This window comes from Tropicimonas marinistellae, assembly GCF_001509585.1.
In the GTDB taxonomy this organism is placed as follows: Bacteria; Pseudomonadota; Alphaproteobacteria; order Rhodobacterales; family Rhodobacteraceae; genus Tropicimonas; species Tropicimonas marinistellae.
Genome location: NZ_LNCI01000011.1, coordinates 57,470 through 115,140 on the forward strand (window position 1 = coordinate 57,470; position 57,671 = coordinate 115,140).

The following is a 57,671-nucleotide window of genomic DNA, read 5'->3' on the forward strand; positions in this document are numbered from 1 at the left end:
ACCTGACCATCGGGGGTAAGCGCGCTGAGGCTGACAAATCCACCGATTGCACCCCTACCAACCGCTTCCACCACGCCGAGTCCGGCCAACGCCGCGCGGACCGCGCCCTGTCCGTAGACCGCAATCCCGATTGTCACTGCGCCACCAAATGGTCGGGCGCCACCTCTGCCAGAGCACCCATTGGTAGTGTGCCGGCATCGATCACCGGCAATGTGCCGCGCGTCCGGTCCGGATCCGGCACCGGCACCGCTGCCAGAAGCGCGCGGGTATAGGCGTGCTGCGGGTCGTTGAGCACTGCCTTGCGAGGCCCGATCTCCACGATCCGACCGCGTCGCATGACGGCGACGCGGTGGGCCATTTCCTCGACCACGGCCATGTCGTGGCTGATGAACAGGTAGGCGAGCCCGAGACTCTGCTGGAGTTCAAGCATGAGTTCCAACACCTGCGCCTGGACGCTGACGTCGAGGGCAGAGGTCGGCTCGTCGGCCACGATCAGCTTCGGGTTGACCGAGAGCGCGCGGGCAATCGACAGGCGCTGCCGCTGCCCGCCGGAAAACTCGTGTGGGAAGCGGCGGATGTGATCGGCTTCCAGCCCCACTCGGCGAAACAACTCCTCGACACGGTCCTGCAATTCGCCGCCCGAAGCGAGCCCGTGGATCACCATCGGCTCGGCGACGAGCCGCCCGGCGCTGATACGCGGGTTGAGGGAGGCGAACGGATCCTGGAAGATCATCTGCATCTGGCGCCGTGCCTGCCGGAGGCCCGCCTTGCCGTAGCCCCGCACGTCCATCCCGTCGACGATCACGGTGCCGCTGTCGAGTTCCAGCAGGCGCAGCACGGCCCGCCCTGTGGTGGACTTTCCCGAGCCGCTCTCTCCAACGATCGCCAACGTCTCGGCCGCATTCAAGTCGAAGCCGACGTCCTGCATGGCGGCCGTCCCGCCGCCCTTCTTCCAAAACCAGCCGCCTTCGTGGAAGGTTTTGTTCATCCCCTCGGTGTGCACCAGCGACTTGCCGACCGGGGTCGGCTTGTCGACGACACTTCGGGGTGCCGCAGCCGTCGCATAGGCACCAAGCCGGGGAACGGCATCGAGCAGCTTGCGGGTGTAATGATCCTGTGGGTTGGAGAAAATGTCGGCAACCGGACCTTCCTCAACCTTCCGGCCCCGGTTCATGACAACCACGCGGTCAGCCATCTCGGCCACCACGCCCATATCGTGTGTGATGAGGATGATTGAGGTTCCAAATCGGCTTTGCAGGTCACGCATCAGGTCAAGGATCTGCGCCTGAACGGTCACGTCGAGCGCGGTCGTGGGCTCGTCGGCGATCAGAATTGCCGGGTCCGCCGCCATTGCCATGGCGATCATCACCCGCTGCCGCATCCCGCCCGACAATTCGTGCGGGAACTGGCGCATCCGGCGATCCACCTCGTCCAACCCGACCAGCGCAAGCATTTCCCTTGCCCTTGCATTGGCGTCGGCCTGGCCCATGCCCTTGTGCTCGATCAGCGCCTCGGTCAGCTGCCGTCCGATCCGCAGCACCGGCGTCAGCGAGGTCATCGGCTCCTGGAAGATCATGGTGATCCGGTCGCCGCGCAGCCCGCGCAACTGTGCGTCCGGCAGGCTCAGCAGGTCCTTGTCCTGGAACATGGCGGTGCCGGATTCGACATTGGCCGAACGCGGCGGCAGCAGGCCGAGCAGCGCCATCGAGGACACACTCTTGCCAGAGCCGCTCTCGCCGACAATCGCCAGCGTCTCGCCCGGCAGCAGGTCGTACGAGAGGTCCTGGACGGCGATGTTGCGGCCGGCGCCGCGACCAAAGGAGACGGTGAGGTCGCGAACCGAGAGGATCGGGCCTGTCTGGTGCGTCGTGGTCATCGCTGGCGCTGCCTCGGGTCAAGGGCCTCGCGCACACCATCGCCCAGCAGGTTGAACCCCAATACGGTGATGGCGATGGCGAGGCCGGGAAAGATCATCATCCAGGGCGCGCGGGATATCAGGTCGCGTGAGGAGGACAACATGAAGCCCCATTCCGGTTGCGGCGGCTGCGCCCCGAGGCCGAGGAAGCTGAGGCCGGCGGCGGCGAGAACGGCGGTGGAGACGCCAAGCGTGCCGATAACGATCAGCGTCGGGATGACGTTCGGTAGCAAGTGCAGGAAGATGAGGCGGCCATGCCCCGCCCCGGCCGCGATGGCGGCTTCGAAATAGGGCTTGCCCTTTTCGACCAGCACCACCGAATGTGTCACCCGCGCATAAAACGGGATCGAGGCGATGCCGATGGCGATCATTGCGTTGGTCAGACCGACCCCGAAGATCGCGAGGCAGGCCAGCGCGATGACGATCTCGGTGAAGGAGAACAGCACGTCGACCAGCCGCATCAGGATCCGCTCCGTCCATCCCGAGGAATAGCCCGCGACCAGCCCCAGCAGCAGGCCGCATGTGAGCGAGATGCCCACCGCGATGACGCCAATCTGCAGGGTGAGACGGGCGCCGTAGATGATGCGGCTCAACACGTCGCGGCCGAAATCGTCGGTACCCATCCAGTGCGCGGCCGACGGCGGGTCGAGCCTTGGTCCGGCGGCCATGCGAAGTGGGTCGAAGGGGGCGAGCAAGGGCGCGGCGAGCGCGCTAAAAACAAGCAGTCCGACGATGGCGAGGCCGATCATCCCGGAAGGACTTGCCAGCAAAGCGCGCCAGAAACCGCGCGAGCGAGCCGAGCCGTTGGTGGCCAGATCGTCGGCCAGCTCTGCCGTGGTGCCATGTACCATCAGGAATACCGGATTCGAGGATCGAGGAAGGCATAGGCAACATCGATGACGACCGATGCCAGCGCGACGATGATTGCGAAAAACAGGATGAACCCCTGGATCAGCGGGTAGTCGCGGGCGAAGACCGCCTCGATGGCAAGCCGCCCTACCCCATTCCAGGCAAAGACGTTCTCGACCACGATCGCGCCTCCCATGAGATAGGCGAATTGCAGCCCGAGCATCGACACCACTGGCACCAGCCCGGAACGCAGCGCGTGACGATAGAGAACAATGGATTTCGGCAAGCCCTTGGCGTGCGCGGTGCGGACGAAATCCTGATCGAAGATGTCGATCATCGCCGACCGGGTCAGGCGCGCCAGCACCGCGGCGTTGGCGAGGCCGAGCGTGAGCGCCGGCAGGATCAGGCTGCGCCAGTCTCCGCCCGCAACAGGCAGCCACTGAAGCTGTAGCGCGAAGAGGAAGAGCAGCAGCAGCCCGAGCCAGAAATGCGGCATCGACACCCCGACGATGGCCAACACCATCGCGCTGACGTCGACCCACGTCCCGCGCTTGTAGGCCGCAAGAAAGCCGAGGCTCATGCCGACCACCACAGCGATGAACAGACTCGACAGCGTGAGGGCAAGCGTCGAAGGGAAACGGGTCATCAGGATATCAATGACCGGCTGATCGCCGACGATGGAATTGCCGAAATCCCCGTGCAGTAGACGACCCAGGTACATCAGGTATTGCCGCCAGATCGGCTGGTCGAGGCCCAGCCTGACGCGGATCGCCTCTAGCTCTTCGGGCGTCGTCTGGAAACTGCCGTACATGATCCGCACCGGATCGCCCGGCACGAGGTGGATCAGGATAGTCACCGCGATGGTCGCGATCCAGATCGTCACAAGTGCAGCCATGAGCCTTTGGAGGATGAACCTGGCCATTGGGAAGTCCTTCACGGAGGGGGAACTCCCGGTACCCGGCGGGAGCAGCCGGACACCGGGAGGACGCTCAGCCTTCCTCGAGCGTCACGTCAAGGAAGATCGGATGCAGGAAGGGGCCGATCTTGAAGCCCTCGACTTCGGGCCGCACCGCAAAGACCCATTCCCAGCCGGGCGTGTAGAGGCCAACATGTGCGGCATTCTCCATCAGGTACTGGATGACCGCCTGCACCTTCTCCAAACGCGCTTCGGGCTCGATTGTGGTGCGGGTTTCCTCAAGCATCGCGTCAAGCTCGGGCGTCTGGAAGCCGGAATAGGCGCCCGGCGAGTGCCATAGCTGGTAGAGGATGTCCGGATCGTACCAGGACCAGGTCATCATGTCGAAGGTACCGGGAGACGGGTCATCCGGACTCTCGTTCTGCTCCTTCACCCGTGCGTTCATGGTGCCGATGTCCATGATCTCGATGGCGGCCTTGATACCGACCTGCGCGAGTTGCGCCTGGAAGATCTCGGCCAGCTTGTGGCGGTTACCCCCGGTCCAGACGAACATCGTCGTCTCGAGCGGATTATCCGGCCCAAAGCCCATCTCGGCCAGCAGTTCCATTGCCTTCTCGGGATTGTATTCGTAGCCGAATTGCTTGCAGAATTCCTGGTCGTTGCCGAAAACGCCGCGAGCAATCGGGCACCATTCCCGCTGGCTCAACCCGCCGTAGATGATGTCGATCGCCATCTGTGCATCGGTTGCGTAGGCCACCGCCTGACGCGCGCGAATATCGTCGAACGGCGGTCGGGAGATCGTGAACTCCCAGAACACGTTCTGGCCAGTATTGTCGGCGACGACGATGTCGAGTTCGCCTTCGGACTTGATTGCCTCGATGTCATCAAAGGGCGGCTCGGCGATCTGCACCTCGCCGGTGCGCAGCGCTGCAAGGCGCGTCTGCGGCTCTGGAACGGTGCGGACGATCAGCCGGTCGAACATCGGCGGGCCGGCGTTTTCCACCGGTTTGCCGAAATTCTTGAAGTCGGGGTTCGCGTCGAGAACGATCTCGTCCCCCTTTACCCATTCAACGAGCTTGAATGGTCCGCTGCCGATCGCCGTGGAGGACCCGAACGTGTCTGCGGTATTGGTGTCGCAGACCATCGACGAGAAACTATCTGCGAGGAACGGCAGGAAGGCACCGAATTTGCTTTCCAGCGTGACTTGCACCGTCAGGTCGTCGACGACCGTGACATCGGAAATCGGCCCCCAACTGGTCTTCGTCAGGCTGGGAGTGTCGCCGAAAGCGCGGTCGATGGTGAACTTGACGTCGTTGGCGTCGAAAGGCGTGCCGTCATGGCACATGATTCCTTCGTTCAGCGTGAAGGTATAGACCAGCCCGTCCTCGCTCGCCTCATTGCCCGATGCGAGGTTGGGCTGCGGGTTGCCGTCCATGTCGAAGGCCAGGAGCGTGTCGTAGATCTGGTCCCAGACCTGCATCGACAAGGTGCTCGTCGCGCGGTGCGGATCGAGGCTGTCAATGTCGCCATATCGGGCCCAGACGAGTTCCTGTGCGGTCGCGCAGGCTCCTCCAAGGGCCATCGTCCCGGCGAGCGCGGCACCAAGTACCGGCGGTCGCCAAACGTCTCGAAGCAATCGTATTTCCATCGGCATCACCTCCATCAGTTCTCTTCGCGGCGCCTCTTCCGGAGACGCTCCTGATGGAAAAGCTCTTGTTCACCCGCCCGAAGTCACAAGCAATTTTTCACAAGTGATTTTCATTTTTTCAAAATTGACTCTTCTTCCCGATCCAATTCGAACCAAAGCCCGCAGTGCTGAAACGCGGTCACTCGCGCTTGCTGCTTTCTTCAGCCCATTGTGAATGGATCGATTCAATGTACTGGAGCCGCTGCTTCGCAGAATCACCTGTCTCCATCGCGATTCGGGCGCAAAGATACGTGACGAGGCTGAGTGTCGCCGTCATGGATCCGAACAGAGTCGGACCGTCGGACCGCCCGCGCAGGATCACATCGGCACCCCGCTTGTCTCCGGCAGCCATCGTACTCGTCACGAGCACGATCTTCGCGCCAGCGCGCCGGGAGGATCCGATAACATTCCGCAACTCGGCGCTGCGACGCCCGACGCCGAATGCGAGAACCGCATCGGTCGCCCTGATCGAGGCGAATTCCTCCGGAACTGGAAATCCACTGAGAGGGATCATCCTGATGTCAGGGAACACGCGGATCAGCATCGCCCGCGCGAAGAGTGCAAGCGGATAGTCCTCTCCAAATCCGACGACCCAGAGTTTCTCGGCCTCGCACAGCATGCGCACCGCGACTGTTACCTGGTCGGCGGGCAGCGTCTCGAATGTCCGCACCAGGTGTTTCACCTCCGCATCGAGGTATTCACCGGGCGAGAGGGAACCTCCTTCGAGCGCTGGTACCTTTGGTGTGACCCTCGCATTGGCGTTTTCTTCCCGAACTTCCCGCTGCGCGTCCCGGTAACCGGCGTATCCAAGGCGCCGGAACAAGCGGGCAGCGGTCGCCTTGGAAACCCCTGCCTGATCCGCAAGATCGCTGGCCGTGACATGGCTGACGACACCCACATCCTCAAGCAGCAGGTCTGCCAACCGGCGCTCCCCGCGTGGCATCATTTCATAGACAGTCAGCAAACGCTGAGCGATGTGCAGGGTATTTGCCATGGGTATCGCCGTGTTACACGTCGTGGCCGCTTCCGTTCATTCGTACTCCGAGTGAAGAGATACAGTCCACTCATGCTGCAACGAGCGTTTGGTCATCTGGTTCGCGTCCGACCGCCAAGCCAAAATTCTCGCGGTTCTCAAGAACGTGCTGCAATGGCTCGCGTTGCGTCGTCGCGAGATCCGACGAGACCGCTTTCCTTCGGCGCACGCTATTGTGCCAAAAAACGCCCTTGTGGCGATACGTGGTCTCCGTCTGTACTGTGCCGACGAACCAACACCGACCGTAACGCCGGAAATGGGAAGCTACCTGATGCGCCAGATCACCGAACCTGCCCGCCGTGTGAATGTCGTCGTCGAAACCGATGTCATCGTTGTCGGCTCGGGGCCCGGAGGGCTCGCGGCCGCGCTAGCCGCCGCGAGGGCAGGTGTCGATGTGGCCCTCGTCGAGAGGTTTGGTTGTTTCGGAGGCAATATCACCGCCGTCGGGGTCGAGGGGTTTGCGTGGTACCGGCACGAAGCGACGGTCGAGGCTGGCGGCATTGGGCGCGAGTTTGAAACGCGCGCGCAGGAGATGGGCGCGGCCGTTCCGGAAAGCCAGTCGCTCAGCTACGAACTCGACAGCGAGGGCTTCAAGATCGTCGCCGACCGTCTCGTTGAGGAGGCCGGGATCCAGCCAATGCTGCACCGCCAGTTCGTTGCGCCGGTGATGGACGGTGATCGCGTCATCGGCATCATTACCGAATCCAAGGCCGGACGAGAGGCCATCCTCGCCAAACTGGTCATCGACGCGACGGGCGATGCCGACGTGGCCCATCGCGCCGGGGCACCGACCCATATGACACCCCGTGAATCGATGATGGCGGCCTCGGTGATGTTCCACCTCGCCGGCGTCGACAAACGCGCCTTCATGGAAGGGATCAAGGCCGATCCGCAGACCTACCGGGACTGGGGTGGCGGCGGCGAATGGACCATCGAGACCTCCGGCAAGGAGGACGACATGTTCTCGCCCTTCATCAAGAAACCGTTCGACCGAGCGATCGAGGAAGGGTTGATCCCGCCCCATCTGAACACCATCGCCGGAACCTGGGGCGCGATGCATGACACCGGGGAGCTGACCTACATGAACCTGATCCACCTCGACGAGGTTGACGGGACCGACCCGGACAGCCTGACCCGCGGCGAAATCGAGGGCCGTCGGCAGGCAATGCTGGCAATCGAGGCGCTTCGGCGCTTCATGCCCGGTTGCGGTCAGGCGCGGTTGAGAAATTTCGGCATGACCATCGGAATCCGTGACACCCGCAAGATCGACGCGGCCTACAATATGACCGAGACCGATGTTCGCGAACAGGGTCGGTTCGAGGATTCCATCGGGATCTACCCCGAGTTCATCGACGGCTACGGTATCCTGATCCTCCCCACCACAGGGCGCTACATGCAGCTTCCGTACCGGTCGATGCTGCCGAAGAAGATAAGGGGATTGCTGGTGGCCGGGCGGTCGACAGGCGGCGACCGGATCTCCCACGCGGCGACGCGGAACATGTCCTGCTGCGCGGTCGTTGGCCAGGCAGCGGGCGTCGCGGCGGCACAGGCGGTCAAATCGAACCGCGACTTCGGCGAAGTCGATCTGGCGGCGGTTCAATCCGAACTCAAGCGCCAGGGCGTGCGCATTCATTGACGCCGGCCACTACCAGCCGAACCGATCCCGAATCCGGTAAACGAGCACGGAGGGGGCCAGGAACCAGGGCGATCCGCGGTAGAAGGGCCGCGTGGGATAGGGGATACGGTCGAAAGCGGTTTCGCCCCCATCGAGCCCGGCGGCGCGGCGGCCGGTTTTCATGCCGAGATAGCCTGCCATGCCGACGCCGGAGCCGCAGTATCCCATAGCGTGGTAAAGCCCGGCATCCTCACCGGTGTGCATCAGCGTGTCAAAGCTGTAGGCCACGGTGCCGCTCCAGGAATGGCTGAGCCGGGTTCCGTCCAGCGCGGGGAAAAGCCGGGCCAACTCCGCCAGCAGGACCGGACCGGTCCTGTCCGGATTGGACTCCGTCAAGGAAACACGCCCACCGAACAGAACCCGGCTCCGGTCCGGTGCGGGACGGTAGTAGTAAACCAGCTTGCGGGTGTCTGAAAGGACCCGGTCGGTGGGAAAAAGCCGGTCCATCAACGCGGCGGTCACGGGTTCGGTCGCGATCACGTAGGAGCCGATCGGGACCACCCTCCGCCGGTGCCAGGGCGACAGCGGGCCGCTGTAACCGTTGGTGGCGAGGACGACCCGCCCGGCCCGCAGCGCGCCATTTTCCGTGCGCAGCCGGAAGCCGGTGGCCTGGCGCTCCAATTCCGTCACCCGGCACTTCGGCACGATCTGCACGCCAGCGTCACGGCAAAGCCTCAGCAATTCCCTGTGGTACTTTCCCGGGTCGAGGCTCGCGTGCCGGGGAAAGACCGCGCCGCCGAAATACGCGTCCGTTCCGAGTTCCGTCGCCATCTCCCGTTTTGTCACCATGTAGGCGTTGGTCCGGAAGGCCGGGTTGGTTCCAGCAATTTCGCGAGCGAGTCGCTCGTAACTCGCTGCCATGTGCGCGCCGTGAAACCGGCCGACCACGCGAAAATCGGCGTCGAGCTCGTTTTCGACAATGAACCTCTCGGTAAAATCGAGCGACGCCTGGCCATCGCGCAGGATCGCCTCGGCGATCTCCGGGCCCTGACGTGCGGAGAGTTCCGCGAAGGAGGGCTTCACACTGGTGGAAACCTGCCCGCCATTGCGAGTGCTGCAACCCCAGCCCGGCACTTCCGCTTCCAGGATCACCGTGGCGCGCCCTGCCCATGCGCACTGCAGCGCAGCATGGAGACCAGTATAGCCCGACCCCACCACCGCGACATCCGCCTCTGGTGGCAGGGCATCCCCGGCGGATGTGTCGGGAGGCGCAGCCTCCCACCAATAGGGAACGGGTCTGTAGTTCTCCGCGAAGGCCGGCCCATGTGCCATGGAGTGTCTACTCGGACGGGTTCGGGCGTTGGATCGCGACGGAGATCAGCGCCAGCAGCCCCGACCCGACCATCAGGAAGAAAGACACAGCGTTCAGTACCGGTGTCGATCCGACCTTGGCCATCCGATCGTACATGGTGATGGTCAGCGGGCTCTCGGAGCCCACGAGGAACAACGTCGTGTTGAAATTCTCGAACGACACCAGGAAGGCGACGATTCCGGATGCGATCATTGCCGGCCGCAAGAAGGGAAGCGTGATGGTGCGCAATACGCGTGCGCGTCCAGCGCCGAGGTTGAGCGCCGCCTCTTCGAGCGAGATATCGAACTTGCGCAGCCGCGCAGTGATGACGAGCGACGTAATCGTGGTGATGAACGAGAATTGCCCCAGCACCACCAGGAAGATCCCCGGTCTCAGGAGCTCCAGTTCGATACCGAAACGGTCGTAGGTACCGTTGGCGATGTTGCTGGCAAAGACCAGGATCGAGATACCAAGGATCACACCGGGGATGACCAGCGGCACGATCATCAGAATGTAGAAGAAGTTCTTGTACGGAAACTCCCGGCGGACGAAGAGAAAGGCATTCGTTGTGCCGACCGCAACCGACAGCGTCGAGACCATGATCGCGATGACGAAGGAATAGTAGAGCCCGCGCAACAGCCGCCGGTCATGGAACATGCCAAGCTTTGGTTCCGTATCGTTGAAGAACCAGTCGAGCGTGAAGCCCTGCCAGGGCAGCGCCGGGAATAGCGAGTCATTGAAGGCGAAGCTTCCGGCAGCGACGAGTGGTGCAGCCAGGAAAACGAAAAATGCCACCACATAGGCCCGGTAGCCGACCATGAGCGCCTTGCTGGAGTTTGCCCGTGCCATTCCGCCGCTCCTCAGGTCCGCGCCACGGTGTTGGCCAGCGATTGACCGCTCAGACGAAGCCCGAGCCACACGACGAAGGATGTAAACGCAAGCAGCAAGAAGCCGAAGGCGGCGCCGGACTCCCAGTTGAAGCGGGTAATGAACTGGTCGTAGATCTGCTCCGTGAACCAGCTGGAGTTCTTGCCGCCGAGCAGGATTGGCGTGAGGTAGCTGCCAGCGGTCAACATGAAAACAACGATGCACCCCGCGACGATCCCCGGCATTGCATAGGGGACGATGATCCGACGCAGTACCGTCAGGTTGTTGCCGCCGAGATTGTATCCGGCCTCGATCATGTCGTCGCCCATACCGTCGAGCGTGGACACAAGGGGCACGATCATGAACAGGATGACGGTGTAGACGAGCCCGACAACAACGGTCACGTCATTGTAGAGGAACTCGATTCCCTCATCGGTCATGCCAGACCAGATCAACACGCTGGAGACCACCCCGGTTTCGCGCAGCAGCAGGATCCAACCGAAGGCGCGAATAAGGTCACTGACCCAGAGCGGAATCAGGCACATCAGGAACAGTGCCCCGCGCGCCCGTTTGCCCGCGATCTTGGCGATGTAGTAGGCGACCGGAAAGCCGATGAGCAGCGCTAGCACGGTCACCAGCAACGACATCGAACCGGTCCGCAGCAGGGTGTTCCAGTAAATGGGCTCGTTGATGAAATCGATGTAATTGCCGAAGCCGAACTCGTAGACCCGTGGCGCCACCTTCTCGCGCAACGACAGGACCACCATGCCGATATGCGGCAAGATGATCAGCAGGGTGATCCAGAGCGCGAATGGGCTGAAGAGGAGGATCAGGGAAAGGCGTTTGGCGTCGGATGACATTGGCAACCTCAATCCGAAAAACACATTGACTGCGCCGGCGCCCACGAGAGCCGTACCGTGTCGCCTTCGCGCAGGTCCTCGCCTCCGCCGGTGACAACCACGTCTGCCTCGATCAGTGTTCCGGCGGGGCTACGGACCAACACCCGGCTGTTGGCACCATTGAAGAGTACGCTGTCGACAGTGCCGGTGTGCGTGTTTTCGCCCTCGGCCTGCGGCACAGACTCGCCAGGTTTCGTCGCAGCGACGAATTCCGGTCGTACGAAGACCTCGGCGATGTCACCCTGCGCAATGGCCTTCTCGCCATAGGGCGTTCCGACAACGGTCAACCCGACGTCGGTCTCGATCCTGACGCCGTCGCTCCGGACGTCCAGAACACGCCCTTTCCACCGGTTTGAGTCACCGACGAAACCGGCAACGAAGGCGGTTTTCGGTGAATGGTAGAGTTCCTCGGGCCGCCCAACTTGTTCAAATCGACCGGCATTCATCACGGCCACATAGTCGGACATCACCAGCGCCTCGGACTGGTCGTGGGTGATGTAGACAAAAGTGGTGTCGAACTGGTGCTGCAACAGCTTCAGTTCGATCTTCATCGCCTCACGCAACTTGAGGTCCAATGCACCCAGAGGCTCGTCTAGCAACAGCACGTCGGGGTTCAGCGCCATGCACCGGGCGATGGCGATGCGCTGCTTCTGCCCGCCGGAAAGCTGGTGGATTTCCCGCCGCGCCAGATCAGGAAGGGCAACGCGCGCCAACACATCCGCCACCTTCCCCGAAATCTCGTCCTTCGGAGTACCGGCACAACGCAAGCCGTAGGCGATGTTCTCGTAGACATCCATCATGGGGAACAGCGCGAGGTGCTGGAAAACCATCTTCACATTGCGCTTGTTGGGGGGCACCGAGAGCACCGAGGCTCCCTTGATGAAGATGTCGCCGCGAGTCGGGTCCTCGAAACCGGCGATCATCCGCATCAACGTCGTTTTCCCGCACCCCGAAGGCCCGAGAATGGAGAAGAAGGTTCCGCTCGGAATGCGGAAGGAAACATCGTCGACGGCACGAAAATCTCCAAAATCCTTGTAGATTCCAGTGCACTCAAGGTCGAAGGCGTCGGCGGCAGTCATGTCGTCCCGGTCGTCCATAGTCTGTTTCAGCGGAGGTTGATGCCGGGGCGGCGCGGCACGGCGCCGTCCCGGTCCTTTGAAAGATCATCCGCCGGTTGCGGCCTTGATCTTCTCCAATGTCTTGCCTTCCATATCCTCGACGCCCGGCGGGATATTGGCAAAGAACTTCAGATTGTCGATGTCGGCCTGGGTAAAGGCCGCATTGACTGCCGCTTTCTTGTCCTCCGGCAACAGGTCAGCTCCACCCTGAACAGCGGCAATGGCGCCGGTGCTACCAGACATGACGGTGATGTTTTCCGGTTCGAGAACGAAGTTGATCCACTTGTAGGCGGCGTCGTCTGCCTTGCCTTTTGCGGGAATCGCGAATGTATCGATCCAGGTCAGCGCACCCGTCTCGGGCGGGATGAACACGATGTCGTTGTTCTGGTCATAGAGCTTGTAGGCGGTCGAGTCCCAAGTTTCCGAGGCCACGATTTCGCCCGAGAGCATCATGGCCGACAGGTCGTCGCCGCCCTGCCAATAGGCCTTGATGTTCTCCTTGCACGCAATCAGCTCATCAGCGACCCGGTCGAGCAACTCCTGGTACTTGTCCAGATCCGCGTACATGGCGAATGGGTCTTCGCCCATGGCGAATGCGGTGCCGAGCAGGATCGTGCGCTTCAGCCGCATCGACGTTTTTCCCTGGTAGGCGGGATTGCAGAGATCGCCCCAGCTCTTCACGTCGGGAGCTTTGGTCATGTCGGCCATCAGTCCGGATGTGCCCCACTGGTGTGGAACCGCATAAACCTCGCCTTCGATCGTCGTGTTAGCCTTGACCGCTTCAAGGTGGACCGGCGACATCGCGTCTGTGTTGATCTGCGACAGGTCGAGTGGCTTGTAGATTCCGTATTCGAGCTGAGCGGCATAGATCCGGTCGTGGCTCGGCTGGGCAAGATCAAAGCCCGCGCCACCAGTCGCGCGAAGCTTGGCGATCATCTCCTCGTTGTTGGAAAACGTCACCTCGACCGTGATGTCAGGGTACATTTCCTCGAACTTCTGAATGAGTTCCTCCGGGGCATATGAGCCCCAGGTCAGCAGGCGGAGAGTTTCGGCTGAGGCAGCCGAAGCCGACAGCGCGGTTGCGGCCAAAAGGCTTGTAAACAGAATAGATGGTTTCATATTTTTCTCCCTGTCGATTTCTTACGAAGCCTTCATCGCGGCCTCTGGGCATGGACTGTAGGGCAGTTTTTGGGTTTTGTCGCTGCGTTAGCGTCCCAGATGAAAAAAGGGATTTCTGGACCAATTCGAACCAGTCTGTCCGAGGACGGGATTGCCGTCCTTTGTTCCGCGCGGGGACCATGCCGATCGGTGATATCGGAGGCACGAATCGCCGCGCACGTGGCACTTGAGGCGTTGCTGTGTCCAGCAGCGACACGGTTGAAGTCCGAGTCTCGGCCGCACCTTTGTCACGAGGCTCTCAAGTATCCATCCGCATGTCCGACGCACGAAAAAAACCAGCAACGAGTTTCACGACGCCATGCGCCGCGGGGCAAGTGGCAGGACTCGACGTGACTACTGGTGGCTGAAGCGGCACCCATAATCCTGCACCCGCAAGACTCGAGGGCTCGGGATACACGCTTTTTCACCTCGCGAGGCGACACCTTTTGCCACCTCTGCGCGGGGCCAGACCAATCAATCGCCTTCTACTCTGGAGACTCCAGTCGCGATCAGGGTCAGACACCGACTGCTCCGCGGTTTCACAATGCGTCGGCGCCACCAGGCACATCAAGTCGAACGGGAGGCCGAATCCGGGGCCTTCCCGTACCACGCGCCGACGGTCTGGGACCGGGAAAACCGGCTTTCACACCCCAATCGCGCAGCGAGTTGCGGCAAATCATACAAGCCGCCTTAGTGCTCTGGTACGCTTCGCTTGCTGATGATGTGCCAGGATGGGGTGGCAGGTCGCAGCGTGGTCGCGGCGCCTGAGCGCTCCCCACCCTTCACGGATGAAGGAGGCGGAACTCATGGCAAGACTATCTGGAACAAGATTTGTCGATCATATTGTCGGGACGAACGTTGCCGACATCATTCGCGGGTTCGGCGGGAATGACATCCTCAAGGGCCGTGGTGGGAACGACGACATCCGTGGCAGCCTGGGCAATGACTGGATCTGGGGTGGTCACGGCAACGACAAGTTGTCCGGCGGCGAAGGCGATGATTTTCTTTTCGGCGAGAGTGGCAACGACACATTGAACGGAAATGACGGCGATGACGCGTTGATCGGCGGGGACGGCAATGACGGTCTTAAGGGCGGAAGAGGTGACGATCTGCTGTTCGGCGAGCAGACAGATGACCGCCTGGTGTTCGCCGGACCTGGCGCCGACATAGCCGCCGGCGGAAGCGGTGATGACACTGTTGTGTGGGACCAAGCCTCCGACGGGTCCGACGGCCTGTGGGACATCGCAGTCGGCGGCAATGCCCTGACAATCGACACGACCGGCGAGATCGCCTCGGCCCGACCGGTGTCGGAAGACAGCGACATGCTTCTGCTGACCGTTGCCGATGCCGACGTCGCGGCGATCCTGGAGGCGGAGATCCGCGCCAGATACGACGGCGTCAACTACGCACGGCTCGACTCGATTGGTCTGGTGATTGCGGAGTTCGAGACAGTCACCATCAAGCTCGAAGGCGTCGCCGGCTACCACGCGGTGCTGGACGCGGATGACTTCACCGGCGAGTCCCTGATGGAGGGATTGTTCAGTGGCACCAACGGTGACGATACACTGATTTCGCTCCCGGGGCCCGACCCACTGTCTCCCGGGGACGACGATGACGACATCTTTCTTGGCGGGGACGGGAACGACGAGATCCGCCCGGATCCAATCGAATACGTCAGCCGCGAGCCGCCGTGGGGAACCGGCACCGGGAACCACATCATCTTCGGACAGGGGGGCGACGACGACGTGATCACCGGCTTCGGCGACGACTTCATCTACGGTGGGACCGGCAACGATCACATCAACAGTGCCCACGGTAACGATACACTTGTGGGCGGCGCCGGCAACGACGTGCTTTGGGCAAGTTACGGCAACGACACGCTTATTGGCGGTGCGGGGAACGACAATCTCTACGGCGGGCATTGGGACACCGGCTTCACCAACACCTATTCGGGCGGCTCGGGCGATGACGTGTTGTTCGCGAGCGCAGGTGACGACGTGATGGAGGGTGGCGCGGGAGCCGATACATTCAGGTACATGAGCGACAGGGACTTTCTCGGTCGCGGAGGACACGACACCATCACGGACTACGAACAGGAAGATACGATCCTGTTCATCGGCGGGTTCGGCGTGGAATCGGTCGCGCAGGTCGGGAGCGACGTCGTTCTTTCGATGGGGCCGGACTCAGACCTCACGGTCCTGAACACGACCATCGACTTGGTGCTCGACGACATCGCCGGGTGGTATGACGGGCCGGTCATCTCGTAAGGTTCGCAACCTGTTGACTGCCGGGTGCGGTCATGCGCCGACGACGGACAGGCGCGGGAACGATGCGGCAAAACACGCATGTGTCCGTTTGCAGTTCTCTTTGCGATCGTTGATATGGCGGAAGCGGTGGGATTCGAACCCACGATACGGTTTCCCGTATGCCAGTTTTCAAGACTGGAGCCTTCAACCACTCGGCCACGCTTCCATGTACCGACGCGCTACGCGGTGGATTACCCGGGTTTGGGTGTCACCGGTCTGTCGTATCAATCGCTTCGGCGCGCACTTGTAATCACACTCTCGATGCCTGATCCAGCGCTGAAAAACAGAATCCGATCTCTGGCCCGCTGAGCGTGTTGCCCGTTCGGCAACAATTTTCACCGGTCGGCTGAGACGAATGCCTCATCGAACACCAATAACATCGACAGTACGTCTCGCCCCTTCCCCCATGGCACAAGTCCCTGTATAACAGTCGCAAGTGGGCCGGAAAACGGTCTGATATCGAGCGGTGGGGCCGTCGGCCGGCCCCGGACAAGCGCGAGCAACGCGCGGAAAAGAGGTCAAGAATGGACAGATACAGGCTGACTCTGTTCCTCGGAGCGTCATTGTTGGTTTTGCCGGTTTCAGGGTGCATGGATGGCGCCAACGGGAATTCCAAAGCGCCCGAAGGAGAAGCGACAGCCTTCTCCGAACGACCCGCCAGCGGTGCACTTGTCGAGCGCGATGTCGAGGCACCCGAGGTTTTCCAGGTGAGCGACACCGGCTTGTGGGACGGCCGCCCGTCCCTCGGCGGGGTTTGGGTCGCCTATCCGGAGATCGCCAATCCGGAGCGCGTCGTTATTCGCAACGAGACCAATGGCAACTTCGTGATTGGCGCGTTGTTCAAGCGTGAACGGGAACACCCCGGCCCCAAGCTCCAGGTGTCATCTGATGCGGCGGCTGCCCTGGGGCTGTTGGCGGGCCAACCGACTGCGCTGAATGTCACGGCATTGCGACGCGAGGAGCCTGCGGAACCCGTCATTGTTGCCGCCGAACCGGCCACGGACGTTCAGGTGGCGGAGGCAAGCGACGCACCAGCGACCGACGCACAGGCAATTGCCGCCGAAGCGACCGCCGCCGTAGCCACGACCGAGACCGATCTCGGCGCGCCTATTGCGGCCGGTACGTTGGGCGGCGAAGGTGCAGAGGCGGACGCACAAGTCCCAGCCATCGCAACCGCGGCGAATGCTGACGGCTCGGCTGCGGAGGCCGCAGTGGAAGTCGCCGCCGTGAATACCGCGACAAAGAAAAAGTGGAACTGGAACCCATTCCGCCGCAAGAAGGCTGAGGAGGTGATAACGCCGGCCGCAGCCCCCGCCCCGATGATGGACCTTGCAGCAACGGACACGGTGACAGCCGAACCACTGGGCGTGGTTGCCGAGGAAGCCGCCGCAGCGCCTGAGGCCATTGCCGCCAGTCGCGCCGCCGCGCCCAATATCGACCGGCCGTATGTGCAGATCGGTATTTTCTCGGTGCAGGAGAACGCGAATAACACCGCCGAGGCAATGCGCCAGAACGGCGTCTCCCCGCGCGTCTTCGAGCAGGAGAGCAGCGGCAAGACCTTCTGGCGTGTCGTCGTCGGACCAGCCACCTCGAAGTCCGATCGGGCCTCGATGCTACGAAAAGTGAAGGATCTGGGATTCACTGACGCCTATCCCGTCAGTGGCTGACAGGCTACAGATACGGCCATGATGCGAAAGTTCACCGCTCTTCTGATTCTGGCCGCCAGCCTGACCGCTCATGCGGCCTACGCGGCCTTCGAAACCCGTGCGACAGCTGCGTGGGTGCTGGACCAGACAACGGGCACTGTCCTGCTGTCCAAGAATGCCGAACAACCGCTACCGCCAGCGTCAATGTCGAAGCTGATGACACTCGACATGCTGTTTGAGGCGCTGCGCGATGGCCGCGTTACACTGGACACTCGGTTCAGCGTCTCCGACAAGGCAGCCGCCATGGGCGGCTCTTCGATGTTTCTCACCCCGAAGGATCGCCCGACGGTCGAGGAACTCATCAAGGGAATCGTCGTCCAGTCGGGCAACGATGCCTGCGTTGTTGTCGCCGAAGGACTCGCAGGTACGGAAGAAGGCTTCGCGCGCCTGATGAACGAACGCGCGCGGGCAATCGGGTTGAAAAACTCGACCTTTGCCAACGCCTCGGGCTGGCCGAACCCGAACCACAAGATGTCGATGGAGGATCTGGGCCTTCTCGCCCGGCGTCTCATCGAGGAATTTCCGGAGTATTACGGGTATTTCGGGATGACCGAGTTTGCCTATGACGGCCGCGTTCCCTCCAATCATCGCAACCGGAACCCGCTTCTGAGCCTTGGCATCGGTGCGGACGGGCTGAAGACCGGCCACACCGCAGAGGCCGGCTACGGCCTCGTGGGGTCCGCGGTACAAGGCGACCGCCGCATCGTTTTCGTCATCTCCGGTCTCGGCAACGAGGTCGAGCGCGCGGAAGAGGCCGAGAGCATCGTCAACTGGGCGTTCCGCCAATTCGTGCAGAAGACGGTTGCCGAAAAGGGGACACGTCTTGCGACAGCCCCGGTCTGGATGGGATCTCAACGCAATGTGGGCATGGTCGTACCGGAAGACCTCAGCCTGTTGGTTCCAGCCGTCGTTCGAGGTGAAATCGAGGCTGAGGTCACATACGAGACACCGTTGCGCGCACCAATCGCAGAGGGGCAGCAAATCGGCACGCTGATCGTCGATCTGCCCGATCTCGACCGTCAGGAACTGCCACTAACGGCTGAAACCGCCGTTGCCCGAGGCGGGTTTCTGCCACGCGTACGCACCGCGGCCTATGTTCTCTTCCGCCAAGTGACCGGGCAGGCCGCAGGGCTCTGATCCGATGACCACGCAATTCCCCCGGCGCGGGGTGTTCATCTCTTTCGAAGGTATCGACGGTTCCGGCAAATCCACGCAGGCACGCCTGCTCGCCGAAGCGCTCGAAGCGGCGGGATATCCGGTCGTGCTCACGCGGGAACCGGGTGGGTCTACAGGTGCCGAGGAAATCCGCAGCCTGGTGCTGGAGGGTGACCCATCGCGCTGGTCGCCGGAAACGGAGATCCTTCTGTTCACCGCAGCACGCCGCGACCACCTGGAAAAGCGGATCTGGCCAGCGCTGGACGCAGGTAAAGTCGTGGTGACAGACCGCTTTGCCGATAGTACGCGCCTGTATCAGGGGCTACGCGGCAAGGGGTTGCGCGATGAAGTGGATCAGCTCCACGACATGATCATACGAACGGAGCCCGACATCACCTTCGTCATCGACATGGACCCTGCGGAGGGCCTGTCTCGCGCCAAGGGCCGGCAAACAAGCGAAGAACGGTTCGAGGATTTTGGCGAAGAGCTACAGCGCAAAATGCGTGCGGGATTTCTTGACCTTGTGCGCACGCACCCGGAGCGCTGTATCCTGATCGACGGCGGGCGCAGCGTCGAGGCTGTGGCGCTCGACGTGCGGGATCGGGCGCTGTCCCGCCTCCCCGAACCGGCCGACCGATGAGCGACGCCGACGACCTTCCCGAACCGGATCGGCTGGAAGGCGCACCGCACCCGAGAGATACACTCCGGCTGCTTGGGCAAGACGGCGCGGAAGCAGCATTCATAGATGCGTTCAACAGCGGCCGTATGCACCATGCCTGGCTCATCACCGGTCCTCGCGGGGTGGGCAAGGCGACGTTGGCGTGGCGTCTCGCTCGATTTCTGCTCACGGCGCCGGACTCAGGCTCCGAAGACGGTCTCTTCGGGGCGCCGCCTCCGCCCGTCACGCTTGAGACGGACCCGGAGCACCCTGTTGTCCGCCGGATGAACGCGTTGTCCGAACCGCGCCTGTTCTTGTTGCGCCGCCCGTGGGACACGAAGGCCAAGCGGCTGAAACAGGATATCACGGTTGACGAGGCGCGGAAGCTCAAGGGCTTTTTCGCTATGTCCGCAACCGATGGCGGCCGGCGAGTCGTGATCGTGGATGCCGCCGACGAGATGAACACTTCCGCCGCAAACGCGGTACTCAAACTGTTGGAAGAACCGCCCGCGAACGCCTTCTTGCTGCTCGTCTCTCACCAGCCGTCGCGCCTGCTTCCGACGATCCGGTCCCGCTGCCGTACCCTGCGCTGCCAGCCGCTTTCTGCCGAGTCCTTGGTCGCGGCGCTGGAGGCGGCGGGGGCAGAGATGCCGGAGGATACGGCCGCCACGATGGCGCTTTCGGATGGATCCGTCGGTTCGGCATTTCGGCTGCTGTCCGACAACGGGCTCTCGACATACGCCGGATTGGTGCGACTTTTCGATGCGGCCCCGAAGATTGACCGAAGCCGCGCGCTGGCGTTCTGTGATGCCGCCGGCGCGCGCGGTGGCGAGACAACTGTCGATCAAGCCCTGCAGATGATCGATCTGTTCCTCACCCGGCTTGCACGAACCGGCATCATGGGTCCGCCAACTCCCGAAGCCGCACCCGGAGAAAGCGCTTGCCTGTCCCGGCTTTGCCCCCATCCGGGCGCGGCACGGTTTTGGGCGGCGTTGCAGCAATCGCTGAGCGAACGAACCCGTCACGGGATCGCGGTCAACCTTGACCCTGCCGCTCTGCTGCTTGATACGGTTCTCAAGATCAACGCGGGCGCCGATGAGGTCATGTCCGCGCCAGTTTGAGCCGAGCAACCATGCCCCAACCGCAGATCGTGGACAGCCACTGTCACCTGGATTTCCCGGATTTTGACGGCCAGCACGCAGATATTGTCGCGCGCGCTGCCGAGGCGGGTGTATCGCGCATGGTAACCATCTGCACCAAGTTGCGCCTGGAACCGCAGGTTCGCGCCATCGCCGAGGCCCATGACTCGGTGTTCTATGCCGCGGGAACGCACCCGATGAGCGCGGCGGACGAACCACTGGCAACAGTGGAGGAACTGATTGCGCTCGCGGCGCATCCCAAGTTCGTTGGGATCGGCGAGAGCGGGCTGGACTACCACTACACGGCCGACACTGCCGGGATACAGCAGGAGAGTCTGCGAACTCACATTGAGGCTTGCCGTCAGACCGGACTGCCCCTCATCATTCACGCCCGCGACGCCGACGATGACATGGCCCGAATCCTGACCGAGGAGCACGGCAGAGGCGCTTTCGACTGCGTCATGCATTGCTTCAGCTCGGGGGCGAAACTCGCACAGGCGGCGCTCGATCTCGGTTTCTACCTCTCGATGTCCGGCATCGCCGCCTTTCCTCGCAGCAACGAGCTACGCGACATCTTCGCCGCCGCGCCGGTCGACCGGATCCTTGTCGAGACCGACGCGCCCTATCTCGCGCCGCCTCCGCATCGGGGCAAACGGAACGAACCGGCTTACTCAGCGTTGACCGCCCGCGTCGGCGCCGAGGTTTTCGACCTCAGCTACGAAGAGTTCGCTTCCCGGACCACCGCCAATTTCGACCGTCTTTTCGCCAAGGCCGCTGCATGGGACAAGGCTGCCTGATGCCCGAGCTTCGCTTTACCATTCTAGGTTGCGGTTCGTCCGGCGGCGTGCCGAGGGTTGGTGGGCTCTGGGGCGCTTGTGACCCTGACAATCCGAAGAATTCCCGTCATCGCTGTTCGCTTCTGGTCGAGCGGCTCGACGGCGAGGCGGTCACTCGCGTTCTCATCGATACCTCCCCTGACCTGCGCCACCAATTGCTCGGTGCCGGCGTCGGCGTTCTCGATGGCGTGGTCTATACGCATGATCATGCCGATCACACCCATGGCATCGACGACCTTCGTATGGTGGTCTTCGCGCGGCGAAGCCGCCTACCTGTCTGGGCGGACTCGGCGACTCAGGATTCGTTGTACAAGCGTTTCGGGTATGCCTTTGTACAGCCCGAGGGATCTGACTATCCGCCGATCCTGGACATGCAGAGCATTGACGGGCCGATCTCGGTGAACGGCGCCGCCGGTCCTGTCGACCTGGCGCCGATCCGGGTGCGGCACGGCAATATCGACGCGCTTGGTTTCCGGATCGGGAGGCTGGTTTACATGCCGGACGTGAGCGAGATTCCCGACACGGCCTGGCCGCTCCTTGAGGGGCTCGACTGCTGGATCCTCGATGCGCTGCGCTACACGCCCCACCCCAGCCACGCCCATCTGGATATGTCGCTGGAATGGATCGCGCGTGCCCGCCCGCGGCGCGCGGTCCTGACCAACCTGCACATCGACATGGACTACGCCACCCTCGCAGCGCAGACCCCGGAGTACGTTGTTCCGGCCCACGACGGTCTCACACTCAGCCTCGGAGGGTAAGCCCGTGTTCGATATCCTCGTCACGATCCTGCCGGTTTTCCTCGTGGTCGGGTTCGGCTACGTCGCCGTGCGGCAATCGCTCTTCCCTGAAAGCGGAGTGGACGGGTTGATGAAGTTCTCACAGAACTTCGCCATTCCCGCCCTGCTCTTTCGCGCGATGTCGACCTTGGAGATTGGTGAGACTTTCGCGCCTGCCCTCTTCCTGAGTTACTATAGCGGCGCCACGATATCCGCGCTCGTCGCCTTCGCCGGCGCACGCTACCTGTTTCACCGGCCGTGGGAAGACAGCGTTGCCATCGGCTTCTGCGGGCTCTTTGCCAACGGCCTGCTCTTGGGCGTGCCCATTACCGAGCAGGCCTTCGGGCCCGCTTCCACGGAGTCGAACTTCGTCATCATCTCGGTCAATTCGCTCTATTGCTATGGTTTCGGCATCACTGCGATGGAGGTCGTGCGCGCCCGCACGAGCGGTGGAACGCTTGCACAATTGCCCGGCAGGGTGCTGAAGGCGATGTTCCGCAATGCGATGATCCTTGGCATCGTCTCTGGCTTGGCGGTCAATCTTTCCGGCGTCGCGCTGCCAGCCTTTTTCACAAATGCGCTCGACCTGATGGCGCGTGCCGCACTGCCCGCCGCGCTCTTCGGTCTTGGTGGTGTTCTCTGCCAGTACCGGCCGGAGGGCGACCTGCGCACGATCGCCTGGATCGTCCTCGCCTCCCTGGTTGTTCATCCCGCGGTTACCTGGTCTGTCGGAACCACATTCGCGCTCCCCGAACCGGCCTTCCGCTCGGCGGTGACAATGGCAGCCATGGCTCCGGGCGTGAATACCTACATCTTTGCGAACATGTATGGCGTGGCCCGGCGCGTGGTTGCCTCCGCAGTGTTGATCGGCACCGCCGTATCACTCGTCACGAGCTGGTTCTGGCTGACGCTCCTTCACTGAGCGTGCGTGTCCTGGGCAAAGCAAGTGGCCCCGGACAGCGTGCCGGACCGGGTTAGCCGGGCGACACGCCCCGCAGCTTCTCCGACCGCCGCCGCAGCAACTCCACCGTGGTCAGAAGCGCGATGGAGACGATCACGAGGATCGTGGCAACGGAGAGAATTGCCGGCGAGATCTGCTCCCGGATGCCGTTCCACATTTGACGCGGAATCGTCTGCTGATCGTGGGCGGCGACAAAGAGCACCACCACCACCTCGTCAAAGGAGGTGACGAACGCGAAGAGCGCGCCCGATATCACGCCCGGCAGGATCAGTGGCATGGTGATCTTGAAGAAGGTCGTCGTGGGATCGGCGCCAAGCGACGCGGACGCCCGGGTAAGAGAGTGATCGAAGCCCACCAGCGTCGCCGTCACCGTGATAATGACGAAGGGGATTCCGAGCGTCGCATGCGCCATGACGATACCGAGATAGGTATTTGCCAGCCCGGTTGCCGAGTAGAAGAAGAACAGTCCGGTTGCGGTAATGATGATCGGCACGATCATTGGCGAGATCAGGATTGCCATGATCGAGCGGCGGAACGGCATCTCCGGACGCGAGAGCCCGAGCGCGGCGACCGTGCCGAGGACCGTTGCGAGGATGGTGGAGAAGAAGCCAATGATTACGGAGTTCTTCGCGGCGTTGATCCAGGCCGCGTTGGCCCAGGTATCCGCCCACCAGGAGCTGTCGCGCGGCGCGTCCGGGTTGGTCATGCCAAAGGTCAGCAACATGTCGTACCAACGGGTCGAATACCCCGTCGGGTCGAGCGCCAGCATCTTCTCGGTGAATGTGAAGTAGGGTTCGGCATTGAAGCTGAGCGGGATGACGATCAGGATCGGTGCGATCAGGAAAAGGAAGATCAATGCACAGATCACCAGATAGGTGTAATGCCAGATCTTCTCCAGCGGGGATGCGTAGCTTTGCAGGGCCATGGCGTGTCTCCGGATCCGGCGGCCGGGGGGCCAGCCCCCCGGACCCCCCGGGATATTTACGGACAGAAGAAGATGACAGGGTGCGGCATCATCCGAGTTTCAGGTTGTCGATGCCGACCAGCCGGTCGTAGAGCCAGTAGAGAAGCAGCACGCCGGCCAGCAGAAGCGAGGCGAGCGCCGCCGCAAGCGACCAGTTGAGCGACTTCTGCATGTGGAAGGCGATCAGGTTGGAGATCAGCTGGCCCGACGAGCCACCGACCAACGCCGGCGTGATGTAGTAGCCGACGGCAAGTATGAAGACCAACAGCCCCCCTGCCCCGATCCCCGGCACCGTCTGCGGTAGGTAGACGCGCCGGAATGCCGTCCAGGAGGTTGCGCCGAGCGAGCGCGCCGCGCGAACGTAGGACGGGTCGATCGGTCGCATCACGGAGTAGAGCGGCAGCACCATGAAAGGCAGAAGGATGTGGGTCATGGCGATGACCGTGCCTGTCTGGTTGTAAATCATCTGAAGGCGGTTCTCGTCACCGATCAGGCCGGTTGCCACCCAGACGTCATTGATTACCCCCTGGCTCTGCAAGAGCACGATCCAGGATGTCGTGCGCACCAGGAGCGAGGTCCAGAACGGCAGCAGCACGAAGATCATCAACAGGTTCGAATGCCGGAGCGGCAGCGTTGCCAGCAGGTGGGCGATCGGGAATCCCAGCACCAGCGTCAGGAGCGTGATGAAAGCCGACAGGACCAGCGTGCGTTTGAAAAGGAGGATGTATACGGCGCGCTCTTCCTCGACCTTGACCACGTTGCCGTCAGCGTCGCGGGTGTAGTCCAGCGCAGCGAGGTAGAAATCGACCGTAAAGGATTTCGAGGCATTGCGCATCGCGCTCCAGAGCCGCGGGTCCGCCCAGTCTTCGTCTATGTCGAGCAGGGCTTCCTTGAAGGGCGGCTCCAGCTTTTCGGCACGGCGGGCCGACTTGGTGAACATGGAGCGCGTTCCGGACACTTCGTAGTTGATCCGTGTCCCGATCTGGCCGATCGACTTAGTCTCACGCGCATGGGCGAGTCCGGCGGCAAGCGCGGCGTAGGCAGCCTCATCAGGCTCGGTGCCCACCGGATTCTCGTCGAACCACGCGCGCAGATCGACCATGAGCGGGACCTTTTCACCCGTATCGCGGTCTTTCCACGAGTAGAAGGCGGGGTTGTTCACCGACATCGAGAGCATCTGACCGATGGGGATGAGGAAGGTCACCACAACGAAGAGCAACAGCGGTAACACCAGATAGAAGGCGCGCCGCCGATTTCGGGCCTGGGCTCGCGCCAGCGCCGCTTTCAGTGGCTTGCCATCGGCTGTTGTCAGTGTCTCGCTGCGAGACGGGTCGGATACTGCGTCGGACATACGGTCTCCCGACAATCTGTAGAATGGATCGCACGGACCGCGGGGGGCCTGCGTCCTGCCCCGGCATCAAGCGCCGGGGACAGGTTGTTTTTTTTGAGCAGCTCGGCTCAGCCTGCGAGCCAGGCGTTGAATCGCTCGTTCAACTCCGTGTCCCGGTCCGCCCAGAACTCGAAATCCGACGGCAAGGCCTTCTTCAGGTTTTCAGCCGCGGTGGGCATGTGCGGGCCCATCTCCGTCTTGCCGTCCTGGTAGAGGCCGACGAGCGGTCCGGAAGACTTTCGGGCAGGACCGTAGCTGATCCACTTGGCTTGCTCGGCGAGTTGTTCGGTCTCGGTGGAGAAGACCAGGAAATCGAGCGCGGCCTCAAGGTTCGGCGCGCCTTTCGGAATGACGTAGCCGTCATATTCATACACCTGGCCATCGAACACGGTCACGAAGGGTTGTCCCTCGCCAACGGCGGCGTTGAAGATCCGGCCATTGTAGGCGGTTGTCATGGAAACCTCGCCGTCAGCCAGAAGCTGCGGCGGCTGCGCACCGGCTTCCCACCAGACGACGCTGTCCTTGATCGTGTCGAGCTTGGCAAAGGCACGGTCGACGCCTTCATCGGTCTCCAGCATTTCATAGACTTCCTCCGGTGCAACACCGTCGGCCATCAGCGCCATTTCGAGGTTTGCCTTGGCGCCCTTGCGCAAACCGCGTTTACCGGGGAAGGCCTCCAGATCGAAAAAATCGCTGATGCTGGTAGGCGGAGTGTCCGCGAATTTCGTCGAATCGTAGGCGAAGATCGTCGAAAACACGATGGTCGTCACAAGGCAGTCAGTGACGGCGCCCGGGAGGAAGTCGTCCATCGCGGGTGTGCCATCGGCGCCGTCTGGCAGAATCGCCGGATCGATCTCTTCCAGCAAGCCCTCGTCGCACAGGCGTACTGCATCGGCGTATTCCACGTCGGCGACATCGATGGTGACGTTGCCAGCTTCGACCTGCGCTTTGATCGGTGTCGCCGGGTTGTCGGCATCGACCGAAATGACCTTGATGCCGGTCTTCTCGGTGAACGGTTTGTGGTAGGCCTCTATCTGCGACTTACCGTAGGCACCGCCCCAGCTCATCACAGATATTTCCTGTGCAGCGGCGCTCATGGCAAAGCCTGCCAGTGCCGTCGTCAGGATAAGGGTCTTCTTCATGGTCGTCTCCCTGTTGGACACATGTTGGGTGCCGCGTTTTTTTTCTCCGCGCGCACCAGGAATTCGGTCACATCGCGTCGAGCGCGCGAGCGTCCTGTGGATGCCAGCTGATCGGTAGTTTTCGGCCGGGCTGAAGGCGCTCTTGCCCAAGCATATTGCGCGACTTCATCACGAAGTCATCGTGGCCGGCCACGCGCAATCTAGTACGGAAACTGTCGCCCATATAGATGAATTCGAGCACTTCCGCTTCGATCGTATGCGCGCCCTCGTCAAAGTTTTCCGGTTTGAACTCAACGCGTTCCGGCCGGATGGAAACCAGCGTCTCCTGACCCACTGAGGTCACGTTCACCGGGGTCGCGTCGATCAGCTCACCGGTTTTCAAACGAACCACAGCCTTGTCCGCTTCTATCCCTTCGATCTTCCCTTCAAGGCGATTGTTCTCGCCAATGAACCCCGCGACAAAGCTGTTTTGGGGCCGTTCGTAGAGTTCGTCGGGTGGCGCGAGCTGTTGGATCACCCCGTCGTTGAATACGGCAACGCGGTCCGACATCGTCAGCGCCTCGGTCTGATCGTGTGTCACGTAGACCACCGTTATGCCGAGTTTCTCGTGCAGATGCTTGATTTCGAACTGCATGTGCTCGCGTAGCTGCTTGTCGAGCGCCCCGAGCGGTTCGTCCATCAACACCAGCTCCGGTTCGAACACCAGCGCCCGGGCCAATGCCACCCGCTGCCGCTGCCCACCGGAAAGCTGAGCTGGGCGTCGGGCGCCGAAGTCGCCCATCTGAACCATCTCCAGCGCCGTGTGAACGCGGGCTTCGCGGTCGGTCTTCGCCTCACCCCGAACCTCGAGCGGAAATGCCAGGTTCTCGGCAACGGTCATATGCGGAAAAAGCGCGTAGTTCTGGAACACCATACCGATGCCGCGCTTGTGCGGCGGTATATTGTTGATTGGCTTGCCATCGAGCCTGATATCGCCGTGCGTGGCGGTTTCGAAGCCGGCCAGCATCATCAGGCAGGTGGTCTTGCCAGAGCCGGAAGGTCCGAGCATCGTCAGAAACTCGCCTTTTGGCATCTGGAGGTTGAGGTCTTTGACGACGAGTGTTTCGCCATCATAGCTCTTCTGTACCCTGTCGAACTCGACAAAGGGCGGATCGGCTGGCTCAGTCAAAGCAGCTCCTGTTGGACACTTCTTGCGTTCTTTGTTCGCGACGCAATTTGCTTTCACGGACTAAAGCAACCCAGATCGCTCAATGCAATGCCCAAACACAGCCCATTTGCTGTCAAAACCGACATGCGCCGCCGATTTGATCGGAGTTTCCGTTGCGTTTGCCCGAGAAACCGGCAAGTGACGCGCAGATTTTCGACGCGCCATTGCGGGGTGCGCCGGTCCTACTGGCAGGCGACCAAGCCCGACGCCATTGAACGCATCATCGCTTCATAGAGCCCTGCACCCCGCGGCAAACCCACACCTATCGGGTCGATGACGGTCGTTTGGGCCGTTCCGTTCTTAACGACGGCCTGAACAAGGTCCGGATTGAATTGCGGCTGCGACACTACACAGTCAATGGACCGGGACGCCACCTCATCGCGCAACTCGGCAATCCTCGCAGCACTCGGACCGGCGGCGTCGCTCAGCGTGATCGCGCCGACAGCCTGAATCCCGAACCTCCGTTCGAAGTACTGGTAGGCGTCGTGAAAGACCACGTAGCGAATATTCCGGATCGGCGAGAGGTCGCTTGCGATTTCCGCTTCCATCTTGTCCAGCCTTGCCTGAGCCGACCGCGCGTTGGATTCGTAGGTCCCAGCATTGTCCGGATCGGCCACCGACAATGCCTCCGCAATCGCAGCCAGCCAGACGCGCGCATTTTCCGGGTCGAGCCAGGCATGGGGATCTAGACCTTCGTGGGCGTGATCGTGGTGGTCATTTCCATCATGGTCGTCATGACCATCGTCACCGGTGCCTTCGTGCTCGTCGTGCTCGTGACCGGCCTCATGCCCATCGTCATGATCATCATGTGTGTGCTCGTCGCCTCCCGCAAATATCGCTGTCTCCCTGAACTCGTGGATCACCGAACCTGGCACATCCAACAATTCCAGAACGTCGGCGCCCTCTGCCAGCGTTGCGATCGGATCTTCAAGCCAAGGCGTGAGCGCCTCGCCCATCCAAACCACTACGTCGGCATCGGACAGGGCGCGTGCTTCGGAAGGGCGCATGGCATAGCTGTGCGGCGAGGCACCGGGCGGGACAGTCAATGCCGGTTCGCCCAGCTCACCCATGACCTGTGCCACCAGCGAGTGTACGGGCGCGATATCGGTTGCGACGGTCGGAACATCGGCGAAAGCGAGGGTCGGCAACAGGATTGCGGCAGCACAGGGTCTCGCGATATGTCTCGGCATCCGGGCACTCCATTTCTCGGTGGCGGCGTGGTAGTTGATACGTTATAACAGTTCAAGGAAATTCGGAGAGGTTATGACAGATCGGATGGAGGCCAGCCGGCCGGTCGGGTTTCAGCGCCACGACCATGGCGATTGCGTCAGTTCCGCGATTGAATCGGCCGAGGCCCGGTGCCGTGAGGATGGCCTGCGCTTCACCCCGGTTCGGCGGCGCGCGCTGGAAATCCTTCTCGAAGAACACCAGGCAATGGGCGCCTACGACGTCCTGAAACGACTGCAGGAGGAAGGGCTCGGATCACAACCGCCGGCCGCCTATCGTGCGCTCGACTTCCTTGTCAGCCATGGATTTGCGCATCGGGTGGAACGCCTCAATGCCTTCGTCGCCTGCACCCATCCGGGCGCGGATCACGTCCCGGCCTTTCTGATATGCACTAAATGTGAACGCGTGGCCGAAACCGTGTCCATTCCCGCTCGGAACCTGCTGGACGCCGCGGCCGAACACACCGGGTTCACTATCGACACGGTTCTGGTCGAGGCAGAGGGACTCTGCGCCGCCTGCCAGGAGAGGCGAAGCGCGTGACCGCCTCGGAGCCGCTTGTCGCGATCCGCGGCCTTTCGGTCCGTCTGGGCGATCACGACATCCTCGCCAATATCGACCTGGATATACATCCGCGCGAGATCGTGACGGTCGTGGGCCCGAACGGTTCCGGGAAATCCACGCTGGTACGGGCGATTATCGGTGCGCTTCGTCCGTCCCGAGGCTCCATCGCACGTCGCCCCGGATTGCGGCTCGGCTACGTGCCGCAAAAGCTGCACATCGATCCGACACTTCCGATGACCGTGGCCCGGTTTTTGAGCCTCCCGAACCGGCGACGCGCGCAGGACATCGCCGATGCGTTGCACACTGCCGGGTTGCCAGACCTTCACGGGCGCCAGATGTCGGCGCTGTCGGGCGGCCAATTCCAGCGTGTCCTGCTGGCCCGGGCCTTGCTCGAACAACCGGACCTGCTGTTGCTTGATGAACCGACGCAGGGGCTCGACCAGCCCGGCTCGGCCGCATTCTATCACCGGATCGAGGAGGTGCGGGAGCGAGTCGGCTGCGCGGTCCTGATGATCAGCCACGAGTTACACGTCGTCATGAGTGCCTCCGACCGTGTCGTGTGCCTCAACGGGCACGTTTGCTGCCACGGAACGCCGGAAGTCGTGGCCACGGCGCCGGAGTACAGGGCGCTCTTCGGTACCGGCACGCAGGGCGCGCTGGCACTCTACCGCCACACCCACGACCACGCGCATGACCACGATCACCCGCAACCGGAACACCATCACAAGGACCACGCGATCTGATGCTCGACGACTTCATGATCCGTGCCGCACTGGCCGGCGTCGGCACTGCGTTGGCCGCCGCCCCGTTGGGGTGTTTCGTCGTCTGGCGCCGTATGGCCTATTTCGGCGATGCGACTGCCCATGCGGCGATGCTCGGCGTCGCCCTGGCGTTGGCATTTGAAACGTCGGTCTTCGGCGGTGTGCTGGCGGCGGCTCTCCTTATGGGTGTGACCGTCACCACGCTCTCGGGCCGCGGATTCGCTGCGGACACGGTCCTGGGCGTATTGGCGCATTCGTCTCTGGCCATCGGCCTCGTGGCGGTTTCCTTCCTTTCCGGGATCCCGATTGACCTCATGGGTTACTTGCTGGGCGATATCCTCGCAGTCGGCAAGTCGGACCTGGCTGTCATCTGGGGCGGCGCGCTCGCGGTCAACGCGCTGATTGCCTGGCGATGGTCAGCCCTTCTCACCGCCACGGTGGGGAGCGATCTGGCCAAGGCGAGTGGAATGGATCCTCAGCGCGAGCAACTGGCCCTGACGCTATGCCTCGCCGTGACAGTGGCGATTGCGATTAAAGTCGTCGGCGTTCTTCTGATCGCCGCATTGCTCGTCATCCCGGCCGCCACCGCGCGCAGCTTGTCGCGCACGCCCGAAGCGATGGCCGTCACCGCAGCAGGCCTGGGGAGCTTGGCTGCGCTCGGCGGGCTCGGTCTTTCGTACCGGCTTGACACCCCGACCGGACCCACAATCGTTAGTCTGGCCGCCGCGATGTTTCTGGCATCCGTGCTGATCACCGGTCTACGCCAGACCACGTAACGTAAGGTCATGTCCCACATCACCGGTCCGAGGTCGGCACCAACGCCGGATCGCCGAGGCAAACATCGGCCGGATAGCGCCTGCATCGGAGATCGAAAACGGGAGACGCCGCCGGATTTCCACTTGTACCTGAGGTAGCAATTCCATACATCAAAGGCATGACCGAGATTGAGTTGAAATTCGTCCTCGATGAGGACGGTACGAAACGCCTGCGGAGCAGCCTGAAGCAATTGCAACTGGCCGAGAGTGGCGTTCATTCGCGCAATTTGCGCAGCGTCTACTACGACACAGAAGATCACCGCCTGCACGAAGCCGGTATCGCCCTTCGGATGCGCCGGGATGGTCGCCTCTGGATCCAAACAGTCAAGTCGGATGTGACGCTTAACGGCGGGCTGATGCGGACGCGGGAAGTTGAGCAACATGCCCCCGGCGGCCGTCTCGATCTGTCGTTGATCCCGGATCTCACATTGCGCTTGCAGATCGAAGAAACCGTTGGTGATGGCGAACTTGCACCGGTTTGCGAAACCCAGATGAAACGAAGTGCAAGCACATTGACGATGGAGAACGGATCGAAGGTTGAACTGGCCATTGACACCGGGGAGATCGTTGCCGGCGAGGTGAGTGCCCCGTTTCGAGAGGCCGAGTTGGAGTTGAAGGAAGGGGATGTGGACTCGCTCTACGACCTCACCTCACGGCTGTTTCCCGAAGGGGGGCTCCACCTCTCGACCCTACCTAAGTCGGCTCGCGGTTATATGCTGGCCGAAACCGGAACCATCGAGACCGAGGTCGCACCGCGCAACGCGTACGGCGTGCCGCTCACATCCGAAATGACCTCCGAGATCGCGGCGCGAGACGTCTTGCGCGAGTGTTTCGAACAGATTTCCGCGAATGTGGACGTGGTACTCGATACCACCGCTCCGGAGGGGCCGCACCAGCTGCGCATCGGGTTGCGGCGCCTGCGATCTGCCTTCGGGATCTTTCGCCCCATTATCGGGCACCCGGAGTTGCAGCGGCTCAATGAAGAGGCCAAGTTCATCGGCTCGGAGGTCGGCGCGCTGCGCGACCTCGATGTCGTGATCACAGACATCATTGATCCCGCCGAGGAAGAACACCCCAATGAACCCGGCTTCCGGGCATTGCGGACGGCTATCGACTCGCGGCGCGAACACGTTCGGACGACGCTGCGCGAATTACTGCGCGGGCCGAGAGTGCAGACTTTCCAAATCGACCTGGCGCGCTTCATCGAGACGCGGCGCTGGCTGGCGCCGGAAGATTTTGAGCAGACCGCCCGTCTGGCACGGCCGATCCGCGATCACGCCCAAACCGCGCTCAACAAGCGGTGGAAATCCGTCCGCAAACACGCGCGTGGTATCGACCATCTCACAATCGATGAACGTCACGAACTTCGCAAAGAACTTAAGAAGCTTCGCTACACGATTGAATTCCTTGGCCCGCTCTATTCACAGAAGAAGGTCGCGGATTTCGTCAAGAGGATGAAGAAGCTGCAAAATGTCTTCGGCGATCTCAACGATCTCGCGATGGCAGAGGAGCTTTTGTGCAAACCCGACAGCCCCGGGGCCCGAAATGCCGCTGCACAGCGCGCTGTTGGCTGGGTTCTGGGCAGTCGCACCGTGCATTCTGAAGCCGCATGGTCCCATGCAAAGGAAATGTGGCACGGGGTCACCCGAACCGGACCGTTTTGGAAGTAATCTGGGCCGAAGTGCTTCCGGCGTTTCAGTTTTGGTGGCTCGTGTTGATCCGGGCGACAGGCGAATGGGGCGGGCCGGTTTTCACGCCGCGGTAGAATTGGCCGCACCCCGGACGACAGAATTCGCTGCCGCATACGGTCGAGCAGGTGTAGCTTTCTGGACCGCAAGCGGAAGGAGCGTGGAATGGATCTGAGCTATGAATCCTCAAGGATACAATCGCTGATCCTGGAGGAAATCGACCTGACGGGCATCCCCGCCGACCGTCTGGCTGCGTTCCACGCGCGGCTCGATGCGCATTTTCCCGCGCTCTTCGCACACATGCTGGAACTCTACGGTGGCCGCTACGACGCGTATCTCCATATCCGCCAACTCGTCGCCAACCTCGCCCGGTTCCAGAGACATATGGATCCCGCCAAACAGGAGGGGCGCGAGACCCGCTGGTACCAATCTCAGGACCAACTCGGAATGGCGGTCTACATCGACCTTTTCGCGGGCGATCTGCGTGGTCTGATCGACCGGATTCCCTATCTGGAACGGCTCGGGGTTACGTACCTCCACCTCATGCCACTTTACCTGGCGCCGGAAGGCGAGAACGACGGTGGATACGCCGTGTCGGACTACCGGCAGGTCAACCCGGCGCTCGGGTCGAATGCTGACCTGAAGGCACTGTCTGAGGCGCTGCACGCCCGTGGCATCCGGATGGTGATGGACTTCGTCTTCAATCATACCTCGCAAGAGCATCGCTGGGCGGAAGCCGCTCGGGACGGCGATCCGCGGTTCCGCCAGTTCTACTACCTGTTGGATGAAGCCGAAGCACAGGACTACAACCAGACCTTGCGCGAGATTTTTCCGCAAGTTCGCCGAGGTTCGTTCACGTGGAACGAAGCTTGCGGAAAGTGGGTCTGGACCACGTTCAATTCCTACCAATGGGATCTGAACTACGCCAACCCCGATGTCTTCGTGTCGGTCGCAGACGAGATGCTGCATCTGGTTGCGATGGGAGCCGATGTGCTGCGGCTCGACGCGCTGGCCTTCGTCTGGAAGGAGAAGGGCACGGTGTGCGAGAGCCTTCCGAAAGCGCACACGGTCATCCAGGCATTCAACCTATGCCTGCGGATCGCGGCGCCGCACGTCGTTTTCAAATCGGAGGCGATCGTACATCCTGACGAAGTCAACCGCTACATTGGGCTTGAGGAATGCGAACTCAGCTACAACCCGCTGATGATGGCGCTGATGTGGGAGAGTCTCGCCACGCGCCAGACCGAACTTCTTAACGCCTCGCTCGCAAAGAGCTTCGCCATCCCGGACGGCACGGCCTGGGTCAACTACATCCGCTGCCATGACGATATCGGCTGGATGTGGGACGATTCAATCTCGGAGGGTCTTGGCACAAACGGCTACGACCACCGACTGTTCCTGAACCAGTTCTACACCGGGCGGTTCGACGGCAGTTTTGCCTGCGGCGTGCCATTCCAGGAGAACCCTTCGACCGGGGATTGCCGCGTCTGCGGCACGTTGGCGTCCCTGGCGGGCGTTGAACAGGCGCTGGCAAGCGGCAATGCGCTCCACTTGGAACATGCCTTCGCCCGCATACGCCTTCTGCATGCAATCGTTCTTTCCGCACCAGGGTTGCCACTACTCTACCAGGGGGACGACCTGGGCGTTCTGAACGACCACTCGTACTTGAGCGATCCCGGTAAGCGCGAAGATTCCCGCTGGGTGCACCGCAAGGCGTTGACTGACGCGGATTTCACTGCGGCAGGCGACCTCGCGACTCCGCAAGGCCGTATCGCGGCCGACCTCGCGGAGCTCATCGCGCTGCGAAAGGCCCATGCGGTATTCGGTCCGTCGTCATTCCGGCTGGTCGATCTGGACAACCCACATCTCTTCGCATTCCTTCGAACGGGCGGGGAAGAGCGGCTGCTCGTTGTCGCCAATTTCAGCGAACACGTTCTGCCGCTCGCGCTGGATATTCCCGCCCTGATCGGCGGTACGGGCGAGGTCCGCGACCTTCTCGGCGGCGTCGCCTCACCTTTGGACCTTCGCGCACTGACGCTCGACAGCTATGCCGTCCACTGGTTCCATTGCAGGAAATAGCAGGCTCGCGGGCCCGCCAAGCATCACGGCCGCCCGACGCAAAGCGCGGCAGCCGGCCAAAGCGGGCTGCCGCAAGTTTTTATTTGGTATCGGGCGGCGTTACAGCGCCAGTCGCATATGCGGATTGCCATCCGAAGTTCGCTGCGGCGACACACCATCGGAGTCGATGGTCACGGTCACCCGGCGCCGATACGCCGAGAAACTCTCGAAGGTCACGACGTCCACCGGCTCGTCAAATTGCAGCGTGACGCGGTAAGCGTTTCCGCCGTCGAGTTGGCGAATCCCCAGCACCTCGCCGGCAAACGCCTGACTAAGATAGGCGCCTTGCACCCGGTCACCGGTCTGCACCGGTGGCATCGGACGGTTCGGGCGCGGCTGGTCGGCAGCGGCGCGCAGGGTGTTCCAATCGCGGTATCCGAATTGCGCGGCCAGCAGTTCCAGACTGCGTGAATGGCCAACGGGCGTGCCCGCGGTGGCAAGGCTCTCGCGAAGGCGGCGGGCCTGCGCCTTCAGCGCATTGACTGCGGGAAGGGTCGTGGGAAGGGTCGAATCTGTCATCTCGTGCCTCAATAGGACGCGGTTGGCGGTTCGATGGGCTCGCGTTGCATCCTGCCAGGCGTCTTGTCGGGCATGGGATGGTTTCGACTGTGGGGACTTCACCATAGCGCTGTCTACGCCTGCGAGCGGCCGGTGTCCCTGACCGTGCGCCTATCTGGGTATGACTGCCCCCGATTGCAAGGGGTCAGTTGCGCAAAACCACGCAGGGCACGCCGCCACCCCGCAGGCGGGTACATATTCGCTGTGCCTCCCCCCGGCTTCCGGCCCCGATCTGCACGGTCGCCTGACGCCCCGGCCGCGAAGGCAGGCGCATGTTGTGAAATGCGACTTCATAGTCATCGAGCAACGGTCGGCTCCTTCGGAGCCGTTCGTAGCGTTGTGTGGCAGTACCCCGACTTGGATGCGCCGCCACGATTACGCCCCAGGGTTGCACCGGAACGCGCGATTGGAAGTCGCGGAAGCGACGAGTCTCGGCGAGTGCGACGCAGGCGTTTTGAAAGGACACGTTCTCCTCCAGTGTGAGGTCGAGGCTCTCGGGAGGACGGTCGCGCCAGTCTCGAGCCGTAATCCCGGTGATCGTCGGCACATAACGCCGGGTTTCGAGCGGTATGGGGCGATCATCATGAAGGAAAGCCGCGGCACGTTCCTCGCCGGCATTGTAGGCAACCGCAGCCAACCCGATATTCCCGAAACGGTCGCGCAACTCGGCCAGGTATTTTGCCGAAGCCAACAGCGATTTCGCCGGATTGAAGGAATCGTCCAGTCGCCGCAAGGCCGCCGTTCCCGGCATGAATTGCGCAATACCCTCTGCGCCGGCAGGGCTGACGGCGGACGCGTCAAAGCGGCTCTCCTGCCAGATCAGCCGCACAAAGAAATCCCGGTCAAGACCGGCCTCGTCCGAGGTTGCCGCGATGGTGCGGCAGACATCCTGAGCGTAGCTTTGCGCAGATATGCAATACCGCCCGTCGGAGGTGCACCTAAGGGCAGCGCGCCCGAGGTCTGCAGGGCGTGCACGCGGGCGCGCATCGCTCGGCTCTGCAACACGCGCCGCCGGCCGCACCTGCGCATCCGCGGCGTTGGCAAGGGCCGCGCCATCTATCATGGATGCCGCCCAAACCGCGGCGCAGAGGCGGATGAGTTTTTGGCGCCCTGCGCCCATGGACCTCCCTCACGTCATCCAACTTGACCGCAGCCAACCTTGCGTCGACGGTCGGCCCAAAGCAGTTTCCGCAAGCCTGAAGGTCAGCAATCTCGCCCGTTCAGGCCGGCCGCACACGCGGTACGCGATCAACGGCCTTCGAAATGTGCCGGCCGTTTTTCCAGGAACGCAACCACTCCTTCCTTGAAGTCCCGGCTGAGCCCGCAGTCACCTTGAAGACGGGCTTCAAGCTCAAGCTGAGTACTCAGATCGTTTCCATAGCCTTCACGCAATGCTTGCTTTGCCGCACGATAGGCAGCCGTTGGCCCCTTCGCGAGGTGAAGCGCCCGCGCCTGCCAATGTGCCACGAAGTTCTCGTCCGGGACCGCCTCCCATATCATTCCCCAATTGTCGGCCTGACGCGCGGTGATCGGCTCTGCGAAGAGGGCCGCACCCATGGCTTTGGAGAAGCCCATTTGACGCGGCAACCAATAGGTACCGCCGGCATCGGGGATCAGACCGATCCGCGCGAAAGCCTGCAGGAAAACCGCGCTTTCCGCGGCGATCACGACATCGCAGGAAAGCGCCAGGTTGGCACCTGCCCCGGCCGCTGCGCCGTTGACCGCGGCGATTGTCGGCACCGGGCTTTCGGTGATCGCCTCAAGCATGGGAATATACTCGTCCCGCAAAGTGCGTTCGAGATCGATGTGACCAACATTCGCGCGGTCGCCCAGGTCCTGCCCCGAGCAAAAGGCCCGACCGGCGCCCGTAAGGACCACGACCCGCGCCTCGCTGCCGGCACGCTTCACCGCATGCGTGACCTCGGCCCGCATCTGGGTGTTGAGCGCGTTCATCACCTCTGGGCGATTGAGTGTTACCCGCGCTATATCCTCGCGGACCTCGTATTCGATTGCGTCGTAATGCACGCACACTTCTCCCTTCGTGCCGGAATGAACGGAGAATAGGTGCACCCGGTGGACGGAAAAAGGGGGTGCTCCGCAAACCCCTGCGTCAATCGTCGAGAATGTCCTTCAGACGGGCCTCTTCCTCGGCAGATAGTACCGTTGCGCCTGCATCGGGTGCTTGCCCACGACGGCGAACATAGGCAAGTCCGCCACCCGCGGCCAGCAACAGCATCGCGGGCCCTGCGATCCAGAGAATGAGGTTTGCCCCCTGAGTCGTCGGCTTCAACAGAACGTATTCGCCGTAGCGACCGACAACGTAGTCCAGAACCTCGTCGTTGCTGTCGCCCTCAAGCAGCCGTTCGCGCACCAGCACGCGCAGATCGGCGGCCAATTCGGCATTGGATTCGTCGATATTCTCGTTGCGGCAGACAAGGCAACGCAGCCCTTTGGATATATCCCGCGCCCGCGCCTCCAGTTCCGGATCGTCCAGAATCTCGTCGGGCGTCACCGCAAGCGACGGCTGGGCGACGAGAAGCGCCAGAACGACGAACAGGCGTTTCATTCCGCAGGCACTCCCCCGGCTGGCGCCTGGCGCCGGCGGGCGCCGGCGGCAATCCTGTACCGGCGGTCGGAGAGGGAAAACAGCCCGCCGATCCCCATGATGATACAGCCCGCCCAGATCCAGTTCGCGAAAGGTTTGATATAGGTGCGCACGGCAAAGCCGCCATCGGATTGCGCGTCGCCAATCACCAGATACACGTCGCGAAACACGCCATTGTCGATTCCGGCTTCGGAGGTCGGCATCTGGGCGACCGGATAGACGCGCTTCTCGGGAAGCAGCACGGCTACCTCTCGCCCGTTCTTGTAGACAGCCATGGTCGCCATCGTGGAGACGTAGTTCGGCCCTGGCACCTGCGAGACGTCGCGCAATTCGATCTCGTATCCGGCGTGCTCGAAACGTTCGCCAATCTGGGCAACACGAATATCCTCGCTCTCCCAGGCCGTCAGGCCGGCAATCCCGAAAAGCGTCACCGCAAGGCCGATATGGGCGATTGTTTTTCCCCAATCACCCCCAGGCAGGTTGCGCAGACGCCGCAGGCGACTGCCAATGTCCCCTCTCCCTCCGCGCGACCACAAATCGACCAAAGCGCCGAGCGTGACCCAAGTGGCAAGCGTGAGGCCGACCGGGGCAAGCATCGAGCCCCCCGTCTGCATCACCCAGACAAGCGCGCCGCCAGCCACGCTCAGCGCCAGAGCGCCCCATAGCGGCTGCATTGCGCGCCCCAGATGCCCCCGCTTCCATGGCAACATCGCACCGACCGGAAGGATCGCCGCCAGGGCGACCATGAAAGGCGTGAAGGCAGCATCAAAGAAAGGCGCACCGACACTCAGTTTCCGGCCGAGCGCAAGTTCGGCGACAAGTGGCCAGATCGTCCCGACAAAAACCACGAAAGCCGACACGGCCAGAAGGACATTGTTCGCGACCAGCGCGCTTTCCCGGCTAACCATCGCAAAGACGCCCTTGGCCTGCATGGCACTGGCTCGCGCTGCGAACAATGTGAGTGCACCGCCCATGAACACGGCAAGGATCATCAGGATGTAGACCCCGCGTTCAGGATCGTTCGCGAAGGCATGAACGGAGGTAATGACGCCAGAGCGAACGAGGAATGTGCCGATCAGAGAAAAGCCGAATGCCATGATCGCAAGCAGAATGGTCCAGGACTTAAGAGCCTCCCGCTTTTCCACCACGATGGCCGAATGCAACAGCGCCGCCGCCAAAAGCCAGGGCATGAAGGAGGCGTTCTCCACCGGGTCCCAGAACCAGAAGCCGCCCCAGCCCAGCTCGTAGTAGGCCCACCAGGAGCCGAGCCCGATTCCGATCGTCAGGAAGAGCCACGCGGCCAGCGTCCAGGGCCGCACCCAGCGGCCCCATGCGGCGTCGACACGGCCTTCGATCAGGGCGGCAATGGCAAATGAGAACGCCATGGAAAGGCCGACGTAGCCCAGGTAGAGGAACGGCGGGTGAAACGCGAGCCCCGGGTCCTGCAGGAGCGGGTTGAGGTCCTCGCCGTTCATCGGCGGGGTCGCGAGCCGCAGGAACGGATTAGACGTGAAGAGTATGAAGCCGTAGAAGGCAACTGAAACTGCTGCCTGAACCGCCAGAACACGTGCCCTGAGAGAGGGGCGGAGGTTGCCACCGAACCAGGCCGCACACGCCCCGAAGAGCGCCAGGATCAGCACCCAGAGCAGCATAGAGCCCTCGTGGTTCCCCCAGACGCCGGAGACCTTGTAGAGCATGGGTTTTGCGGTGTGCGAGTTCAGAACCACCAGTCGGAGCGAGAAATCCGATGTGACGAAGGCATACGTCAGAGCCGCGAAGGATGCCGCCACGAGCAAGAACTGCACCGTTGCCGCCGGCCCGGCAACGGCCATCCATCCCGGCCATCGCCTGGCGGCGCCGACCATGGGCACGATCATCTGGACACAGGCGACGAGCGCCGCGAGGACGAGGGCGAAATGGCCAAGTTCGACTATCATGCCGCGGACACTATCGGAGGCCGCCTGTCACGGCAACGGAGCCAAGGTGCCGCACACACGGGATTGTGACGCCATGACCAACTGCGCTGCCGCGTGGGTCGCGCGCCCAAACCTATACCGACTGTTTCAATATCAGTGCCTTGCAAAACGCAGTTCATGCGGCAAGCAATGGATCAAACACCTGGTACCCTGCGCGCGACATCGCCACAGGATATTCGCCAGTTTCTAGCGCGACGGTTTCATCGGCACCGGCAGCCTCGCGGCCGGATAGGTCGCAGTCGCCGCAAATCGTTCGGTAGGGTCCTGCGGCGCCGCTCGCGCAGCGTTCCGGGTCCGTTTGCGGCCGGAAATGTCCGCCAGTCGCGCGATCCCGAACAAGGCCCCTACTCCGAGCGGCGGCAGCACCCAGTCCAACCACTCCGCCTGTGGAAGGGCAATCATCGTGGCCTGGAACAGCAGCGAAAAGATCGTGCCTACTGCGAATATCAAAAGCCCGTGCTGACCCAGCAGACGCACGGGCGCCGCGAACGGATGTGCCGAGGCACGGCTGACAACGGCCATCTGTGAGAGCAAGTAAGCCAGCGCCAAGATGTGCAGGAACCGCGGCGCAGCGAGGTAGGTCTTGTCATGCGAGGTAAAGATGAACGGCACGCCTGCCTTGGCCAGCCGGTGCATCTGGATATTGAAGAAGTCTTCCATGCCCGGCACGTATTTCCAGACCAGCACGAAAACGAGAAAGGCGGCTGACAGGCCAAAGAGCACGCGCGACTGCGGGAAGAAGTGCTTGCCCTGCCGCTGTGTGATGCCGACCAGCAGACCGATGACGAAGATCGCCTGCCAGGCGAACGGGTTAAAGAACCACCCGCCTTCGTTGGGGTAATTCGGCAGGTTCAGCCGGAAGAGGCCGGTCACGAGCCAGAGCCCGAGCGAGCCGAAGAAAAGTGCACGCGGCCACCGGAGCCCAACGAGTATGGCGACCGGAGCGCAGACAAGCAGGACCGAGTACGCCGGCAAAATGTTCACGTATCCGAACTGATGGGTCAGGATGGGCAGGCCGATCAGCCCTTCGGTCGGGTTGTGAAATACTTGCCGCATGTTGTTCTGCGTCAAGAGTTCGGGCAGGCCGGAAAACTTGTACGCAACCGCAAATATCGCGAGCGCGACAGCCGACAGAACCATCTGCACGATGTAGAGGCTCCAGGCGCGTTTCCACAGCGGTGCCACAGCATGCCAAAGCCCGTTGCGGGCACGCTCCGCAGGGAAGAACCGAGCCGTGTAGGCCAGGCCGGCCGCGATCCCGGACATAAGGAAGAACGCCTCGGCGGCATCGGCGAAACCGAGGTTGCGGATCGTCAGGTACTCGTACGGGTTTCCCGGCACATGGTTGATGAAGATCATCACCAGCGCGAGTCCGCGAAAGGCATCGATCCGCGGGTCACGCGCTCGCCGCGGCGGCGCGGAGGCGCCGCCCCGCAGTGGAAATGTCTCTGTCCTATGCCGGAACATGGGCGTCTCCCGCCCCTTGGCGACCCGCACCGGCAGTCGCGTCCTCGTCCGGATCGCACCAGGTTACGCTCCAGCGGGATTCGACGTCGTGGTAGGTCGCGATCACCGGCGAAAGCGACCCTTCTTCGGGTACGACAAAGAGCGCGTGGGTGAGCGGGCGCGAGGTCCAGGAAATGAGCAGCGGAGCGATGAGCATGGGCAGCCCGACCGGCAGCAGCCAGATCGTGAGATCGGGCGCAATCCACTCAACGGCAGCCATGGCGGTCGCGCCAATCAGCGTGATCCAGCGGCCCGCACGCCACCCGTCGGCCAGGGTCAGCAGCCCCTCGCCGCGTTGGTTGGCCGGCCAGCCGCCATCCTGCCCGGACAACACCTGAAGCACAGCCCGGCTGTGGTAGAGTAGCATGAGCGGTGCGAGGAGCGTCGTCAGGAATATCTCCGCCATAACCGAGAACACAGCCCGGGTTGCACCGCCGAAACCGGCAACCCGCCGCGACCAGATCGCCCCGGTCAGGATCGTCAATTTCGGGATCACCAGCAAACCGACGACACCGAAGGCAAGCATCGTGATTTCGCGCGTGCTGGTGTTCGGGAACACCGGGAAGAGCTGGTGCGGCTCCGGGAAGTAATCGGGCGGAGGTGCGGTCACGGTCCCAATGAAGGAGGCAATGAGAAAGGCCGCCCAAAGCAGCGAGACGACGTATGCGGTGATGTTCTGCAGAAAAACGAAACGGCTCCAAACCGTCAGCCCCGGCGCCAGCAAAAGGCGGGCGTGCTGCAGGTTGCCCTGGCACCAGCGCCGATCCCGGCGGGCGAAGGACAGCACGTTCTCCGGCCCCTCCTCGAAGGACCCCGCAATCGTCTGATCCACTTCGACCTTCCAACCAGCGCGCGCCAGCAAAGCTGCCTCCACGTAGTCGTGGCTCAGGATATGCCCACCAAACGGCGGCCGACCCGAGAGTTCGGGCAGGCCGCAACTTTCCGCGAACGCCCGAACGCGAACGATTGCGTTGTGCCCCCAGAACGGTCCGGTCGCGCCTTGCATCCGTGCCAAGCCGCGCGTAAAAATGGGCCCGTGGAAACTGGCCGCGAATTGCAATGCACGGCCAAAGAAAGAATGCGCCCCCACGATCTTTGGCAAGGTTTGCAGCAATCCCAACTCGGGGTCTGCCTGCATGCGTGCGATCATCTGACGGATCGCCGTACCCTCCATCAGGCTGTCGGCGTCGAGAATGACGGCGAGATCGTAGGCACTGCCCGAGGTTCGGACGAAATCCTCGATGTTCCCTGCCTTGCGCCCTGTGTTCTGACTGCGGCGGCGATAGAAGATGCGCCCCTCGCCGTCCGTTTCGCGCAGCAGTCGCGCAAAGGCGAACCGTTCACGTTGCGCCGATGCCGTGTCGCGCGTATCGGACAAGACAGCGATATCCGCCGCGACACCGGCTTCTGTGACCGATCGATCGATTGCCGCAATCCGGGCGAATGTTGTTAGCGGATCTTCATTACAGATCGGGACGAGGATCACTGTGCGCGGCTGCGGTATAGCCAGATCTGGCTGCACCTTCTGCCTTTCGCGACCAGGCGCTCCGATCAAGGCCAAGGACGCCCCCCAGGCCAGCCAGGCCGTGGTGAGAAAGATCAATCCCGAGCGGACGGCGTCCCAGATTCCAAACCCGTCGCGCGCCGCCGCTTCGGCCATCAGGATCGAGGCCGTCACGGCGGCGATCAGCGCGAAGGTCAGCGCAAGAGCACGGCAGAGACGCGTCACGGCGTCAGGCGCGAGGTTAGAATTCATAACTTTGATCCAGTGCGAAGACGCTACGCCTTACGGCGCGATAGCAGGAGCCGACCGAGTCCGGCCAGTTCCAGCCAGCTTGCCGGCCGCTCCAACGCCTGCTTCGGCATCGCAAGCGGCGCTGCCGGGGGAGCCCAGTGCTGGGGCGCCTCCGTCGAGAGAGCTTTCGGGCGAACGTCGTATTCAATCGAATTTACGCGTTGATCCATTGGGAAACCCATGTTTCGGTCAATGTTCGGTCGTAACCGGAAATCCCTGCCTTCAATTCGACGACTGCGCCGGGTTGTCCCCGAACTTCCAGAACCAGTCGCCACTCATCCTTGCCGTCCACAGGGCTGAGGACGGATTCGACAATTTCCCCGTTGATCGCGGTTGCGACTGGCTCCAGCTCGGCATTGCCGGGAAGTCGCCCGAGCAATCCGCCGGCGAAGTCGATCACGAACTTCCGCGTGCCGGTCTCTCCCTCCACACCTGCAACGCCACCCTTGCCGGTGCGCGTGCGCAGCACCCGGGCCAGTTCGCTAGGTGCGGCGCCCGGCGGCGTCATGCCCCAATGCAGACGGTAGGAGAACTCCAGCGAGTCGCCGGCGCGCGTCTTCCCCTCGGGCACCCAATAGGCGACGATATTGTCGTGCACCTCCAGATCCGAGGGGATCTCCATGAGCCGGACCGAGCCCTTGCCCCAATCGCCGATGGGCTCGACCATAAGCGACGGCCGACGCCCATAATGCGCCTGGGCGTCCAGGTAGTGTTCGAACGAGCGGCTGCGCTGCACGAGACCGAAAGACTTCGGGTTCATCGCGCCAAAGTAGGAACTCGCCAGTTCCGGCGGGTTGTTGAGCGGTCGGAAAAACGTTTCACCGGCGCCGGAGTTGACCACCAATGCCTCGCTATCGTGTACGGCGGCGCGGTAGTCATCGAACGCCCCCATGTCGGCTCCGCTGAAGAGGAACATCGAGGTGAGTGGCGCCACGCCGATCTGTTTGATATCCTTGCGAAGGAAGAGACGTGCAGTGACCTCCATCGACGTTGCGTCGCCGGGCGTGATCACGAAGCGGTACGCACCTGTGACGGACGGGCTGTCGAGCGCCGCGAAAAGCGTCACGGATCGGTCGCCTGCCATTGGGCGACGCACCCAAACCTCTGAAAAGCGCGGGAATTCCTCACCCTCTGGCATGCCGGTATTCACCGCAAGCCCGCGCGCACTCAGCCCATACGAGTTGTTTCGCCCGAGCGCACGGAAATAGCTCGCCCCCTGAAAGACGACGAGTTCGTCGAAAATGTCGGCGCGGTTGAGTGGCGTATGCAACCGAAAGCCCGCGACCCCCGGCATGTCTGCGTTTTCCGGCACGGACTCGGCAAGTAGCTCGTCATCATACTCGAAATCCGCCGTCGTGAAGGTCATCGGCCGGGCTTGGTCGCCCTCGACTTCATAGATCTTCACCGGTTCCTTGAAGAGCCACCCCGGGTGAAAAGCGTGCAGCCGGAAGGCAACGTCCTGCTCCTGCCAGCGGGCTTTTTCAGGACGAAAGCGAATGCGCTGGTAGGCATCGTAGTCCAGCTCTGCCAGAAAGCCGTGCAGCTGTTCCGGCGCGGAAAAAGCCTCACTTGCCGCGTTTTGCATTCGCGCGGTCAACCAGTCGAATGAAAACGTCTCTTGCATCGCCGGGGCGGCATCCTGCGCCCATACCACCGCGGGCGCCCCCACGAGGGCGGCGGCCGTGGCGAGGAACTCGCGCCTATCCCAATATGTCGGTGACGTCGCCTTGCGGCCGAGCGTGTTCGAATTCGTCAAGTAAATGTCCCCCAGAACGGCACAATTCTACCGCATCGCATGACAATATCTAATCCATTCTGCAACGCAGCATATAAACCGAATCACTCTCTCGGCAAGTTTTTGCGATGCAGCGGGGAATTTCGCCGATTGTGCGCTTAACGCCACAATCCTTGTGCACAACATGTAAGCAGCTCACGCTAAGGTTATGGAATAGCGCGTCGATTCGCGGCTGTGTGTCTGTACACTTAGCGATGTGTTTATCGCACTCGATTCGCTACCAATTCACCCGGGAGGTGTACCTGCCCGGGGCAGGGAATTTGTGTGATACCGCATGGATCGGGCGCCGCGCTCGGGAGCCTTTGCGGCAATATACGTCGGCACCGCGAGGGAAACATGGCGCAAGCTGCGCGAATCTGGACGAGAGACGCTCAGCAGTTCATTGCCCCGTCATCAGAGGGGCCGATTCCGGTTATCATGGCGTGCGACGTGGCGGATCCGACCGGAACTGTCCTCCTTGTCCATGGCCGCAACGGCGCTCCCCACCAACCACATATCGCCGAGATCGCGGCCTCCTATCTCGCGCGCGGATGGCGGGTCGTGGCTCCCGAGCTTCCGCATTCCGCCGCCTTACCCGATTCCGGCCCGCCTGATCGGGTCACCTTCACAGGCCATTGCCACGCTGCCGCCGCCGCATTCGCCTGGGCGACGGAACACTGGCCCGAACCAAAGCATGCGCTCGCGGGCCACAGTATCGGCGCTTTCGCCGTCGCGCATCTGGGCGCAGACAACGACCGTCTGCATCATATCCTCGCCGTCTCACCAGCGCTGTCTGGCCGCGCTCTTCTGACGGCACGGGAGGCCATGGGCCCGGACGCCGTGGCCGAAGTTGAGCGCGAGGCACCACTCTTCCGTGCCGAGATGGAGACGGAAGATGCTGCGCCGGCACTCGCGCGAACACGAGTGCCGCTTGCTGTTGTCACCGGTGCCGAAGACGGGCTGGTGCCATTGAAGCACGCCCGCGCCTATTTCGCCGCTGCCGGAAACGCGAGGTTCTTCGGTGCCGTGCCCGGCGAGCACCATTGCCCGGCCGGCCCAGCCTGTGGCGCGATGCTGTCCGCAGCGCTCGACGCGGTCGAAGCATAGGAATGGATACGCCCTCGCCCGACTGGATAGATGCGCAACGAAAGGCCTCGGCGGACGCCATGCGGGCGGCGACATCTGCAACCGAATTGACCCGTCACCGACCTGGCTTTGGCTGGACGGTTCGACCTGCCCCCGGGTCGATCCTTGCCTCGACCCGAGTGGCAAACTGGGATCCGGAACCGGACTACTTTCACCACTGGATCCGCGACTCGGCCATCGTGCTCCGTGCGGTCCCCCTGGCAATCCTGGCTGATCCGGGCGCGCGGTCATTCTGGCTTCAGGCCTGTCGTGATTTCATCCTGTTTTCGCTTCATATCTCCGATCCCGCCCGCCGCGTACCTCCATCAAACCCGCTCAGGAACAGCACACGCGGGAGTCACTTGAAGTTTTTACGCCCGGATTTCGAGTTTGCTGCGCTGACAGGTGACGCCTGGCTGGAGGAGCCGCGTGTCGCGCCCGACGGAACGCCCGATCCTGAACAATGGGGGCGGCCGCAGGACGACGGCCCTGCACTGCGGGCATCGGCGATGATGGCGTTGCTCGATGCCCTACCCGAGCTTGGCTCGCCGGAGGCCGAGGCGCTGATCGACCGCGATCTCGCACATTCTGCACGTATCGGCGGCAGGCCCTGCATCGGCCCATGGGAAGAATGGCCGCCGCGTCGAACGAGCTTCACGCTTCTGGCGCAATGGGACGCACTGGACCGAGGCGCGACGCGAGCCGCGCGCCGCAACACATCCCATTCCTACTTCCGGGGCGCGGCGGATCGGGTTGCGGCCCTCATTCAACAGACGCGAACTGCACAGGGTGGCTGGCTGGAAAGCCTCGAAGCTCCCGACGACCGGTTTGACAGTGCCACCGTTCTGGCAATCCTGCATGCCGGACGACACGACGGATCCTTCGCACTTACGTCATCGGACACACGCGCCACTGTTTCGCATTTGGAAACGATCTTCGCAAACCTCTACCCGATCAACAACGGCCGCGACGTACCCGCAATTGGCCGTTGGGCGGAGGACGTCTATTTCGACGGCAACCCTTGGTATCCGACGACTCTGGGCTTCGCCGATCTGCACTACCGGATCGCCGCCTTGACGACCGACCGGGCAGCCTTCGCGAAAGCCGAGGCCTGGATGGCATTGATCGAAGAGGTCGCCCCGGCCCCTGCCGGAGCGCTGCCCGAGCAGTTCGACCGAAACACCGGCGTGCCGGTCTCCAACCTTGACCTCACATGGTCGGCGGCCGCGTTCCTGGAAGCGGCAGCATCGCGGGACACGGCGCTTCAGGCGATGGCTGGTTCGATGTAGGGCGCCGTGAAGGATAGCGCGCGCAGTCCGCGTTGCACCTCGGGGCGACGGGAGACAAGCCGCCAAAGCAAACCAGAACGGTAGTTTTCCAGCGAAACAACGATGGGCGCCTGGTCGATGGCGAGCTGCGCGCCGGCGACCCAGTCCTGATCCTCGCAGAAGGCGTCGGCGAACCCCGCCTCTCCCCAGATCCGGTCGCCAAGATCGTCGTGCAGATGTCGGAGCACCGCCATCGCCTTGTCCGGCACGAAGGGAAACGAGCCGAGCGCGGCTGTCGGGGTGATGACACCCGTATCCTCAGTGGGCGAGTGGGCGACGTAGCCGGACGGATCGTCGCTTGCGGACAGCCCCCAGCAGTCCGGCCCGTATCCGCCCCATCCATGTGGATTGCGAAGGCAGTGGTGGCGGTTGATCATCGCGTGCGCACGAGCTTGCTGGCCATAGTCCGCGTAGCGATCGCGCAAACCTCGTGGGTCTATCCCGAGAAACGGGTATTGCGACAGGAACAGCGGCCCGCCCCAGTCCGGCCCGAGCGGCAGGGTGATTCCGCCATAGCTGCGCCCGTTGCGGAACGCCGGAGCGGCTGCCCAGCTTCCGTGATAGGAAGATGCGGGTATCGCATGCGTGCGAGAGCCCGCGCCGAAAACGAAAACTAGGAATCCCTCGTTCCAGCCGCGGATCGGAAGCGCATCGGGCGCCCACGGCCTGCTCGGCTGTCGATGCCACATCACCGCGCCGTCGTCACGCAGATGCGCGCACCAGTTCACATCATCGAACAGCGCCTCGATCCGGGCGCCGAGCATCGGTTCTTCCTCGAAATAGGCCGCAGCACCAAGCAGGCCAAGCATCAGCAACGACGTCTCCACCAGGTCACCGCCGTCATCGCCCGGCATGAATGGTTGAACACGCCCGGTCGTGCCGTTCAGGAAATGCGGGAAAACGCCAGCGAACTTGTCCGCGCGTTCGAGGAAACCGACAATTCGCTCCACACGGTCGAGTATCTGCCGCCGGGACCGCCAACCGCGTTCTGCGGCAACGATCTGCGCCAACACGCCGAAGCCGGTGCCCCCGGTACAGACGGTTTCCTCAACGTCGTAACCAAACGCACCTGCGCTGCGTTCGCGCGCCATTCCACTGACCGGATGGCTCCAGTCGAGGAAATAGTGGGCGGTGGCCTGTGCGACACGGTCCCGAAGCGAGGCATCATCGAGCCCGCGGATCAAGTTTGCCATGTGAGCTCCACGCTGCTCGTATCGCGGCTGTTGGGTCCAACATGGAGCCGAACGACGCCGGGATCGCGCACCCATTCGACCGCCTCCAGTGTCGGAGCAATGGGATAGCGAAACTGATCGGCAAAAATATCAAACACCACCTCGCGCCTTTCGCCCGCGCTCAGCCGCACCTGCTTGAAGTCGATCAGGAAGCGACCCGGCCGAACGACCCGTGCCACCGGATCGCTCGCGTAAAGCTGCACGGTTTCAACGACCTCGCCTGGCCCAGCATTCTCGACCGATAGCCGTAGTTGCACCCCCTGTCCGGCCGCCGCCTCGGTCATGGAAAGCTCGGGAGAGCCATAGTGCATTTTCCCGTAACCCAGCCCGAAACCGAAGGGAAAGCGCTTCACATCGTCCGACAGGTCGAGCCAGCCGGTGCGGAACTTGGCGAAGGTGCCGGGAAACGGGCGTCCGGTCGGATCGGCGTCGTACGACAATGGCACCTCACCCGGATGCGCAGGCAAGCTGACGGCAAGCCGCCCTGCGGGCACTGCCGCGCCAAAGAGAATGTCCGCCACGCCTTCCGGGCCGGCAATCCCGCCGTGCCAGGCGTAGAGCAATGCGTCGGCTTGATCCGAGAGAGTTCCGAGCGCCAGCGGCCGACCGGCGAAGACCACGACCACGAGCGGTGTACCGGTTTCGGCCAGCGCGTCGATCAACCGCCGTTGCGACGCGGGAATCTCGGGCGCTAGCAGCGAGGATGACTCGCCGGCATGTTCCTTCGCCTCCCCCACGCAGGCGACGACCACATCGGATGCACGGGCTGCGGCGCGGGCATCTCTCAGCTTCTCCGTTTCGCTTCGCGGGTCCGACTCGACGGTCACGCCATGCACATTGAGACGCTGCGCCAGCCAGGGTTCGTCAACGATATCCGCCCCCCAAGCCACGACCGGCGCCCGCCCGGTCAAGGCCTCAACAGCGCTGTCGAGCGGCACCACGTCCTCCGCCCGGCCGGAGACCGACCAGGTGCCGAGCATGTTCGCGCGATCGGCAGCGAAGGGGCCGACGAGTGCGACCTTCGCCGACGACGAAAGCGGGAGGAGATCGTCGTTCTTCAAGAGCACGGCGGAACGCGCGGCGGCCTTGCGTGCGAGTTTGCGCCCATCCCGCCGCGACGGGGCGGCGGGCACCCCTGACAGCCCGCGGTACGGATCGGCAAGCAGGCCAAGCCGTGCCTTGAACGTCAGAACCCGGCGACAGGCGCGATCAACGAGACCGGCAACCTGATCTGCACTCAGCGATAGTCCGGCCTCGGGGGCCTCCAACCCGTCGCGAACGAGTGTTGGCAGGTGCGAAAGATAGTCTTCGCCGACCATGTCCATGTCGACGCCGGCATGGAGCGCGCGCGCGACACCCACCGGCGCCGCTCCAAGCCCATGCGGCGTGAGTTCCTTGACCCCAGTGTAGTCGGACACCACGAGTCCATCGAACCCGGCCGCCCCACGCAACCATCCTTCGATTAGCGCGCCATTGGCGTGCATCGGCATCTTGTTCACCGCGTTGAAGGCGACCATGACGCTCCCGGCCCCTTCTGTAATTCCGGCCGCGAAAGGTGGCAGGTAGATCGACAACAAATCCTCCCAGGCGAGGCTCACATTGTCGTAGTCGCGCCCGCTTTGCGGCGCACCATAGGCAACGAAGTGCTTCAGGCAGGCCGCGACCTTTCCCGGCGCCCCCAATTCCGCCCCTTGAAATCCGCGGGTGGCCGCGGCGGCGATACGGGCTGAAAGCAACGGGTCTTCGCCCGGGCTTTCGGCCACACGGCCCCAGCGGGCGTCGCGGGAGACGTCGATCATGGGCGCGAAGACCTGGTGCAGACCTTCTGATGCGGCTTCTGCGGCCGCGAAAGCTGCCGTTTCCTCGATCAGGTCGAGATCCCAGCTACAGGCAAGTGCGATATTGAGCGGAAAGACCGTCCGGTGTCCGTGGATCACATCCTCGGCGAAGAACAACGGGATCCCCAGTCGAGAACCCGCCAGTGCACGCTCTTGCATCGCGCGGGCCGACTCCAGCGACTTGGTACCGAATATCGCCCCGGCTTGCCCGGCATCGAGACGCCGGGCCAACGGAGTGTGCTGCGCAGCACCGGTTACCAGCCCCTCCCCGGCCGCCAGCAAATTTAACTGACCGATTTTCTCGGCAAGCGTCATCTCGGCCATGAGCCGTTCGACAATTTCCTGATCGTCCATGTGGCAGTCCTGCCTGCTGAACCCCTACTCGGCCGCGTGGCGGGCGGCGGAATATCCCGACGACAGGATCGGGCAAAGCTGCCCAACCCCCTTGCGGATTTCGAGCACCGACGAATAGAACGGCTCGCCATCCGGGTCATGTGGCACGGTTTCGCCGTGCAGCACCGCGAGAATCGCGGTCTCGGGCAAGCACTCGCACAGGGTGAGGTGGAAGTCTACCACGGCATTCGTGTCGAGCGCGGAGGTCGCTTCGTCCAGCAGCAGGACCTGTGGCTTTGCCAGTAAAATACGCGCCAGCACCAGCCGTTGTTTCTGCCCGCCGGAGAATACGTCCCGCCAGGTTTTGCCCTGATAGAGTTCGTCCTCCAGACAATGTACGAAATCGCCCAGCCCAACGCGCGAAAGCGCTTGCGCCGCAGAAATGTCGGAATGCTGCTCGGGGTGATCGGGGTAGGTGACCAGCGCTTTCAGGCTCAGCCTGTCCGGCAGATCCGGTTCCTGTCCGGCAAAAAACAACCGGGCTTCGTCACGCAGTGCGACCCGTCCCTCTCCATAGGGCCAGAGCCCGGCAACGGCCTTGAGCAGGCTACTCTTGCCACATCCGTTCTGGCCTCTCAGATAGACGCGATCACCGGCGCGCAGCTGGAGGCGCGGAACGCTCAGAAAGGCGGGGGCATCATGGCCACGGTGGCGCAAAACGAGCCCGCCCGCATCCAGAAGCGGCCCCGTGTCGGTACGCGGGCGCTCAAACCGGCTCACGCCCGTTTCCGCGTAGAAGGCTTGCCGCGACTGCACGCGCTCGATGGCCCGCGCCACCTCGGTCAAGCGCGACGCGTTGGCTTTCAATGTCGCTATGGCCGGCATGACGTTGATGAACCAGGAGACGTCGCCAATGAGTTCCGCCGTCAGTTCACTGTTCGCGGCGAAGTCGCGGAAACTCAGATGCCCGGCCATAAAGGACGGCAGCGCTGGCAAATAGGCCAACAGGCGCGACGAGAGGAAACCGTACATGTTCGTGAACAGCATCATCGCGGCGTCGAGCTTGTTCTGGCGCCCCCATGTCCGGTCGACCGCGCCGTAGAGCCGTGAGTTGATGCGGCTTTGAGCCCGTTCGCCCCGCGAGGCGGCCATCTGGCTCACCCGGTTCATCATCACGCCCATCTCGCCACGCCACGCACCGTCGCGTCGCTGACGCTGTAGGTTCAGCCGCTCAAGGATCTTTCCGAGAAGCCAGGCCACATAGGTGATGCAGGGAACGTAGATTGCGACAAGGGCCAGTGCCAGTATCGCCGTCCCGTAGTCTCCCGGCGCAAGGTTAACCACACCGGCAAGCTGCGGGCCAACCCAGCTTTCCAGTGCTTCGTTGGCACGCGCGCCCCAGCGATCGAGGAAGGGTACGGGTTGGCTACGCTCGATGAGCGCCGACGAAATGAAGTAGATCGACGTCACTGCACCCCAGAGCCCCATCGCCAGTCCAATCACGCCGCCGTAGAGGCCGCTGGAGCATTCGTCGATGCGTTGGTCGATGGCATCGGGCATCCTGCTCGTGCCTCCCGCCTCTGAGCGGTCGCTCATCAGATCGAATGCGACACGCTCGTCTGCCAGTATCGCGCCATTGAACCGGCCGACAAGCCAGCCACGCGCACGCCGGTGTAGCGTGGTCGAAACGAAGTGCCGTAGCGCCACGCCCGAAGTCCGCGCCGCGAAGATCGCCAGGTAGGCGGCGGCGGCCATCAACACCACCCGTGCCGGTTTCGCTCCTGAGTCGATGGAATGGAAATTCGCAAGCGACGCGAGAAAATCCGCGCTTGCCATCGCGACCCAAACGCTCGACTTGCTGAGCAACGTGGTCATCGCAATCACGACTGCGGTGAGCAACCACGCTTCCCGCCAGCGTTCGGAAACCCAATAGGCCCCGAGCAGTCCCCAGAATCCCGTAAGACTTTTCACTACCGCTGCCTCTTGTGGCGCCAACACACGTCCACACCATCCCAGGACAACACTCGGTCGCCTGAGGGGCCGATTTGGCACCTTTTTTTGATTTTTTGCGGCTGCTTTGCGTATTTTTCTTGCTTCGCAGCCTGTCTTGCCAAGGCAGGATAGCCATTGTTTGGATCGGCAGTAAACCGCCGATGCATTCCGGGCGTTCACGATTCGCTACGCAGATGTCAGAGTGTCGCCCTGCTACAACGGTGTGTCAGCATGGGCACGCGGCACCTTTTTGGACGGCGCGGCCGGTTGCCTAGCAACACGCAGCGAGCGCCTCGCTCGTAGCTCCCATCACGGCATTGGGCCGCGCGCATGGCGTTCATGCGTGGGGCCATGGCGTGCACGCGGCTTGCGCGCCGAAAGGCCGGTCCCTACAACGGGAGCATATTTTGATTTTTGATATGGAGTTTGAGATGAGCCTTGTGAAAACACTGGCCAAGGTCGCCGCAGGCGTGGTCGTTGCCAAAGCCGTGAAGGGGGCCGTGAGCGGCGGTCAACCGCGGCGCGGTGGCGCAACCCGGGCGTCGACCGGTGGCGGACTCGAAGACATTCTTGGCGAGATGCTCGGCAGTGGGAACACATCCTCGCGCAATACTCGCGGGGGCGGACTTGAAGACATGCTTGGTCAAGTGCTGGGCGGCGGCGGCGCCACGTCGCGCACCTCAAGCGGCGGCGGCCTGGAGGACATGCTTGGCCAGGTCCTCGGCGGGGGCACGCCGACCTCGCGAGGCGCACAGGGCGGCAGCCTTCAGGATATGCTGGGCCAGGTGTTGTCCGGGCGCGCCGGACCGGCAGCAGCCGGCGGTGGCCTCGGCGGTATGCTCGATGAGTTGAGCCAGCTTTCCCGCCCCGGTGAGTCCCGCGGCGCGACCGGTGGTTTTGGCGACCTGCTCAATCAATCTCTCGAACGCTTCGACGAGCCCGCGACTACTCCGACCGCCGAACAAGAAGAACTGGCCGGTGTCCTGTTGCGGGCAATGATCCAATCCGCCAAGGCCGATGGACAGATCGACGCCGGCGAGAAAAGCCGCTTGCTGGAAAAGCTCGGCGACGTGAGCCAGGAGGAAATGGAGTTCGTCAACGCGGAGTTGAAGCGGCCGGTGGATGTGGTCGCTCTGGCGCGTTCGGTTCCCCGCGGAGCCGAGCAACAGGTCTACATGGTTTCCGCAATGGCAATCGACCTCGACCAGCGGGCGGAAGCGCAATACCTGGCCGATCTGGCCGGCGCGCTCAGACTCGACGGTCGTACCGTGAACGCGATCCATGACCGGATGGGCGTGCAACGCATCTTCGGTTGACGTCCACTATTGCATTGCACGTCGCCAAAAAGTGTGGACCACGCCATCGTGGTCGCCCAGTGCGCAGCTTGACCACTTCTGGCGCCTCGTAACAGCGGCTACCGCCAGAAGCCCTCACATCTCTGACACGCGGACCGTCTACGTCGTGTAATACTTGCTCGCACCCTTCGCGGCGTAGGCGCCATACCGCTGCCCATGTCCATAGGCTTGCATTCGCTTGGTATCGATATTCGTCAGCACGAGGCCGTCGGGAGACAAGCCCGCCAGTCGGAGTTGGGCCAGCGCGTCCCGCACCTGCACGCGGCGCGTCGAATCCCATTGAACGGCGAACAGTATTGAATCCGCATACTGGCCGACGACCCGCGCATCGGGAACAAGCAGCAACGGCGGTGTGTCGATCAGGATGACGTCATAGGCCTCCCGGGCAACATCCATCAGGCACCCGAACGCCTGCGAAGACAGGATGTCGACGGGGTTCGCCGAGGTTTCAGCGCTGAGCAGGATGTCGATGCCAAGCGTGGTGTGGCTCTGGACGGCCTCCAGCAACCCCGCCTCTCCCGACATGACAGAAAGCAGCGAATGCTCTGGCGGCTCGGGGAAGATCTCGGCGAACGCCCGGCGACGGACATCGCCCTCCACGAGCAGCACGGCCTTGCCCAACCCTGCGAAGTGGTGCGCGAGTGCAACCGACGTGACGGTTTTTCCCTCCCCGGGAACCGAGGAGGTGACGATAATGACGCGTGGAGGCGAGTCGATCGACGAGAACTGCAACGATGTTCGCAGTCCGCGCACGGCTTCTGCTGGTGCCGATCCTGGCTTGCCGACCACGTAGGAGATGAGATCGATGCGCGACTTGCCCGGGATCTGCGGGATCTGCCCCAAGACGGGCAGGCCGGTGTCGTTCTCCAGCGTTTCGCCGAGCCGGTAGGTGTCATTGATCCGGTCACGCAACAAAACGATACCGCATCCGACCAGGAAAGCGAAGAAACCCATGGTCACGACGACCTTCGGGCTGTTCGGCGCAATCTGAATACCCTCGAAGGCAGGCGTCAATATTCGCGCGGAGGCCTGCGCGAACCCCTCCTTGACCGACGCTTCCTTCAGACGCGCGAGAAAATACTCATAGATCAGACGGTCGGCTTCAGCTTCTCGTTCCAGTTGTCGCAGTTCGACGTATTCTCTCGACTGGCGGTCGATCGTTTCCTGCTGACGGTCGAGCGAAGTCTGCAAACTGGCGACCTGATCGCGCTGTCGGTTCAGGCGCACGTCAACGGTCTGGAGGGCCTTTTCGAACGTATCGGAGAACGCAGCGACGGCCTCTTCGGACGATTCATCCACGCTTCCCCGCAAGCTGCGACCCGTGGCAGCTGAATAGGCCGTCGCCTGTTGCGAAAGCGAGCCCGACGCCTGCGCCGCGACCATCTGTTCCTTTTTTGCCTCGAGATCGCGCATTTCGCGCTCGGCACTCTCCACCCGCTCCCGAAGGGTCTTCAACTGGAAGTTCAACGCGGAGAGCGTCTCTTCGTTTTGCAGGTCTGCCTTTGCCCGGAACTCCTCAATCCGTCGCGACGCAGCTTCGAGGTCAGACTTCAGCGCCGTTGTTTCGTCCGACAGCCAGTTCTTCGCTTCGCGCGTACGCTCGAAGCGTACCTCGATCTGATCCCGAATATAGAGATCTGCGAGTGTGTTGGACATGAGCGCCGCGCGCTCGGCATCCGTGTCGGTAACGGAGATATCCAGCAGGTTCGACCAGTCTGGATTGATAACCGAGATACTGTCGCGCACATCGCTTGCAATTTCATAGAGCAACTTCTCGTCGCTTGGCCTCGGCTCGCCGGATCCATCCGAAGTCCCGCCCGCGCGATTATCGCCAACAGCACCTTCGGTACCGGATTCAATGTAGGGATTGAAGTCGGGGTCATTCAGCAGGTCAAGTTCCAGGACCAGCTTTTCCGCCAGGTTGTAGGACTCGATCACCCCGATTTCCGTGATCAGGTTGGCCTGGTTCCACAGGTCGGTGCCGGCAGTCAGCGACGGAAGACCGGCAACCGTCGTTTCTTCACCCTCCAGCTTGATCGTCGACGTTGCCTTGTAGATCGGCGTCGCGAGTATCTCGGCGTTCACGAACCCGACGATCAATCCGAGTAAGGTAATCGCCATGATCAACAGGCGACCGCGCCAGAGGGCCAGTACGTTGGAGAAGTAGTCGACCTCGCTGTCTTCACCAGGAGTCATGATCCGCTTCACCGGCCCGTCCGCGATGAGACGGTTGAGTTGGTTCATAGCGTTTCCGCTTTTTTTTCATTGACTGCTCTTTGCGCGCGACGTTAGCGACTCGATTGTGTCAATGGTAGGGAAAAACTCTGTTTCCCTGGCCTGAAACCGGATCTCGTGGCCCGCGAAGCCCACAACCAGGATGACAACGGTGGCACCTGTCGGCGAACGCTAGCCGTGCTCCCGACCGGCCACTTCGAACACGTCAGCGCACAGTCGCAGGGCAGTCGAACTCCCTCCATAGGTGATGCGGAAGGCCGGCACGGAATTGCAGAGCGAAGCGAGCGGCTCGATGCTGTCCGAAATACGCACGAGATCGCTCCCGGACCCAAGCAATCCGATCAGAGCATGTTCCGGCGCAATCCGTTCGGCGGCGGCCACCGCGTCAGGAGAATACGTTGGAAAGAGGATCGCGCCGACGCGTAACTTGCTCCCTGCTGCCACCGCCGTCGACGGAACACAGTAGTCTAGTCCAAGGGCAGCGCCGAGGTCCGAAACGCTTTGGGGTGCCCGCAACGCTGGTTCAGCACTGCGATCCAGTTTCACCGAAGCTGCCGCGGGAACGGCGCACACGCCACACCCATCCCGCAACAGAGGGATCAGATCGTCGCCAACATGGTCCCAGCCAGCCATCGCGAGTTCTAGCGCAAGGGTGGTTTTGCCGCTGCCGGATGGCCCGGCGATAACCATGCAGACCCCCGCCTGTGCCACACAGGACGCATGAAGCAGCGCGGCCGTGGCACTTCGGCCGGCGAGGCTGGCAATAACCTCTCGCAAGACAAGATGGCGAAGCTGGTCGTGATCAAGTCCGGAGCGGTGGACATCCCCGTCGCTGATCACCACGAAATCATCCCATCCCCCGACGGCCTCGATCGTACATCCGGAGACATCGCTTGAGGCTACCTCGTAGGGTGCGAGCACTGCCGAAACTTGATCGAGCAGAATACGGAAGGGGCTACGCACGGTGCAGGTACGCCCATCCAACGCGAATGTCCGGCTCAGCATTTCCGCCGGATTCGGGCGTTTCACGTCAGTCGCGGGGTCTTCAAACGCCTCCGCCAAGAACAATCCGGCCGAGTCCCAATCGTCCAGCGTTGCACGCACCAGTGACAAGGCATCAACGGCGTTCAATTCCCCATCCTTTGAGAGACGCGCAGCGAGGCTGGCTTCCGTTTCACCGCAGCGAAGTCCGGTCAGAATA

At 62.5% G+C, this 57,671-nt stretch carries 47 protein-coding genes and 1 tRNA gene (2 of these 48 running past the window's edge); 17 read left to right on the plus strand and 31 right to left on the minus strand.

The window, feature by feature from the left end; genetic code table 11:
• The 6 genes from ARC39_RS20815 to ARC39_RS20840 all read right to left on the minus strand — a co-directional run.
• Window positions 1-137: the 5' end (the start) of a DUF6963 family protein gene (locus tag ARC39_RS20815; protein WP_068117340.1), read on the minus strand. It extends 799 nt beyond the left edge of the window; only the first 137 of its 936 coding nucleotides appear in the window; its start codon is at window positions 135-137; the stop codon falls past the left edge of the window.
• Complete coding sequence (locus tag ARC39_RS20820) at window positions 134-1,876, minus strand: ABC transporter ATP-binding protein (protein ID WP_068117342.1); 1,743 nt, start codon at window positions 1,874-1,876, stop codon at window positions 134-136. The genes ARC39_RS20815 and ARC39_RS20820 overlap by 4 nt, the downstream gene beginning before the upstream one ends.
• Window positions 1,873-2,766 carry a nickel transporter permease gene (nikC, locus tag ARC39_RS20825; RefSeq protein WP_068117347.1) on the minus strand — a complete coding sequence of 298 codons (894 nt, stop codon included), beginning with the start codon at window positions 2,764-2,766 and terminating at the stop codon, window positions 1,873-1,875. The genes ARC39_RS20820 and nikC overlap by 4 nt, the downstream gene beginning before the upstream one ends.
• Entirely contained in the window at window positions 2,766-3,686 is a 921-nt protein-coding gene (locus ARC39_RS20830) for an ABC transporter permease (RefSeq protein WP_068117350.1), read from the minus strand. Before ARC39_RS20830 ends, nikC begins: the two co-directional genes overlap by 1 nt.
• Window positions 3,687-3,753: 67 nt before the next feature.
• Window positions 3,754-5,343, minus strand: a complete 1,590-nt coding sequence (locus ARC39_RS20835; protein ID WP_236545323.1) for an ABC transporter substrate-binding protein — start codon at window positions 5,341-5,343, stop codon at window positions 3,754-3,756.
• A 163-nt stretch (window positions 5,344-5,506) separates the two neighbouring features.
• The gene (locus ARC39_RS20840) at window positions 5,507-6,361 is read right to left on the minus strand and encodes a MurR/RpiR family transcriptional regulator (RefSeq protein ID WP_068117357.1); all 855 of its coding nucleotides are present in this window, start codon (window positions 6,359-6,361) and stop codon (window positions 5,507-5,509) included.
• Between the two features lie 310 nt (window positions 6,362-6,671).
• On the opposite strand from ARC39_RS20840, the gene ARC39_RS20845 reads away from it, so the two are divergent.
• The gene (locus ARC39_RS20845) at window positions 6,672-8,036 is read left to right on the plus strand and encodes an FAD-dependent oxidoreductase (RefSeq protein ID WP_201455784.1); all 1,365 of its coding nucleotides are present in this window, start codon (window positions 6,672-6,674) and stop codon (window positions 8,034-8,036) included.
• Between the two features lie 9 nt (window positions 8,037-8,045).
• Here ARC39_RS20845 and ARC39_RS20850 read toward each other — a convergent pair whose 3' ends face one another.
• From ARC39_RS20850 to ARC39_RS20870, 5 genes are all read right to left on the minus strand, one after another.
• Entirely contained in the window at window positions 8,046-9,347 is a 1,302-nt protein-coding gene (locus ARC39_RS20850; protein WP_068117359.1) for an NAD(P)/FAD-dependent oxidoreductase, read from the minus strand.
• 7 nt (window positions 9,348-9,354) lie between these two features.
• Window positions 9,355-10,215: an ABC transporter permease gene (locus tag ARC39_RS20855; protein WP_068117362.1), complete on the minus strand. Its 861-nt coding sequence runs from the start codon at window positions 10,213-10,215 to the stop codon at window positions 9,355-9,357.
• A gap of 11 nt (window positions 10,216-10,226) precedes the next feature.
• Window positions 10,227-11,093: an ABC transporter permease gene (locus ARC39_RS20860; RefSeq protein WP_068117364.1), complete on the minus strand. Its 867-nt coding sequence runs from the start codon at window positions 11,091-11,093 to the stop codon at window positions 10,227-10,229.
• A gap of 8 nt (window positions 11,094-11,101) precedes the next feature.
• Complete coding sequence (locus ARC39_RS20865) at window positions 11,102-12,229, minus strand: ABC transporter ATP-binding protein (RefSeq protein WP_236545329.1); 1,128 nt, start codon at window positions 12,227-12,229, stop codon at window positions 11,102-11,104.
• Between the two features lie 66 nt (window positions 12,230-12,295).
• Complete coding sequence (locus ARC39_RS20870; RefSeq protein WP_068117366.1) at window positions 12,296-13,369, minus strand: extracellular solute-binding protein; 1,074 nt, start codon at window positions 13,367-13,369, stop codon at window positions 12,296-12,298.
• Between the two features lie 845 nt (window positions 13,370-14,214).
• Here ARC39_RS20870 and ARC39_RS20875 point away from each other — a divergent pair.
• Window positions 14,215-15,675 carry a calcium-binding protein gene (locus ARC39_RS20875; RefSeq protein ID WP_068117369.1) on the plus strand — a complete coding sequence of 487 codons (1,461 nt, stop codon included), beginning with the start codon at window positions 14,215-14,217 and terminating at the stop codon, window positions 15,673-15,675.
• Window positions 15,676-15,790: 115 nt separating this feature from the next.
• Here ARC39_RS20875 and ARC39_RS20880 read toward each other — a convergent pair.
• Window positions 15,791-15,880, minus strand: a tRNA-Ser gene (locus ARC39_RS20880).
• 358 nt (window positions 15,881-16,238) lie between these two features.
• On the opposite strand from ARC39_RS20880, the gene ARC39_RS26300 reads away from it, so the two are divergent.
• The 7 genes from ARC39_RS26300 to ARC39_RS20915 are packed head-to-tail and all read left to right on the plus strand — an operon-like array spanning window position 16,239 to window position 22,906.
• Entirely contained in the window at window positions 16,239-17,381 is a 1,143-nt protein-coding gene (locus ARC39_RS26300; protein WP_236545331.1) for an SPOR domain-containing protein, read from the plus strand.
• A gap of 21 nt (window positions 17,382-17,402) precedes the next feature.
• A complete protein-coding gene (locus ARC39_RS20890) occupies window positions 17,403-18,557 on the plus strand; it encodes a D-alanyl-D-alanine carboxypeptidase family protein (RefSeq protein WP_149866505.1) in 1,155 nt (384 codons plus the stop codon).
• A gap of 4 nt (window positions 18,558-18,561) precedes the next feature.
• The gene (tmk, locus tag ARC39_RS20895) at window positions 18,562-19,215 is read left to right on the plus strand and encodes a dTMP kinase (protein ID WP_068117375.1); all 654 of its coding nucleotides are present in this window, start codon (window positions 18,562-18,564) and stop codon (window positions 19,213-19,215) included.
• Window positions 19,212-20,354, plus strand: coding sequence for a DNA polymerase III subunit delta' (locus tag ARC39_RS20900; protein ID WP_068117378.1), 1,143 nt, complete (start codon window positions 19,212-19,214; stop codon window positions 20,352-20,354). Before tmk ends, ARC39_RS20900 begins: the two co-directional genes overlap by 4 nt.
• Before the next feature lie 11 nt (window positions 20,355-20,365).
• Complete coding sequence (locus ARC39_RS20905) at window positions 20,366-21,169, plus strand: TatD family hydrolase (protein WP_068117379.1); 804 nt, start codon at window positions 20,366-20,368, stop codon at window positions 21,167-21,169.
• Window positions 21,169-21,966 (plus strand): MBL fold metallo-hydrolase, encoded by a 798-nt coding sequence (locus ARC39_RS20910; RefSeq protein WP_068117380.1) that lies wholly within the window; start codon window positions 21,169-21,171, stop codon window positions 21,964-21,966. Before ARC39_RS20905 ends, ARC39_RS20910 begins: the two co-directional genes overlap by 1 nt.
• 4 nt (window positions 21,967-21,970) lie before the next feature.
• Entirely contained in the window at window positions 21,971-22,906 is a 936-nt protein-coding gene (locus ARC39_RS20915) for an AEC family transporter (RefSeq protein WP_068117384.1), read from the plus strand.
• Window positions 22,907-22,958: 52 nt separating this feature from the next.
• Here the strand turns inward: ARC39_RS20915 and ARC39_RS20920 are convergent, their stop codons facing one another.
• The 5 genes from ARC39_RS20920 to ARC39_RS20940 form a co-directional block, all read right to left on the minus strand.
• Window positions 22,959-23,870, minus strand: coding sequence for an ABC transporter permease (locus ARC39_RS20920; protein WP_068117387.1), 912 nt, complete (start codon window positions 23,868-23,870; stop codon window positions 22,959-22,961).
• 88 nt (window positions 23,871-23,958) lie between these two features.
• Window positions 23,959-25,260 carry an ABC transporter permease gene (locus ARC39_RS20925; protein ID WP_068117389.1) on the minus strand — a complete coding sequence of 434 codons (1,302 nt, stop codon included), beginning with the start codon at window positions 25,258-25,260 and terminating at the stop codon, window positions 23,959-23,961.
• A 107-nt stretch (window positions 25,261-25,367) separates the two neighbouring features.
• Window positions 25,368-26,441, minus strand: a complete 1,074-nt coding sequence (locus ARC39_RS20930) for an ABC transporter substrate-binding protein (RefSeq protein WP_068117392.1) — start codon at window positions 26,439-26,441, stop codon at window positions 25,368-25,370.
• 67 nt (window positions 26,442-26,508) lie between these two features.
• A complete protein-coding gene (locus ARC39_RS20935; protein WP_068117395.1) occupies window positions 26,509-27,609 on the minus strand; it encodes an ABC transporter ATP-binding protein in 1,101 nt (366 codons plus the stop codon).
• Window positions 27,610-27,830: 221 nt separating this feature from the next.
• Entirely contained in the window at window positions 27,831-28,838 is a 1,008-nt protein-coding gene (locus ARC39_RS20940) for a zinc ABC transporter substrate-binding protein (protein ID WP_068117398.1), read from the minus strand.
• A gap of 73 nt (window positions 28,839-28,911) precedes the next feature.
• On the opposite strand from ARC39_RS20940, the gene ARC39_RS20945 reads away from it, so the two are divergent.
• The 5 genes from ARC39_RS20945 (at window position 28,912) to ARC39_RS20965 (ending at window position 34,779) form a co-directional block, all read left to right on the plus strand.
• Window positions 28,912-29,415: a Fur family transcriptional regulator gene (locus tag ARC39_RS20945; protein WP_068117401.1), complete on the plus strand. Its 504-nt coding sequence runs from the start codon at window positions 28,912-28,914 to the stop codon at window positions 29,413-29,415.
• Complete coding sequence (locus ARC39_RS20950; RefSeq protein ID WP_068117404.1) at window positions 29,412-30,179, plus strand: ATP-binding cassette domain-containing protein; 768 nt, start codon at window positions 29,412-29,414, stop codon at window positions 30,177-30,179. Before ARC39_RS20945 ends, ARC39_RS20950 begins: the two co-directional genes overlap by 4 nt.
• Window positions 30,179-30,973, plus strand: a complete 795-nt coding sequence (locus tag ARC39_RS20955; protein WP_068117407.1) for a metal ABC transporter permease — start codon at window positions 30,179-30,181, stop codon at window positions 30,971-30,973. Before ARC39_RS20950 ends, ARC39_RS20955 begins: the two co-directional genes overlap by 1 nt.
• A 158-nt stretch (window positions 30,974-31,131) precedes the next feature.
• On the plus strand, window positions 31,132-32,682 hold the full coding sequence (locus ARC39_RS20960) for a CYTH and CHAD domain-containing protein (protein WP_068117409.1): 1,551 nt from the start codon (window positions 31,132-31,134) through the stop codon (window positions 32,680-32,682).
• A gap of 183 nt (window positions 32,683-32,865) precedes the next feature.
• On the plus strand, window positions 32,866-34,779 hold the full coding sequence (locus tag ARC39_RS20965; RefSeq protein ID WP_068117412.1) for an alpha-amylase family glycosyl hydrolase: 1,914 nt from the start codon (window positions 32,866-32,868) through the stop codon (window positions 34,777-34,779).
• Window positions 34,780-34,878: 99 nt separating this feature from the next.
• Here the strand turns inward: ARC39_RS20965 and ARC39_RS20970 are convergent, their stop codons facing one another.
• The 9 genes from ARC39_RS20970 to ARC39_RS21005 form a co-directional block, all read right to left on the minus strand.
• Window positions 34,879-35,337 (minus strand): glyoxalase superfamily protein, encoded by a 459-nt coding sequence (locus tag ARC39_RS20970; protein WP_068117415.1) that lies wholly within the window; start codon window positions 35,335-35,337, stop codon window positions 34,879-34,881.
• A gap of 184 nt (window positions 35,338-35,521) precedes the next feature.
• Window positions 35,522-36,439, minus strand: a complete 918-nt coding sequence (locus ARC39_RS20975; RefSeq protein WP_161471001.1) for a lytic transglycosylase domain-containing protein — start codon at window positions 36,437-36,439, stop codon at window positions 35,522-35,524.
• Window positions 36,440-36,624: 185 nt separating this feature from the next.
• Window positions 36,625-37,401 (minus strand): enoyl-CoA hydratase-related protein, encoded by a 777-nt coding sequence (locus ARC39_RS20980; protein ID WP_068117419.1) that lies wholly within the window; start codon window positions 37,399-37,401, stop codon window positions 36,625-36,627.
• 85 nt (window positions 37,402-37,486) lie between these two features.
• Window positions 37,487-37,942, minus strand: a complete 456-nt coding sequence (locus ARC39_RS20985) for a cytochrome c-type biogenesis protein (protein WP_068117422.1) — start codon at window positions 37,940-37,942, stop codon at window positions 37,487-37,489.
• Window positions 37,939-39,918: a heme lyase CcmF/NrfE family subunit gene (locus tag ARC39_RS20990; RefSeq protein ID WP_068117426.1), complete on the minus strand. Its 1,980-nt coding sequence runs from the start codon at window positions 39,916-39,918 to the stop codon at window positions 37,939-37,941. The genes ARC39_RS20985 and ARC39_RS20990 overlap by 4 nt, the downstream gene beginning before the upstream one ends.
• A gap of 225 nt (window positions 39,919-40,143) precedes the next feature.
• Window positions 40,144-41,424, minus strand: coding sequence for an OpgC family protein (locus tag ARC39_RS20995; protein WP_078059389.1), 1,281 nt, complete (start codon window positions 41,422-41,424; stop codon window positions 40,144-40,146).
• A complete protein-coding gene (gene mdoH, locus ARC39_RS21000) occupies window positions 41,411-43,219 on the minus strand; it encodes a glucans biosynthesis glucosyltransferase MdoH (RefSeq protein WP_078059390.1) in 1,809 nt (602 codons plus the stop codon). The genes ARC39_RS20995 and mdoH overlap by 14 nt, the downstream gene beginning before the upstream one ends.
• 23 nt (window positions 43,220-43,242) lie before the next feature.
• Window positions 43,243-43,428, minus strand: a complete 186-nt coding sequence (locus ARC39_RS25715) for a hypothetical protein (protein WP_149866503.1) — start codon at window positions 43,426-43,428, stop codon at window positions 43,243-43,245.
• A complete protein-coding gene (locus ARC39_RS21005; RefSeq protein WP_068117609.1) occupies window positions 43,413-44,882 on the minus strand; it encodes an OpgD/OpgG family glucan biosynthesis protein in 1,470 nt (489 codons plus the stop codon). The genes ARC39_RS25715 and ARC39_RS21005 overlap by 16 nt, the downstream gene beginning before the upstream one ends.
• Before the next feature lie 507 nt (window positions 44,883-45,389).
• Between ARC39_RS21005 and ARC39_RS21010 the strand changes: the two genes are divergently transcribed.
• Window positions 45,390-46,139: an alpha/beta fold hydrolase gene (locus ARC39_RS21010; RefSeq protein WP_068117430.1), complete on the plus strand. Its 750-nt coding sequence runs from the start codon at window positions 45,390-45,392 to the stop codon at window positions 46,137-46,139.
• A 2-nt stretch (window positions 46,140-46,141) separates the two neighbouring features.
• Entirely contained in the window at window positions 46,142-47,446 is a 1,305-nt protein-coding gene (locus ARC39_RS21015; protein WP_068117433.1) for a glycoside hydrolase family 15 protein, read from the plus strand.
• Here the strand turns inward: ARC39_RS21015 and ARC39_RS21020 are convergent.
• Genes ARC39_RS21020 through ARC39_RS21030 form a run of 3 tightly spaced genes read right to left on the minus strand, consistent with a single transcriptional unit; the run spans window position 47,422 to window position 52,859 of the window.
• Window positions 47,422-48,678, minus strand: coding sequence for a glucoamylase family protein (locus ARC39_RS21020; protein ID WP_068117437.1), 1,257 nt, complete (start codon window positions 48,676-48,678; stop codon window positions 47,422-47,424). The two genes, ARC39_RS21015 and ARC39_RS21020, sit on opposite strands and share 25 nt — an antisense overlap.
• A complete protein-coding gene (locus ARC39_RS21025; RefSeq protein ID WP_068117440.1) occupies window positions 48,666-50,909 on the minus strand; it encodes a glycoside hydrolase family 3 N-terminal domain-containing protein in 2,244 nt (747 codons plus the stop codon). The genes ARC39_RS21020 and ARC39_RS21025 overlap by 13 nt, the downstream gene beginning before the upstream one ends.
• Window positions 50,910-50,933: 24 nt before the next feature.
• Window positions 50,934-52,859 (minus strand): ATP-binding cassette domain-containing protein, encoded by a 1,926-nt coding sequence (locus ARC39_RS21030; protein ID WP_068117443.1) that lies wholly within the window; start codon window positions 52,857-52,859, stop codon window positions 50,934-50,936.
• A gap of 452 nt (window positions 52,860-53,311) precedes the next feature.
• On the opposite strand from ARC39_RS21030, the gene ARC39_RS21035 reads away from it, so the two are divergent.
• Entirely contained in the window at window positions 53,312-54,196 is an 885-nt protein-coding gene (locus ARC39_RS21035) for a DUF533 domain-containing protein (RefSeq protein ID WP_078059399.1), read from the plus strand.
• A gap of 138 nt (window positions 54,197-54,334) precedes the next feature.
• On the opposite strand, the gene ARC39_RS21040 is transcribed toward ARC39_RS21035, so the two are convergent.
• Window positions 54,335-56,479, minus strand: coding sequence for a GumC family protein (locus tag ARC39_RS21040; RefSeq protein ID WP_068117449.1), 2,145 nt, complete (start codon window positions 56,477-56,479; stop codon window positions 54,335-54,337).
• Window positions 56,480-56,641: 162 nt separating this feature from the next.
• A protein-coding gene (locus tag ARC39_RS21045; protein WP_068117453.1) for a hypothetical protein crosses the window boundary here: on the minus strand, window positions 56,642-57,671 show its 3' portion. The gene runs 101 nt beyond the window's last position; 1,030 of the gene's 1,131 nt are visible here — the last part of the coding sequence; its start codon lies off the right edge, out of view; its stop codon occupies window positions 56,642-56,644.

Bases quoted from the DNA above. Each gene is read 5' to 3' on its own strand.
- ARC39_RS20820 (WP_068117342.1), bottom strand. From the start codon at position 1,876: ATGACCACGACGCACCAGACAGGCCCGATCCTCTCGGTTCGCGACCTC.
- nikC (WP_068117347.1), bottom strand. From the start codon at position 2,766: ATGGTACATGGCACCACGGCAGAGCTGGCCGACGATCTGGCCACCAAC.
- ARC39_RS20830 (WP_068117350.1), bottom strand. From the start codon at position 3,686: ATGGCCAGGTTCATCCTCCAAAGGCTCATGGCTGCACTTGTGACGATC.
- ARC39_RS20835 (WP_236545323.1), bottom strand. From the start codon at position 5,343: ATGGAGGTGATGCCGATGGAAATACGATTGCTTCGAGACGTTTGGCGA.
- ARC39_RS20840 (WP_068117357.1), bottom strand. From the start codon at position 6,361: ATGGCAAATACCCTGCACATCGCTCAGCGTTTGCTGACTGTCTATGAA.
- ARC39_RS20845 (WP_201455784.1), top strand. From the start codon at position 6,672: ATGCGCCAGATCACCGAACCTGCCCGCCGTGTGAATGTCGTCGTCGAA.
- ARC39_RS20850 (WP_068117359.1), bottom strand. From the start codon at position 9,347: ATGGCACATGGGCCGGCCTTCGCGGAGAACTACAGACCCGTTCCCTAT.
- ARC39_RS20855 (WP_068117362.1), bottom strand. From the start codon at position 10,215: ATGGCACGGGCAAACTCCAGCAAGGCGCTCATGGTCGGCTACCGGGCC.
- ARC39_RS20860 (WP_068117364.1), bottom strand. From the start codon at position 11,093: ATGTCATCCGACGCCAAACGCCTTTCCCTGATCCTCCTCTTCAGCCCA.
- ARC39_RS20865 (WP_236545329.1), bottom strand. From the start codon at position 12,229: ATGGACGACCGGGACGACATGACTGCCGCCGACGCCTTCGACCTTGAG.
- ARC39_RS20870 (WP_068117366.1), bottom strand. From the start codon at position 13,369: ATGAAACCATCTATTCTGTTTACAAGCCTTTTGGCCGCAACCGCGCTG.
- ARC39_RS20875 (WP_068117369.1), top strand. From the start codon at position 14,215: ATGGCAAGACTATCTGGAACAAGATTTGTCGATCATATTGTCGGGACG.
- ARC39_RS26300 (WP_236545331.1), top strand. From the start codon at position 16,239: ATGGACAGATACAGGCTGACTCTGTTCCTCGGAGCGTCATTGTTGGTT.
- ARC39_RS20890 (WP_149866505.1), top strand. From the start codon at position 17,403: ATGCGAAAGTTCACCGCTCTTCTGATTCTGGCCGCCAGCCTGACCGCT.
- tmk (WP_068117375.1), top strand. From the start codon at position 18,562: ATGACCACGCAATTCCCCCGGCGCGGGGTGTTCATCTCTTTCGAAGGT.
- ARC39_RS20900 (WP_068117378.1), top strand. From the start codon at position 19,212: ATGAGCGACGCCGACGACCTTCCCGAACCGGATCGGCTGGAAGGCGCA.
- ARC39_RS20905 (WP_068117379.1), top strand. From the start codon at position 20,366: ATGCCCCAACCGCAGATCGTGGACAGCCACTGTCACCTGGATTTCCCG.
- ARC39_RS20910 (WP_068117380.1), top strand. From the start codon at position 21,169: ATGCCCGAGCTTCGCTTTACCATTCTAGGTTGCGGTTCGTCCGGCGGC.
- ARC39_RS20920 (WP_068117387.1), bottom strand. From the start codon at position 23,870: ATGGCCCTGCAAAGCTACGCATCCCCGCTGGAGAAGATCTGGCATTAC.
- ARC39_RS20925 (WP_068117389.1), bottom strand. From the start codon at position 25,260: ATGTCCGACGCAGTATCCGACCCGTCTCGCAGCGAGACACTGACAACA.
- ARC39_RS20930 (WP_068117392.1), bottom strand. From the start codon at position 26,441: ATGAAGAAGACCCTTATCCTGACGACGGCACTGGCAGGCTTTGCCATG.
- ARC39_RS20940 (WP_068117398.1), bottom strand. From the start codon at position 28,838: ATGCCGAGACATATCGCGAGACCCTGTGCTGCCGCAATCCTGTTGCCG.
- ARC39_RS20945 (WP_068117401.1), top strand. From the start codon at position 28,912: ATGACAGATCGGATGGAGGCCAGCCGGCCGGTCGGGTTTCAGCGCCAC.
- ARC39_RS20955 (WP_068117407.1), top strand. From the start codon at position 30,179: ATGCTCGACGACTTCATGATCCGTGCCGCACTGGCCGGCGTCGGCACT.
- ARC39_RS20960 (WP_068117409.1), top strand. From the start codon at position 31,132: ATGACCGAGATTGAGTTGAAATTCGTCCTCGATGAGGACGGTACGAAA.
- ARC39_RS20965 (WP_068117412.1), top strand. From the start codon at position 32,866: ATGGATCTGAGCTATGAATCCTCAAGGATACAATCGCTGATCCTGGAG.
- ARC39_RS20970 (WP_068117415.1), bottom strand. From the start codon at position 35,337: ATGACAGATTCGACCCTTCCCACGACCCTTCCCGCAGTCAATGCGCTG.
- ARC39_RS20975 (WP_161471001.1), bottom strand. From the start codon at position 36,439: ATGATAGATGGCGCGGCCCTTGCCAACGCCGCGGATGCGCAGGTGCGG.
- ARC39_RS20985 (WP_068117422.1), bottom strand. From the start codon at position 37,942: ATGAAACGCCTGTTCGTCGTTCTGGCGCTTCTCGTCGCCCAGCCGTCG.
- ARC39_RS20990 (WP_068117426.1), bottom strand. From the start codon at position 39,918: ATGATAGTCGAACTTGGCCATTTCGCCCTCGTCCTCGCGGCGCTCGTC.
- ARC39_RS20995 (WP_078059389.1), bottom strand. From the start codon at position 41,424: ATGTTCCGGCATAGGACAGAGACATTTCCACTGCGGGGCGGCGCCTCC.
- mdoH (WP_078059390.1), bottom strand. From the start codon at position 43,219: ATGAATTCTAACCTCGCGCCTGACGCCGTGACGCGTCTCTGCCGTGCT.
- ARC39_RS25715 (WP_149866503.1), bottom strand. From the start codon at position 43,428: ATGGATCAACGCGTAAATTCGATTGAATACGACGTTCGCCCGAAAGCT.
- ARC39_RS21005 (WP_068117609.1), bottom strand. From the start codon at position 44,882: ATGCAAGAGACGTTTTCATTCGACTGGTTGACCGCGCGAATGCAAAAC.
- ARC39_RS21010 (WP_068117430.1), top strand. From the start codon at position 45,390: ATGGCGCAAGCTGCGCGAATCTGGACGAGAGACGCTCAGCAGTTCATT.
- ARC39_RS21015 (WP_068117433.1), top strand. From the start codon at position 46,142: ATGGATACGCCCTCGCCCGACTGGATAGATGCGCAACGAAAGGCCTCG.
- ARC39_RS21020 (WP_068117437.1), bottom strand. From the start codon at position 48,678: ATGGCAAACTTGATCCGCGGGCTCGATGATGCCTCGCTTCGGGACCGT.
- ARC39_RS21025 (WP_068117440.1), bottom strand. From the start codon at position 50,909: ATGGACGATCAGGAAATTGTCGAACGGCTCATGGCCGAGATGACGCTT.
- ARC39_RS21035 (WP_078059399.1), top strand. From the start codon at position 53,312: ATGAGCCTTGTGAAAACACTGGCCAAGGTCGCCGCAGGCGTGGTCGTT.
- ARC39_RS21040 (WP_068117449.1), bottom strand. From the start codon at position 56,479: ATGAACCAACTCAACCGTCTCATCGCGGACGGGCCGGTGAAGCGGATC.